This is a genomic window from Psychrobacter sp. 4Bb, from assembly GCF_002836735.1.
Taxonomy (GTDB): Bacteria; Pseudomonadota; Gammaproteobacteria; order Pseudomonadales; family Moraxellaceae; genus Psychrobacter.
In genome coordinates, this window is sequence record NZ_PJAS01000053.1 from 1 (window position 1) to 57671 (window position 57671).

Below are 57671 nucleotides of genomic sequence, written 5' to 3' on the forward strand. Positions count from 1 at the left end.
TTCGCGCGATTTATTTTTAGATAGATTTTGTTTTTAATCTCACTATGAAAACATTTAGGTAGTAATTAACAAATAGAAAATACTCAATCAGTAGCAATTAATAAGCATCAGTCAATGAATAGTCACTAAATGGCTATTAAGTAGAATAAATAATATTAGTAGAGGATGTGTCATGGCAGGGTATATTTTAGCGTTGGATCAAGGGACCACATCGAGTCGCGCGATATTGTACGATGATCATGCGCGTCCTATCAAAATGGTACAACAGCCAACGACGCTGCAAACACCAAGAGCTGGATTCGTTGAACAAGATGCACAGCAGATTTGGCAAACTCAGATTAGCTGTGCACATGATGTTATTAATCGGGCAGGGCTGCTTGCCACAGATGTTACCAGTATTGCAATTACCAATCAGCGTGAGTCGATTGTGATGTGGGATAAGCAAACTGGTAAGCCACTGGCTCCAGCCATCATTTGGCAAGACAGGCGTACCGCAAATTACTGTAAGACGCTCGCTGCTGAAAGTGCTAGCAATAACATGAATGACCCTGTGCATCAGAGCATTGATAGCGTCAACATGGCACATGAAGTACAGCGTATTACAGGTCTGCGTCTAGACCCGTATTTTAGCGCCAGTAAGATTGCTTGGTTACTCGAAAACAACCCGAAGCTGAGTGTACGAGCCAGCAGAGGTGAGATAGCGGTCGGCACGATTGATAGTTGGCTGATTTATAAGCTCACAGGCGGGGAGCATGTCATCGATGTGACCAATGCTTCTCGTACATTGTTATTTGATATCCATAAGCTGGCATGGTCAGAGACACTTTGTGACCGATTTGCTATACCTATGAATATATTGCCTAAAGTACTATCGTCCGACGGTGATTTTGGCAAAACCAAAAAAGGTCTGTTTGCAAAGCAAATACCCATTCAAGCGGTATTGGGTGATCAGCAAGCAGCGCTCTTTGGGCAAGGTTGTCTTGATGCAGGCATGGCTAAGAACACTTACGGTACAGGCTGTTTTATGCTGATGAATATTGGCCAACAGCCAAAATTGAGTGAGCATAAACTGCTAACCACCATCGCATGGCAACGTAAAACGTCACCAATTCGTCCAGACAATTTGTCATTTGATCAAATCGTACAGTCAGGCAAACGCATGCTACAACCGCCCAAAAAGGAAGTCACTTATGCTCTAGAGGGCAGTGTCTTTATGGCAGGGGCTATCGTTCAATGGCTGCGTGATAATTTGGGTATGATTCAGCAAAGTAGTGATGTCGAAGACTTAGCCCGTCAAGTAGACAGTAGCGAAGATGTCGTTCTATTACCGGCCTTTACTGGACTGGGCGCGCCTTATTGGCGTTCTGATATCAGCGCTAGCATCACTGGTATGAGCCGCGGTACTACTAAGGCACATATTGCACGCGCTGCATTGGAGGCCGTTGCCTATCAAACCTATGATGTGCTTATCGCTATGCAAAAAGACAGCCCTCATCCTTTGACTGAGCTGAGAGTAGATGGCGGTGCTGCAAATAATGATTTGCTCATGCAATTTCAGGCAGATTTGTTGGGTGTTCCGGTATTACGTCCTAGAGATACAGAGATTACGGCAAAAGGCGCAGCACTCCTCGCAGGACTGAAAACTGGGTTATATGACGAATCGACCATGAAAGCTTCATGGCAGGTAGATCGCGTGTTTGAACCAAGTATGTCGGCTGATGCTCGTGAGCGACATCTTGCTAAATGGCAGCAGGCTATCAAAAGGTCTCTAATGCCGTTATAAGATTGATTTACTTAGTAAATTTATTGTGATCGTACATTTATAATTACTCAAAGTATGAGGCTGCCGTACACAAATGTGATAAAGATACAGGCTGTAACGCAAGATAATCGCAATACGGACACAGTTTACAAAATCGGCCTATCTGTCCTTACCTATAAATTTCTATACTTCAATTGGATTTAGTAAGACCGCTAATAATTAGCAAATAAATAATTCAATAAATAATAAATAATTTAAGGAAAATACTATGAGTAACCATGATGCTATCGATCGCAGTGAAGTAAAACATATGTCAAAAGAGACAAAAGAAGATTTAAACGCAGACATCATTACTGGTGAGCCAGGCTCGCATCCAGTAGGTACAGGTATCGGCGGTGTAGGCGGCGCAGCAGCAGGTGCAGCGATTGGCACGATGGCAGGTCCATTAGGTACGTTAATTGGTGGTGCTATTGGTGCTATCGTTGGTGGCGGCGCAGGTCATGCAGCAGCAGAAGCTATTGACCCAACTCACGAAGAAGCGTATTGGCGTGCAGAGTACGCAAATGCAGATTATCATAGAGAAGAATACGATTTCGACCGTGACTTGCATCCAGCATATGCAGTTGGTTATGCGAACCGTGCTCGTTATCCAGTAGATGCTCGTTTTGAAGATCATGAAGCAGATTTAGAGCGTTCATGGCACGAAGTAAAAGGCGAGTCTCGTATGGAATGGAACGAAGCGCGTCAAGCATCACGTGATGCATGGAACCGCGTATCATAAGAAATTTTAGGTAACTAATAGAATGGTTAGGCAAACATCTTGGCAGCCAATGCATTTAGTAATTAGCTAACATTAGAGGTTGCTATACCATTACCTAAAATAGATTAATTGTATGTCTAGTTCTATTAGTAAATCTACTTATCAACATTTATGCTATTTTAAAACTTCCAAGGCTTAACTTTGGGAGTTTTTTTTAGGCATAAAATTTGCAGCGTATACACATACGTGAATATTATGTACTATAATAATGAGAACGATGGGGAATATATGAGTAATAACACTGAAGGCAATAAACAGTTTTATATCGCAACGGCAAACTTGCTGAACTTTGCGAACCCTAATCGAACTTATTATGAAAATGCGCCAGCTTATAACGATAAAGCCTATGAACATAAGCTGCGAGGTCTTACAGATTTATTGGCTAAAGCGCATGCTGACATTATCGCAGTACAAGAGGTTTGGGATAGTAATGCATTAGAGGCACTGGCTATTTCACTAGGTTTCAAGCCCGAGCATGCGGTCATTCCACTTGCAAGTAATGATAGCGCGAGTATATACACCAAAGGCATGGGTGCACAGAATACACCTGCTGTCGGTATTATCAGCAGATTTGAGCAGTTAGAAACCAGTTTGCTAGAAAATATAGCACCAAAAGCCATTATTGATGTACCTGATATCGGTCCTTATCAACGCTTCAACCGTCCTCCATTAGTATTACATGTTGACGCGTATGGACAGCCCATTACTATTATTACAGCGCATCTAAAAAGCAAGCGTGCTTTCTTCTTACGTGACGAAAACGGTGATTTATTAGAAGACATGGACGATCCAAATATTCGAGTTCGCGCCAAGCTTCGTAGTTTGTGTATGCGCGCGGCAGAAGCGGCCTCTATCCGTATGTCTATCATAGAGCGATTGCAACATACCCGTGAACCATTGATTCTATTGGGCGATATGAATGATGTCACAGGTAGCGTGACTACTCAGTTGATGACAGAAACTGGGGAGGTTAATTACGATAAAAGTATGCGTGATGTTGCACTTTTTGATGCTGCTCGGATTCAGGCACGATATGGCTGGATGAAAGATGTTGCCTATACCCATATATATCAAGGTATGCCAGAAGTTATCGACCAGTTATTTGTCTCAGAAGAGTTTTTGCCTGATAGTAAGTTTTCGCTCGGTCATGTTGAACGAGTCGATTATTTTAATGATCATTTGAAATGGGACTATGACGATAGAGTGACCGATCATGGTATTATAAGGGCGAAAATAAAACTCAAAGATTAACTTTATAAAATTAGACGGTTAGCTCTATTAAATTGCTGAGCGTATTATTGTTTTTAACCTATTCATGTCCCTTGCTTGATGCTATACAAGCGTTTATGATGCCTCTGCATTGAATATAGTAGTGACCATATAGGCTTTATATTTTAGCCAACAGTCAACCATCCTTTATTTGAGGATAAATACTATTCAATGAAGATTATATTTATAAAATAGGGCGTAACATTAAGAGATTTACAATGAGTGATAACAAAGACGAAAAGATCGAAGATGTGTTGGTAGATTCGGAATTGGCAAAGAAGCTTGTACCTAATAAGTTTAAGTTTACTAGCCAGCAAGGTCGTGCACGTCGTCAAAAACTATTGGCTGGTGCCAAAAAGTTGAGCGAAACACATGCTATTAACGATATTACGTTAGCAGCTGTGTGTGAAGAAGCGGGCATACCAAGAGCTTCTGCTTATCATTTCTTCCCTAATATTGAAGCAATATTTTTAGCATTACGCTTTTTAAATGCGATTGAAATATTAGAGATGGTAGAGACGGTCGATATTGGTAACTATGACAGATGGCAAGGGTATCTAACGGCGCTTATCGATCATTGTATTACGATATTCCATAATGATGAGACCAAAGCCAAGCTTATATATGACACTAATACACCTGATTTTGAAGGTGATAGCTTTGGTGAAGATATGGATCATCAAATTGTTGATGTAGTTTACAAGCGTTTGTCAGAGCGTTATGAAATGCCAAACTTCCATGATATCCAAGATACATTGCTGATTGCTTATAGCATCGTAAATGCCATATTCACCTTGTCATATCGCCGCCATCAGAGTATTACTGAAGAGTATATCCAAGAAGCAAATACAGCATTTATTGCTTATTTACGTTGTTATCTACCAGAAAAGTTACCACGTAAAAACCGCTAATTGAGCTCACTTTAAAAATAAAAAAGCCGACAAATATGTCGGCTTTTTTACGTCTAGTTTTTAGCATAAGATTAGAAATAATAGAGATTAATATCTCTAATAAAACAGCTGTTTTTTAACGATTAGATATCAAATCTTGTCCACGGCAAGTACCATCGCTCGCGTCTAAAGGCGAGTACTGCTTATGGTAACTGACTATTGACTTCTCTAATGCTACGTTCGTCTGTGAGTCATTGGCATTGACGTAAGCTTCGCGGGCCTGCTCAAGCCAGCGATCAGCCATGCGAAAATGCATGCCAGATTCGCGCCAGCCTCGCGCGCATTGATTGGTCGCAGCCCAAATTAAAGCCACTTCACTAAAAGCCATCTCACGTGGTGCTGACGCTATGCCATCACCGTCTTTAAGCGCGCTTAAAGTTGCCCATAAATCAGGGCGCATCAAGGCAGAGGTAGACGGAATATCTCGATGCAGGCCCAAGTCTTGTACCGTGTCATTATCTAGCGCTTGCAATATAGGCTCTGCCATTTCTAACGCAACTTGACCAGCAGATGAGCGGCTATTCATACTGTTTTGATGAATAGCATAGTTCAACCACGCTTGCGCTTTATATGCGAAATACTGTTGAGCTACTGTCTTGTCTTTTTGTTGATAAGGTTTTAACTGCGTTACCATACAATTTAATAGGCGCTGCTGTTCGCTTTGATATCTATAAGAGCGTGCTTGGGTCTGACTATCATCGCGGCAATATTCACCCATGCTAGTTGAGTTAGCTACTTGGACAGTCTCACTCTTAGCTAAAGCTGGCTGCATAAAGGTCAACGAAAATAAAGCTGATAGTGTAACGCATACTGAGCGCTTGAAAGGTGCTGCTTTGATGGCTGAATCAAACATGGTGTAAACCTTATGTTAAGGTAATAAACGTTGGTATTATTTACCATTACTAGGGCTGACTTAGTTGTTTATCGAATGACAAAATAACTCATCATAAGACAAGCATGATACTGTTATAAGGTTGTACTTACGACAGTATCATTAGTATCAATCAATTAAAATGCAGAATTGCTGCTCAGACGTTGGTTCTTACGTGGGTCTTCACGTTTGAATAAGTCTTCATCGAACTTAAAGCGCAATCTAAAGTAAGCACCTTGCTGAGTACTGTCGTCATAAGCAATATCTTCATCTTCAAAGCCCATGAAATTATAACCAAGTGATAACCAAAGGTTGGTCATTGGGCTATAACCCACTTCTGCACCAAGCATATAAGCCAAGTCATTAGCCTGATCATTCCAGTAAGTACCTGCTTGTAAACCAATATCCCAGCGCTCACTGATGTCATAAAGACCGCGGCCATAAACAGCGTGAGCCGTGTTATCGCTGGTTAAGCTGTCTGCTTCGTATTCTGTATACTTACCAGCATACCGTCCAGACAACGTCAACGGACGCGTAGGATGGTAATTACCATTCCATGACCAAATCATGGTGTCTTTTTGGTAAGCGTCATCGCCAGTATTATTATCATCCAAACGATATTCGAATTTTGCAAGCATATCTAACTGATTGCTATCGTAGTCACGATATGCAGCACCTAGCTGAAAACGATTGATAGTGCGATCGCCATCACTATAGTCAGTGCGTGAGTAGATGTCTTTGGCTAAGAAAGTAACCTCATCGGTATAGCGATAGGCGATACCAGCGCTACCAAGTAGCGTATCACTTGTTTCGCCCCAACGTTTTTCAATACGTCCTGATGCCTTATAGTTCTCTTTGGCAAGATATTCAACACCGATACCTGCCGCTGTTGCAGTGTTGCTTTCTTCACCTTCCAGAGACTCGACACGCTCAAATAAAGTATTTAAAGTTAGACCTTCTTGAACATACCACTTGTTTTTTAGACCAATGGCTGCTTCTGCTTCGCGTGCACTGATGGCATCGCGCATACGGTATTCGCTATAAACCTTACCATCTTTCATGTAAGTCGCGTCAAAACCAAAAACAGTACGTTGACGCTCATCTGTATCATCAAGACCATAAGTGCCAGATAGGCTATTAATCAAATCATGACGTGCGTATAGTCGACCTAGATTTCCGAGCGGTGTCTCACCACCGATAGAAGTTGCATTACGTGAGCTGTTTTCGATATCTTGCTCATACTCTGCAAATACCAAGCTATCATTCAACTTAGGTAGACGAGAGGTAATACGAGCACGAACAGTCGTACCTTCAATATCTTCTTCAGCGTTACTAACGCTGCTTAACGCTGACTGATTGATGATGTCATCATTAAACAGAGTGTCGTCTGTAATATCTACAACGTCTGTCGCCGCTTGAGTATTACGTGAGGCAGCAGTCGCGTCTTGTTTATAATAACGAACCCCAATTTCACCAACGATGTTTTCGCTTAAACGATGCTCAACGCTTGCTTGCACGCCTTCGCGGCTAGCGTCAGTAGTATGCTCTTCTGTGCGTACGCCTTCTAACTTAAGAGCAGTCTGCTTATCATTTAAAGTATGAGTAAACTCTACACCAGACTCAGTACGTCCAGCAGTAAGCGGTGATGCACCAGTGACAAAACCTTCGTCAGCATCATTATAATAAGCTTTAGCTCGCGTATTTTTCTTATTATCAAAATCAAGCTCAATACGTAGTGCGTTACCTTCAACATCACTATCAGTCAATTCTGTCGCGTTGATTTGATTGCTTGACTGAAAGTTTGGATTCTCAGCTTTGTTCATCGCATATTCAGCGACCAGCTTTAGCTTATCATTGAATTTAACAACACTATTGACACTAGCCAACTCTTCTTTGTTCAATGGGTCATCGCTATTCACATAGCTACCACCGATGGCGACTTTATTCGTTAGTTGCTGCTTCGCTGCAATACCACCGACCAAATAATCTTCACCACCTTCATCAACTTCTACAGTGACACGGATATAGATAGGGTTGCCTTCGATATCTTGACTAGCAATCGGTGCCGTCAAGAATAAGCTACGGCTGATAGGGTCAATCTCATAGTCAGCAAAGCGAGTAAGCGTCTCACGATTGATAATAAGCCCAGGGTTGTTAGCGTCACGAGTAATAACTTCAACCGTTTCAGAGTTTTCTAATACCGCATCGAAGTTCTCAGCCAATGGATATGGGCCTGAAATGCCCAAACCGCGAGTCTCATTTACACGTTGGCTAGTACTGGTCTCTGCTAAAAAGGCAGTAACACGAGTGTTGCTATCTTCAAATTGAGCTTTTAGACCAGTTAATGTACGGTTGTATTGACCAAGCTTGATACCTTCATCGTTATCAATTTGCGTTTTTAAATCACCATACATAGCGAACGAACGACCTTTGTCAAGGCGCACGTAAAGCTTGCTAGTAGACTGCGCATCGAAGCCTTTAGCTGATGAATCGCCATAGACAGGATAGTATTCGCCAGGATCGATATCACGGAACAAACGCTCGCCTTTTTTATCACTATCATATGCAAGTGTTAGCAGATAGTCGCCGCGTACTTTTCCTTTGAGGAACATCGCGGCACGACCAGAAGCTGTGTAATCATCATTACCAGCAAAGTCATTTAGCTCTTGCTCAAATGCACCTTGAGCATCGGTAATGCTGCTACCATCAAAGTCTTTTAGTGAAATAGCACCTTCTACAATACCAACAGCAAGTAGTGGACGTAGTTGAGCAGTAAACTGTAACGGAATGATTTGTTTGCTACTACCAGTGTCAATTACTAGCTCGCCCTTACCTGGTACGCTAGGTGCGGTTACTGGTATTAGTAGCTCACCACCGGATACGGTTACTTGAGTACCAGATTGGTCTTTACTGCCATCTTTTAGATTAACTCGACCGATATTTGTATCGATAGTAATCGGAGTTGATGCAATATATGGACGACCATCACGATCTTTTAGGCTGATGACGATTTGATATTCACTCATGCCATCGGCTGGGACTAAGCTATCTTGAGTACGATAGTCAATCGCTTGTAAGCTATCAGGCGTTAATATCTTGATAGTTTGCTCAGAAATGACCTGACCATTTATATCAGTCGCGACACCGCGCAAGGAGTTTTTACCACGTTGTAAGTCAACAGCATAGTAATCGAAAGCCGTTACATTCTGTTTTTCTTGCTCAGCAGTTTTACCTATTTTTTGTTCTGATACAGCTTTGCCGTTGGCATATAGTGTGAACACAGATCCAAGGGGTGCCTGAACCTGTACCATTTGTTTATAAGTGCTAAGCTGCTGACCTTCGTTTAGGTTGATGAAGGTAACATCGTTACTCGCCACTTCTTTTAAGTATTCTTCGAGCTCTTTCTCTACTGGCGGCGCAATAGTGGTGACTGTCATATCAACATGGCTATCTGCTGGATTGGCCATGTCATTAACGATAGCTGAATCACAGCTGTTGCCGATATCTAAGTCGCCATTAATATTACAGCCACTAGCATCTACATTGTCAGTGTTGTCGGTATCGTAGTCTGGCTCTAGTGTTAGCTCAGTCTTGATAGCTTGCTCAAGGGTATCGTTCTTAGCACCTACTGATTTACTACGAGTAACCAACTCTTGATTTAAGCGCTCAGGGCTATCTGCCATGCCACCAACGATTGCAAAATCAGCACGATGTAATTCGCCGTATTTCAAATCAACAAAACGACTACCGGCATCACCAGCATTGCGATTGCTTTGGGTAACCAGTTCAGTCTCTCTAGGGATAGTAGTACGATCGACTTTTAGTACGTGTGTTTTGGCACTGATACCATAGAAGTTATATTTACCTTCAGGATCAGTCACGATGAAGTTGCCGTTCTCCATATAGATACGTACACCAGCGACACCAAGCTCGCCGTCTTCTTTCTGTTGAATACCATCGCGGTTGATATCATGATAGACCTTACCAACGATAATACCATCGGTATTCATCACGCCGCGCTCTACATCAATCTTCCACTGAGCTTCTCTTGAGCCGACGCTTTGACCTTGGTCATTTTTAGCAATAGCGGTGGCGCGGTTGATACCATCGCCACCTAGCGATGACGCACCAATGAGTACACGATAAGTAACTTTTTTACTTTCGTTAACTGCCATGTTTCCTAAGTTCAATACCTGATATTTACCATCAGCTTTAAACTCAGTAGTCTGCGCTTGATTGATATCAATATCAGCCGTTGGACTAACACTTACACTGTTCTCAACGTAGTCAAAACCACGTGGTAAAGCGTCTTTTAGTTGTACATCATAGGCAGTTGATTTGCCGTTATTGGTAATATCGATGGTATAGCTGACATAATCACCAAGCTCTGCAGTTTTGACATCGCTTTCTTTGGTGACGCTTAAAGAAGGAGTGTCATCGACGATAGCAATACTGCTGCTGATATCAATGAGAATGGGGTCAGCGCTAGGTTCAACGCAGGCATCTAGCGTAGCAGTTAAGATGTCACCTTTTAAGGTTTGGATGATACTGTCGTTAATAGCATTAGCATTGTTCTGTGTAGAGGCATCTATACGATACTTACCAGTATTGTTTCCCGTTTCAATAGCCTTCAGGGTATAGCTATCACCACTACCAACGGGCGGGTTAGCTGACTTAATAGTGAGCCATACTTCGTCGCGGTCATTAGAGTTAATATTACATTGTACATAGCTGGCATCGATATAGACGTTTTCATCGATTTGTGAAGTGGTTTTATTCTCATCAAACTTAGGAGTGGTGAATTTGATGCCAGATTCAACGATGACCAAGCTGTTGGTAGTGTTATCGCTTGCTGCTGTTACTGACTTATCTTCTACGACAACTGCACCGATCTTGATGTCAGCAGTATCACCATCTTTACCATTAGCATCTGATAGAGCTTGTACGATAAACTGAATGCTTTCACTCTGACCGAGCTTAATCTGAGCACTCATGTTATCAAAAATAAGCTGTCTATCGGTGCTGTCGACGATGCCGTTTTTATTCAGATCTTGATAGACCTTCAAATTAGATAGAGTTGGTGATATACCACTTAGCCTTAGCTCAACAGTCTGATTACTATAACTAGTGTTGCTTAATACGTTGACCCAACTTACCTCTGTATTAGGCATGACAGTAAGTAGAGCTTGCTGAGTCAAACTAATACCATATTCAGGTAGATCTGATACTTTGGCCTCTACCTGATTTGAAATGCCGTTTTGTTTGAGAGACTCAACAGCATAATCTACATTAGCAATGTTATTGATAGTTTGTACAAGAGTATTTGGCGCAGCAAATGCCATATTTGATTGCATAAGCAACATTGCAGCCGTCAGCGCAGAGATCTTCGCTGTATGCAACGTAGTACGATTAGACGGTGTCATAATTGATAGAGTCATATGTCGCTTATCCAATAAAACATAAAGAGGTAATAAATCTCTAGCTTGGTTCATCAAAATCGATTAGGTCAAGCTAGAGGGTTTATCTATGAGTAGCATTTACTACTCGTAGATAAATAGATTGAATTATTTATTGATTAGTACCAGTTTGTGAAGGTTTTGCAGAGAATACAACGTTGGCTGTTGCACCAGCATTTACCGTTGCAAATGTAACCTTTATTGTCTGACCAAGGGACTGGTCAGTTGCCGTCGGCGAGGCTGAAAAGCTGTTGGCTTGATACGTTAGCGTAGGTGCCAAAGTATCTGATACGACAAGATTATTAATAACTCTAGCGCTATCAGTGAAAGTGTTCTTAGATTCTAATTTATAGAAGATACATTGAGCAGCAGTCGCTGTTAGATTTCCAGTCACCCATGCAGCAGAGTTAACAGCAGGACTTGCACCACAACTATCTACTATTTGGTATTTCGCTAGATTAATGCCCTGCATGATCGTAGTAGACGTTGTAGACAATGGATTATCAGAAGTACTAGTAGGTACAGCGGTACCGTTAACTGGACCCTTAGGTTGGATAGATAGGGTTAAAGTTTCAAAATCGCCTATGTTATTTACATTAGCTTGTGTAGAGTTTGAATCGTTACTCCCTTCACCTGACGTGGTAACTTGCACGCCAATTTTGACACTCTCACCAGGAGCTAAGCCTTTGCGATTGGTAGTACTACCTGTCACAAATGGAGTAGCAGCATTCAACTCATAAATACCGTTTACGCCTACAAGTTCAGTTTCACCCGTGTCAAACTTACCATTATTGTTGGCATCTACATATACACGTGTAATACTGATATTAGGATCATCGATAATGCCAGAATTTCTAGTCGCAGTTGGCTTGATAGAAAGTTTGACAGAACTATCGTTGTCACCTGTACCTGCTGCTTCCGTGATATCAGTACCGTTGTTTGTAATGGTATAAGTGTAAGTGTTGGCAACATCGTTATTTGTTGTAGGTGTGATTAGAGCTACTTCTTTGTTCGCACCTGGGGTGATAGCAATAGCACGAGTCTGATTAGTCGTTGTTACCGTCGCGTTGGTATTATCATCCTTACCTATTAGAGGTGTAGCTGTATTTTCATAAGTGCTTTCTGTTAGGCCACCCGGCGTCACACCATCATCAGATCTATCGATGATATCAGGGGTATTAGCATTTACATCACTATTAGTATTGTCTTTGACAACTGCATAGTTAGTAAATAAGCTATTAGTTGTTGCGTCAGTAGCCTTTTTCGCACGGAAAGTAACTGTAATAGTTTCGCCTACTTTGACGTTTTGACCAGCTACAGTGACGGTTTTATTACTGTTTGAGAGAACAGCTGTACCAGTCGCACTACCGTTAGACGTTGCAACAGTAGGCGCTTTATAGTTTGCTTCTCCTGATGCTATCGCTACCAAACCTGATGGTAGATCATCTGAGATGCTAATTGCAGTACCGTCGAGATTACCTTCGTTTTTGACAGTAATAGTGTAGTCAACAAAAGCACTGGTATTATTTAAGTCAAAGTTTTTGTTACCAAGGTTGGTCGTAGCTGACTTGGTAATCGCATAGATTGGTGTTTTAGTTAAAGCATTATCAGTGTTGACAGCTGTATAAGTAGTAGAAGCAGTGTTTGCAGGCTTAGACTTTAAATAAGTACTTTCAGCAGTAACCGTAAGGATACCGTTAGTATCAGCAACACGCTTAGTATCAGCTTGAGCAGTAATTGTGATTAGAGCTTTTTCACCTGGCGCTAGCGCAATTGATTCATTATTAACAATAGTGATTTCATTACCAACGTTAGTACCAGCAGCATTAACCTTTTGATACTTTATGACACTATTACCAAGGTTGTAATCAAAGTTATCACCAACTGCATTAGCAAGCGTTATTTTATAAGTGTCGTTAACGTTACCACCGTTAGTTAGTGTATGAGTGAAGTCTACTGTTGAGTTTGCTTGTGCGTTGATAGGACGGTCTTTACCAAAATCATCATCTTTTGTATCATCCACTACGGTTGAGACTAGAGAGAACGACCCTGTTTCAGTAACATTTACTGTAACTACGTTTGACTCGGCATTCTGTGGAGCATCACTACCTGCAACTGTATAAGAAGCTGTCGCTTTGTTAGTAACGTTAAAAGAGCCTGAAGTGCCGCCAGTAGGGTTTGCAGCATTCGCTCCAGTAGATAGACCCATAACAGCCGCAACACCGACAGCAAGCATGCTGTAGTTAAAAGTATTTGATTTCATGTAATGCTCCAAAAGAGATGGTAAGGACTTAGATTAAAAAGTAGAGTTTTGAAAGAGTTGAGGGCTTAATAGCTACTGAACTAATTGACGGTAGTATTAAGAGCAACGGCTGCAGATTTCTTAGCTGGTAACAGCTTGATATTCCAGCGTAACATACGGTATTCAGAATATGGAACTTTGACCATTTTGCCATCTACTTTACGCATCAGTGGCATATCAGCGTAGTTTTTACCATCCGTGCTAGCTTGTGCGCTTGCAGGGATTGATTCACCAGTAAATGCCATGTTAGTAGGAATAGGCAAAGTTACCATCAAGTCATTAATATCTTTGTTGATGGTATTGGTATAAGTTGCTTTATATTGGATTACTGTACCTGCTGGTGCGGTACGTACTGGTGTATAAATCGTCTTACCTTCCGAGTTTTTTACAACTTGATTAGACGTTAACTCCATTTTTAGAGCGTCTTCAGCATGCGCTATATTTAGTAAAGAGCTAGACGCTATAGTGGCCAATAGAACATTGCGTAGAATCTTGAAACGTTTCATATAAAATCCTTTCTTATATCGTTGCTATCATTGGGATGTTAATGCTTTGGGCTATAGTGAAACTGTCTATAATTTGATATCAGGATCGTCTGTAAAAAGCACACATCTTCCCTTTAGGCTATTGTCACGTAACCAATACAAATATTCATTATAAAGACGACAAATGGTAATTCGAGGTAGCTAAACGGTAAAAGGCCCTGTCTGGGTAGACAGGGCCTTTTTGGGTTAGAAAAAAATCAGTAATATTTTAAAGTTGCAAGAAATAATAGTTACTGAACATCTACAGTAGTACCGTACTTAGTATTGAAATAGAAGTTACGAAAAGTTTTTGGATTTAATACAAATTCTGTAGTTTTAACGGTTCCGTTCTTACCGATAGGGACATTATCATTAGCATAGTCGGAAGCATTAGATACACCTATTAATACTGAGGTAACTAAAGCATTATTCTCTCCTTTCTTCTGCAATACATCGCGCATCACGAAATTATTAATCGTAAGATTTGCACGATTAGTCGCCGTGATCCTATAGGCAATACATTGACCAGGAGTTAAATCACTGCCGCTGATTCCACTCTCGCTAAAGCCAGATCTAGGATCTGTATTTCCTGCAGTATTTATATTAGTAGCGGTATAATTGAGCGTTGAACGGCAGTCATTAACGTATTGTGCTTTTCTAAGTACTAATGCTGCGTAATCTCCCTCAACCTCTCCAAAGTCTAAGTTTAGCGAGCCTTCTGTCTTGTAATCTAACTTACCAGCTTGCAAGTCAATATTACGAATATTTGGCGTAGTATCAACACTGAAAACCCAAGGATCTGGCTCTGCTTGTACAATACAAACTTTTTGAGGCGATAGTGCTGCTATAACGTTTACTGGCACAGTAAATTTATATTGCCCTAATGGATTGTCAGAGTTAGTTTGAGAGGTAGTACCGCCTATATTGACACCGTCACAATTGGTTAGACTTATAGTTAGACCAATGGTACTTCCAATTCCGGTTTCGCCATTGTCAAAAATACCATTGAAATATTTTGAGTTGCCAGTAAAAGTAGTAGAAATATCAGATTTTGTATCAGGGTTAGTGCTTCTAGCTATACCACCATTATCATTGAATACAAAGCCAGTAAAAGTATAGTTACCTGGGGTATTGGTAATCGTACAAGTTATCTCATCACCAAAAGTGGCATTGGCAAGGGTAAATGAGCGAGTTTTAGCTGTGGCATTATAAGTCATAGCAGCAGTAGGCATTACTGTGGTACTACCTGTTGTGGCATTACTACAAACGTAAGTCGCATTATAGTTTGCTATATCACCTAGGGTCGTACCGTTCATCACACGCTCAGTAATGGTATAACTTGTACTATCTGCTAATGTAAACGTTGCACTGGTTCCGTTAGTGATTGTCGATCCTGTACCAGTAGTAGTAAAGCTATTGGCAGCTAACGCTCCACCACTAACTGCTATTTCAAACTGATCGTTAGTGTTGACACGTGTACTACTCAACGCTTTTTTTACGATAAGTTTGGGCGGCGCGAGGCAGAAGTAGAAATCGGAATAACCTACTGCATGATCACCGGTTGATGTAGTCGTAGATGCACCAGAGTATGGATTACCATGCGTAGCGACAAATGGGGTATTTGCCGATTTAGCTTCCCACTCAATGTTAAAATTACATGGACTACTAGGATTACAGTTTGGCCATTGGTTACCTGTAATAGTCTTATTTAAATTAGTTAGGGTAAAATTAGTATTGTAATTGCTAAAAGAACCACCTGCAGTGACAATAGACATTGACTCAGTATATCTGCCACTTGCATTTGAATCCAAATCTTGAACAACAAAACCATATTTTGATACAGGCTTATTTATAAGAGCAGTTAACCGATGGTTGATAGCAATCTGTTGGCTGCTGTGACGCATGTTAATAGCATTAGTTGTAACGCCAGCGAAAATACTAGCTTCTGGATAACCATCTCTGAGGTAATTAATATCAGAAAAAGATAGTTTAATGGTCGTATTATTTTTAAATGTATAAGTAGTACTATAATTGCTTGTATTACCAGACCAGCTTAACGTTAACTTATCTTCTGGAGTAGTACCAAGATTTTTTGCACCCAAATAGTACATAGCATGTCCACTCGGACATATTGGAGCGCTTTCGGCAAAAGCTAAGTTGCTGCCTAAAAGCATGAAAACAAGCATTAATGACGCCAATATCTTAAATACGTATTTATCGAATAATTCTGATATTGTTAAGTTTAAAAAGCATTGAGTCTGGCGCATATTACTTATCCCATAAATCGAGGCTTGTTATATGTATCTCTATATCTCAGTTCCATACATATACTAATTATTTTCGTTAGTTGGTAAAATGTATATATTATGTAAGTTAACATATTACTAGATAATTCTGTAAAAAAGTATATTAAATAGATAAATGGTACTTTTGTTATGACCAGTTACAGTCATGTTACATAAATATTTACCTAACAACTAATCATTATTTATTTAAAAAATACTTGTTATTTCATCATTTCTCTACAGCCATAAACAACTAGCCCGTAAACGCTTATAATGGAATGTCATAGTCAAATAACGATTAAACGAATAGCTATAGCATTATGACGATTTGATAGGTGTGTTAATTTGATGCATTTGTCGGTACAAGTAATACTATTTTTATAATCAAGCTGTATATCATCGCACAAAACAATGGAATGCTTGGACGTAGCAAGGATGTCATAAGTAAACCAATCTCTCATCATGCATTTTTCAATGAAGCCCTGCCATTAGGTAGGTATGACTGATATAAAAGGATTAACAAGAATGAATTATTATAAGGATGCTGATAGCACCGAAACTCAGGAATGGCTAGCAGCCTTTGAGTCTGTGGTTAAACACGCAGACAAGGACCGTGCTCAGTTCCTCCTAAAAGCCTTATACAATATGGCAGTTCAAGAAGGTCTTCCGTTCAACAGACTAGACACTGCGTACGTCAATAGTATCGCTGTTGAAGATGAGCCAATGTACCCAGGCGATCTAGGCATGGAGCGTAAGATACGTGCTTTGATTCGTTATAATGCACTTGCCATGGTCATGCGTGCCAATAAAAATGATGACGACTTGGGTGGTCATTTAGCGACATTTGCCTCTAGTGCAACGCTTTATGAAACAGGTTTTAACCATTTTTTCCGCGCCGCTAGCGATCACTTCGGTGGTGACATGATCTATTATCAAGGTCACTCAGCACCAGGTATCTATGCACGCTCTTATCTAGAAGGTCGTTTGACCGAAGATCAACTTGATAACTTCCGCCGTGAAGTCGGTGGTAAAGGTTTATCAAGCTATCCGCATCCATACCTAATGCCTGATTATTGGCAGTTCCCAACGGTATCAATGGGACTTGGCCCAATCATGTCTATCTATCACGCCCATGTACATCGCTATATGGAAAACCGTGGGTTGCTAGAAAAAGAAGGTCGTAAGATTTGGACATTCTTAGGTGATGGTGAAACGGATGAGCCAGAAAGCCTAGGTGCCATTTCTCTTGCTGGTCGTGAGAAGCTGGACAACCTAATATGGGTAGTTAACTGTAACTTGCAGCGTCTTGATGGTCCAGTCCGTGGTAACGGTAAAATCATTCAAGAGCTAGAGTCAGTATTCCGCGGCGCAGGCTGGCGAGTCATCAAAGTTATTTGGGGCGGCAACTGGGATTCATTACTTGGTAAAGATCATACGGGCGTGCTTAAACAACGTATGGAAGAAGTGGTGGATGGTGAGTATCAGCTATATGAAGCTCGTACGCCTGAATTTACTCGCAAAGAATTCTTTGGTAAATATCCAGAGCTAGAAGAAATGGCAGATGCGTTGACTGACGAAGAAATCTCGCGTCTGAACCGCGGTGGCCATGATCCAGTTAAAGTTTATGCTGCCTTTAGCGAAGCTATGAAAACCAAAGGCCAACCGACGGTTATCTTGGTTAAGACCGTTAAAGGTTATGGTCTATCTGCACAAACGCAAGCAGTCAACAAATCGCATCAGGTGAAAAAGCTTGATCAAGAGGCGCTCATGTATTTCCGTGATCGTTTTGATTTGCCATTTACTGATGAGCAGTTAGAGACTCTACCGTTCTACCGCCCTGAAGAAGGTTCGGCGGAGATGAAGTATCTAAAAGGTCGTCGTGAGTCGTTAGGTGGTCATTTACCAAACCGCCGTAGTGGTCATATTCCACTAAATATCCCTGAACTATCAATGTTCGATCGGGTATTAAAAGGCAGCAATGGTAAAGAGCAATCTACAACGATGGTATTTGTGCGCTTGCTATCTGCAATGCTTAAAAACAAAGACATCCAAGATCGCGTCGTACCAATCGTACCTGACGAAGCGCGTACTTTCGGTCTAGAAGGTATGTTTCGTCAATTGGGTATTTACTCTGCGGTCGGACAAAAATATACGCCAGAAGATAGCGAAGCATTGATGGGCTATAAAGAAGCCATCGATGGCCATATGTTAGAAGAAGGTATCAACGAAGCGGGCGCAATGAGTACTTGGATTGCATTAGCGACCAGTTATTCTGTGAACGCATTACCGATGATTCCGATGTATATCTATTACTCAATGTTTGGTTTCCAACGTGTGGGTGATTTGGCTTGGGCGGCAGGTGATTGCCAAGCACAGGGCTTCTTGTTAGGCGCAACTGCTGGTCGTACGACACTTAATGGCGAAGGCTTACAGCATCAAGATGGTCATTCACAAATTCTGTTCAATGTCGTGCCAAACTGTGTCAGCTATGATCCTTGCTTTGGTTATGAGTTAGCTGTGGTTATGCATGACGGTTTACGCCGTATGTATGGTGAAGGCGAGCGCGTTTACTATTACTTGACGTTGATGAACGAAAACTATGAGCAACCTGAAATGCCAGAAGGTGCCGAAGAAGGTATCAAACGTGGTATGTACTTGTTAGAGGACAATGGTTCAACACAAGTACAGCTATTAGGTTCTGGCGTTATCTTACGCGAAGTACAAAAAGCATCACAGATACTAAAAGACGAGTTTAATATTACGTCTAACGTCTGGAGTGTAACCAGCTTTAACGAGCTGACTCGTGACGGTATGGTTTGTGATGACTACAATCGTCTACATCCAATGGACGAAGAGAAAGTACCTTGGGTTACTGAGCAATTAGCACCGCACGAAGGTATTGTGGTCGCAGCGACAGATTATATGCGTAACTATTCAGAGCAAATCCGTGCTTGGTTACCAGATAACCGTCCTTATACGACTCTGGGTACCGATGGTTATGGCCGTTCTGATACGCGCGAAAACCTACGTAGTTTCTTTAACGTTGATGCTGCGCATATCGTTGTGGCAACGCTTAAACGTCTAGCCGATGAAGGCGAAGTTGAGATGCGTTTGGTTAAAGACGCGATTTCAAGCTTAGGTATCGATGTGGATCATCCACCTGCATGGCAACAGCAGTCTTACTATGATCAGTCTCCAGATGCACCAGCGCCAGGTAACGTAAATCCAAATCCTGTACCTGAATTTATCGCTGAAGACGATGATGAAATCAGTAATGAAGGCCGTGCTGAAGATCAAGCAGATGCAAACGTACTTGATGATAAAGATGTCAAATAATAATAACCATAAGACGAGGAAATAAATCATGGACATTAAAGCCCCCGATTTAGGTGTGGATAGCGCCGAAGTCAGCGAGATTATGGTAGAAGTTGGTGATGTCATTGCAAAAGACGACAACATTGTATTATTAGAATCTGACAAAGCATCGGTTGAAGTACCAAGCTCTGCTGCTGGTAAAGTGACTAAGATTAGCGTTGCTATCGGTGATCAAGTCAGCGAAGGTATGGTGCTGATTGAGCTTGAAAGCGCAGATGATAGCGCAGAAAGCAACGATGACAGTGCTGCTGCTGAAGAGCAAGAAGCGAACAGCACAGACGATGTTAAACCAGAATCAAAACCTGAACCTGCTACAACTGAGTCAAAGCAATCAGAGTCTGCTGCCAAGCCAGCCGCTAATGCTGGTAAAGCAACTACTCATGCATTACCTGACTTAGGTGTTGATGAGGCACAAGTTTCTGAAATTATGGTGAGCGTTGGTGATACTGTTAGCGCTGAACAGTCGATTTTGCTAATCGAATCAGATAAAGCTTCGGTTGAAGTACCAGCGCCAGTTGCCGGTAAGATTGAAAAAATCTTGGTCGAAGCAGGTGATATGGTTGCTAATGGTCAGGACTTTATCGTCATCATAGCAAGTGGTACAGATGATGCTAGTGATAGTAAATCTGAAGATCCTAAGACACAAGAGTCAGCACCAGCCAAAACAGAAGATAAGCCAGCTGCTAAAACTACTGGTGAGCCAAAGCAAGCGGCCAAACCGACCAATACTGATACAGCTGCTAGCAAAACAGAGGGTAAGTTAACTGAAGCACAGGTCAATGAAAAATTGGTTGATGTGTATGCAGGTCCTGCCGTCCGTAAACTAGCGCGTCAGTTAGGTGTGGATATCACACAAGTGAATGGTTCAGCTCTAAACGATCGCATTCTAAAAGAAGACTTGTTTGCACATGTTAAGAATAGTCTAACCAAGCAGAAAGCGGCACCTGTGAGCAGTAATCCTGTTAGCTCAGGTCTACCGAAGCTGCCTGACATGAGTAATGCTGAAATCTGGGGTGAAACAGAAACACAAGACCTCAGCCGCTTGCAGAAAGTCTCGATACCACAGCTCAACTACAATACTTTGCTACCGCAAGTAACGCAGTTCGATCTGTCTGATATCACTGAGACCGAAAAACTACGCGGTGAGCTAAAAGGTGGCATGAAAGCAGAAGGTGTTGGCTTTACTATCTTGGCATTTGTGGTTAAAGCTACTGCTTACGCGTTGACCCAGCATCCACGATTCAACAGTCATTTAAGCGATGACAATACTCAGGTTATATTGCGTAAAAGTGTCAATATGGGTATTGCTGTGGCAACAGATGATGGTCTTATTGTACCGGTTATCAAAAACGTACAAGATAAAGGTCTGAAGCAAATTGCGATTGAGATCGGCGAGCTTGCAGTAAAAGCTCGTGATAAGAAGCTCAGCACTAAAGACTTGCAAGGGGCAAGCTTTACCATATCGAGCCAAGGTAACTTGGGCGGTACGGCATTTACGCCACTAGTCAACTGGCCACAAGTTGGTATTTTAGGTGTCTCTGAAGCAAGTATGCAGCCACGTTGGGATGCGAAGACACAAAGCTTTGAGCCACGTTTGATGCTGCCACTGTCTTTGTCTTATGATCACCGTGTGATCAATGGCGCAGACGCTGCTGTATTTACTCGTTATATCGCAACGCTATTAGCAGACCCACGTCGTATCTTGATCTAAAGCTAACTAGTAATTAGAAAAGACTGCCCACGGGTGGTCTTTTTTTATGAAGATTGTTTGTCATTATAGGATCCTAGCCGTTTTTGCAAATAATTGCTTAGTAGCTAGAGTAACTAGTAATAGCCATCATTAATGGGCACAAAAAAGCCAGCCTGGTAGCTGGCTTTTATTACACATAATATTTTGACTAATTTAGAACTGTTTAACGAATGCTACGCCATATACCCAAGGACTAATGTCAATTTCTCCAAGGTTTGTACCATCTAAAGTAGCGTCCGTTTTGATATCCATATAACGAGCATCGATACGGAAAGCTTCGGTAGGAGCAAAAGGAATATCAAGACCAACATGACCAGCCACACCAACGCTATCATCAAGGTCTAAGTCACCACCAGTAGAAATTCTTTCTTTGAAAAAGGTTGTGTAGTTCACACCAACGCCAATGAAAGGCTTGATATTCATTGGCATACTGCCGTTATCGAAGTGATACTGTACAGAAAGAGTAGGTGGTAAGTGCTGTGTTTTACCTGTTAAAACTTTTGTACCATCAGCACTATTTAAATCAAAATCATGATGGAATGGAAGCGCCGCTAGTAGTTCGACACCAACGTTGTTAGCGATAAAATACTCACCACTGATAGTAGGACGTACATCACCATCAACATCAACAGATAAACCGTTATCTAGAGTACCGTTGTTGCTTTTAGGATCAACATAGTGTGCACCAGCAGCAACAGACCAAGTACCAGCTGGGACAGCAAAAGCAGTTGTCATTGTAAGTGCAGCAGCAGTTACTAAAACTAGGGATTGTAGTTTCATCATTTCATTCCTTAACGTAATAAAAAATTATCAGCAGTTTGCTAATGAGGGATGGCATTAGCTACTGATACATAATGTCATGATTAAAGTTTAATCTGTAACATTTAATCTCTATTATAATACGAAAATCATTATTGTTGGTAAGGTTTTGAATGTAAATTAGCAATGTTTCTGCAATAAATTACATTTAAGTGTAATTCAATTGTCTACAGTCTATAATTAAACACAGCAAAAGCTGCTTTTTAAGTAAGTGTCATTGACGTAAGTCGGTATCTCTTATTTATGATTCAACAAGAGGTGCAATATATTATGCTTGGCTATTGCAGTAACTCCCCTCTACGCTGTACGAATGCGCGTACGATGAAAATACTGAGTCAGGTAGACTCTTGTTGTCCTGAATGTCACTTGTTTTTGATACCTGCGCAAGATATTAGCCAACAGCTTCGCGCTGACGAACAGTTCTTAAGGTTCTCTATTCTACTAATTGTGTTTATACTGCTGGTATCGGTCTATATTTATTATCTGCATTTTGTATAGCCGATAGTCATGGCTAATAATGGATAGGTCAGTACTGAAATGAAGTGCTTCTGATAAAAGTCACGGATGATTGCTGCAAATATATCCTATGTCCTGTGATGAAAGTTTGGTTTTTATGGTTTGACCGTTGTTTTATTCTACTAATATCAAATCGGTATTTCACCGCATAGGGCTGGCATGTTATTCCAATCTATACGGCGCTTGCGTCATTTTGTTTATGATATTTTACAAAATGAAGAACATGACACGTTATTTAGCCGTTACGTCGATTATTTTCTCATATTTTTGATCATGACTAACGTAGCCGCTGTGATAGCGGAGTCTGTCGATCAATGGTATTACCCTTATCAAGATTACTTCACCTTATTTGAAAACTTTTCTATCGTTGTTTTTTCTGTTGAGTACTTATTGCGTTTGTGGAGTGTTGCTGAAGCCAAGCCTGACAATACTACGTGGAAACAGCGTTGGGATTGGATTAGAAGCCCATCAGCGTTGATTGATTTAGTAGCCATCGTGCCCGCCTTTTTGAATTTCTTTGTCAATATTGATTTGCGTTTCTTACGTATTTTACGTTTGTTTCGAATCCTAAAATTGACTCGTTATTTTGCTTCAATGCGCATCTTGCTAGTCGTGATTAGCAAGGAGCGAGGCTCATTTCAGGCTGTTATCTTTATTCTTATTATTATGATTGTGACTGCCTCTAGCGGTATTTATCTGGTGGAGAATCACGCACAGCCAGACGAGTTTGAGTCCATACCTAAAGCGATGTGGTGGGCTGTAGTGACACTGACAACAGTAGGCTATGGAGATGTCACGCCAATTACTAATGCGGGCAAAATATTGGGTGCCGTCATTACGATATTGGGCGTTGGTCTCGCAGCCCTACCGGCTGGTATTCTAGCGACAGGATTAGCGAATGAACTGGCTCAGCGCCGTGAAGAGCTTGAACAGCACTTTCGTGAGCAGTTAATTGATAGCGATTTCGATCTGGTACAGAATCAGATGATGATTGATAAAATTCGTCGAGAGCTGGGTTTAGATAAAGAACAGGCACAAAATATCGTCTTACAGGTACTGCGAGAGCAAGAGCTTGAACGGCGTGAAAAAGAAGTTGAAGCGCGCCAAAAGAACTTCTGTCCGCATTGCGGTGAAGTTTTATAGGCAAGTATTAAATGATTTATGAGAGATAGGTTTTTAGCAGTTAATTGTAGTTAATATTTTGACCATAAAAGAAGTCTTATGTTTGCATAGCATAAGACCTCTTTTATATTCGATGACTAGTTGCTCTTATATCCCCTGAGGAATGGGCAGTGCACGTGCTAACTCATGAGCCACTTCTTGTGCTGCATCGGCTAGATCTTCTGCAGTAAGTGGTAAGTTTTGCAATGTTAAATGCCAGTCGTCAACAGATCGACGCAAATGCGCTACCCATAACGTGATGCAGTCGCGTGGGAGCTGCTTAAGGTTGACTTCAAAACAACGGTTTCCTTCATCGTCACTCAGGTGAATTTCGCCTTTTTTCACCCTAGAGAACGAATGACCGTGGTATGAGTTGGCAATTAAACCAATATGAGTAATATGAGCGGGAATTTTCTCAAGCTCCAATCTGATTTGCTCTTGATCAAGGGGGGCAAGATACATGGCTTGCTCTCCGCGATCCTTACCGTTTAAGCTGTCACCTTGATGCTTGACCGACTCAGCTTTATCTCGTAATTGCTTAAACCAAACGATGTCACTGATGACGCAATTGTCATCATATAACACGCAAGCCAAATCAATATCCATCGCGCTTTTATTTTTCTTAAAGCGCTTAAACATGCCTTTTGGCTCAATTTTGGTAAATTCATAATTGAGCGCAAAGAACAAAGTCCCTGCGTCTAGTCCCAGTCCTCGTAAACTATCTGACAACAGTGGTGATGGGGCAGTGGTCGACATAACTTTCCTTTTTTATTCTTAGTTTCTAACCGTTATCTAGATTTGATGTTTGCTTACTTAAGGCGTGCGGATGTTAGCCTGTCTCACGTCAGCGATGTCACTCACTGGTTGCTGTCGCAGGTTTGTCTAATACCGCTTGATAGAGCAGCTCAGGCTTAGCATCTAATAAGCCACTACCAAATCCACGCAGCCACCAGACCAGCTGTGAGGTTAAATTAACAGTAGCTTTTACAGTAAGGGTATTATCCTCATTTAGCGTAACGGTTTGATCGTCATTAAGTTTACTTTCGGTCAGACTCTTACCAGCTTGCCTAGTGAATCTAAGCTCAACAGCGGTATTCTTGCCACGCTCGTCCAATTCGCCAAACAGTGGGTGACTAAAGCCCATGCTGCCTTCATCCAAATACGTATCAAGTTGAAAATTCTCTGGCGTTTTTGCAGCGGTTTCGAGAATCTCAACACTATCAAACCGATGTAAGGCAAAGGTGCGAATGGTGGCTTCTGGGTCGTCGGTACGAGTTGCCAGTAGATAGATAATCACGCCACGCTGGATAATTGCGATTGGATTTAGGATGTATTCGCTGGCTTGTAATTTGTTGCTACGAGTATAACAAGCATGAATCTGCAGTTGATAAAATAGCGCGTGGTAAATATTGTCTTTACTGTCCAAATCTATATCTGGTGCAATAAGCGGCTGTGTGGCAGGCTCAATACGCACTCTGTCTATCCAAGAGTGGGTCACTTTGCTGTTCTTGAGCTGTCGCCGTGCTAAGTCAAACCAAGGAAACAATTCATCTAAAATAACAGGTGGCAGTAGCTGGGTCAGATTTGCCTCGACCATATTAAAAGCAACCGCTTGTGATAAGTTCATATGCGGCAAGCTTTGTAATGGTGCGTCTTCTTTCCAGCGCCAACCCTGAGGATTGGCATTGTTTTTTTCGATAGGGAAGCGTTTGGCAAGGGCATTCAAATCACGTTGGACAGTACGTAGGCTGATATCAAAGCCTGCCATCATCAGTTGCTCATAAATATGCGTTGTGCCTACCCAGCGATTGCGCTGTAGTTGTGATAGTACCTGCCATTGCCGAGCAGTCGTTGCCGCACCATGTCGATTGTCACTAATATTGGCGGCATTGGCCTCTTTTGAGGTGCCAGTGTCTACAGCTGCAAGCGCACCTGCCTGCTCACTAGGATTGGACTGAGCTTGGATGTTATCAGCATCAGTAGGATGTACAGTCATTAAGAGATACCCTTTATGAAGTTACAAGTCGGTTTCTGGCACGATATTGCTCGATCAGGAACCGTTAATCATCGCAGAAAAGCAGCGTAGCGTCTAGCGACGTTCATGCATGCGTATGTTTATTTAATAGTTGCTATTCGATGGTTGCTGCTCGATCTAGCCATAGACATAACAATGAATCTAGTCGAACAGCAATGTGCGTGCGTATCAGCAGTACCGTTCAAATTTTAATTGCCATCTTCATCGATAGCTGTTGTCTCAGTATCGTTTAGGGCGTCATCAATAGGCTCAGCATCGCTTTTTTTACTACTTTCCTCGCTGTTTTTCTCATTACTTCTCTCACCTTTACGCTTTTCTTTTATTCTCTTGTTTTCTTTCTTTTGGCGTTTTTCTTTACGCTTTTTCTTCGCTTTCTTTTTGGACTTTTCATCATCGATGTCGTCCGTGCTTTCTTGATTTTCATCCCATAGCATCAGACGGCTTAATACTTTGCCAAATAAAGTATCTTTACGATAACGGCCTTTCTTATTCATGGTGTCGATGGGCAAGCCAGTCATCAGCGTCAGGGCCTCACTGAGAGTATAAACGCCATAGATATGAAATTTGCCTCTATTTACTGCATCGATAATATCGTCACGTAACATCAGCTGTTTGACATTAGCCATCGGAATGACGACGCCTTGATCGCCTGTTAGCTCTTGCTCGCGGCAGGCGTCGAAGAAACCTGCGATTTTAGCATTGATGCCACCAACTGCCTGTACTTCGCCTAACTGGTTCATAGATCCAGTAATCGCAAGAGACTGATTGATGGGGACGTTTGCTAATGCGGATAGCAATGCACAGCCTTCGCTAACGGTGGCACTATCGCCATCGATTTGCGCGTAGCTCTGCTCGAACGCCAGTGAGGCACTAAAATTCAGTGCATGATGTTGACTAAACAGCGCGCGCAAATAGCTGGTCATAATCAGCATGCCTTTGGCGTGTAAACTACCGCCCAAGTCTACATCACGCTCAATATCAAGAATTTCACCTGTGCCAATATTGGGCTGAATGACCGCAGTAAGCCGTGCTGGCATGCCAAACTCACTATCGGCATAACTGACCACGGTAAGCGCATTAACTTGTCCGATAGCATCGCCTTGTGTTTGGATCAGCTGCTGGCCGTTTTTAAGCTCGTCCCAGTATAGATCGCGCAAATATCCTGAACGCTCATCCATGTCATCGATTGCTTGAGTGACATGATCTGCCGTTACCATATCATCGCTATTTAAACGCGCGTGACGGTTTGATTCATGCAATAGTTTAATCAATAAGTCACTGTGTAGGCTCAAACGGTCTTGCTCTTCAGCTTGCAAGCTTAGATGTTCAAGTAGCGTGGCTTGCGCACTGCTATCAAACGGATAAAGGTCGGCATAGTCGATGATATCAGCCATTTTTGCAACCAATGCCAATTCATGCTCAGTAGTACGAGGCACATCATCATGAAAGTCAGCTCGGACTTTGAATACCGCATCAAATTCAGGCTCAAGCTCTAGCAGCTCATAATATAAATCTGCTTCACCTAATAAGATAACTTTGATATCTAAATCAATAGGCGCTGGTGAGAGAGACAAGCTACCGGTTAGCGTTAGCATTTGCTCTAGACTTGATAGTTTGATTTTTCGTGATTGTAATGCGCGCTTTAAGCCCTGCCATGCATAAGGATGCTCAAGAACGTGGCTAGCTTCTAACAGTAAATAGCCGCCATTAGCGCGATGTAGCGCACCTGCACGAATCATACTCACGTCAGTGGTTACTGTGCCTAATTGGGTGATTTGCTCGACATGCCCTAACAAATTGAGATGGGTTGGCAAATCCTCAAAAACCACGGGCGCGCCACTGTCAGGTGTGTGACTGACAATAACATTGACTGCATAACGACTGGGCGTCGTAGCCAACACTGCCGTCACAAACTCCTCATCATCGCCATTGACGATACGCTCTACGTGAGTGACCATGTCATCAAATACAGCCTTGAGATATGCTACGACAAGTGGATGAGTCGCAAATTGCTCATAAATAGGAGTAAATAATGGCTGTAAAGCACGTTGGGCAATACTACGATGTAATGCCTCGATCTCATCGTTGGCTTCGTCTTCTAGTTGCTCTAAAGCGATGGTCAATTGACTCAGACGCTTTTGCATATGGTTTTTTTGTACAAAGTTATTCAGCTCAGCTTCATACTCATTATTGCCATATGTAGAATCTTGGTTTTCCTTACGCTCATTATTTTCATCGCTCAAAATGTTAACTTTTTCGCTATCATCGAGCTTTTCTGAATTTTTTTGCTTGTTAGGTGTTTCTACCTGTTTGTTATCACCGCTGTTGCTTTCTGTAGGCAGTTGACTAGGATGAACAAATACGGCTTTATTATCAAACGAGCGAAACGTCAATGCTAGGTCATATTGCTTGCCTTCAGCATTAAGCGCGTCATAGGCATGACTTTCTTTTTGATGAGTACTGTTTTTGATGGCTTCGATTTTGCTTTGGTATTGATCACTACGAAAGCGTTGGCTTAAACGCTTTTTTGCTTGCTGCCATAAGTTATTAACTTGCTGTTGTAATAGCGAGGCTTGACCAGCTGGTAGACGCAGCGCCAATGGTGTGCGTGGATCGGTGAAATTATGCACGTATACCCAATCATCAGGCGTCGGTGCGTCGACGGCAATACGCGTCAAAAGACGACTAATCACAGTACGCTTACCCAAACCGTTCTCACCAGCGGCAAACACATGGTAACCACTGGCTTTAATATCCAGCGCTGTATGCAATGCTTTAAGCGCGCGTTGTTGGCCGAAACCCACATCTAAGTCGGGCGCAGTACGTGTGTCTGTAGGCAACTCATCAGGGTCGCTATAGCGTTTTAATTGCTCAGCGGAAATGCGACAATTTTGCTGAACTTCTATGAAGATAGGGTTTGGGATATCAGGTGCTGTTTGCTTAGTATTTTTTGTATCGGTAGTAGGTACTACCATATTGTTAGCGTCTTTTGATACTTGCGATATAGGGGTGTAGGGTTGTTCTGTCATAGGCGTTTGAAAAATCATCTTAAAAAGTATTAAAGGAATATGAGAAGTGATTGGTTTTATCTAGTCATGCGTATTCTGAGTTTTTTATAATCAATCATGACATCTTACAAGATATAGTCACCTATTAGCGAAGTCATTAAGCGCAGTTTTGTATCATATTTAGACAAATGCCTGAGTAAAACTGGTAAAAAACGAATGAATTAATCAGCGAATTGGAGGCAATCAAAGCAGAATAACGCCTCATGATAAGCGTAGATAGTATAAGATGTCCCACATTGGCGCAATCTGCAACTATTCAATGGGCAGACTGCATGATAAAATAAACGGTTCACAAGTCAAAACTGGATAACTCGTTGTATGTCAGCTTCCGCTAAAAACTCTTCATCGTCTGCTAGTATGGGTAATACTAATATTGATCCGGCTGGTTTCGTAAAGCTTGGTTCGCAATTGCCAAAGCTGGCTAATATCTTGGCGCAAGCGATAAATGAGCTGGGTCTGCCGTTAAGTGAAACGCAGCAGCGTACGTTATTATTGTACTTAGACCAGCTTTTACTATGGAATAAAGCGTATAATCTGACCGCGATCACTGATCCAGAAGAAGCGCTGATCAAGCATGTGATAGATTGTCTGTCTATTATAACGCATTTACCCGCTGGATCGTTGCTAGATATCGGCACGGGAGCAGGGTTGCCGGCAGTTATTATTGCCATTTGTCAGCCTGAGCGCCAGTGTACTGCGCTTGATAGCAATCAGAAGAAAATTCGCTTTATTAAGCAAATCAGCAGCGAGCTTGGTTTGAGTAATATGCAGCCGATTGCATCTCGTATTGAAGCGCATGAAGCAAGTTATGCGGTGGTGACATCGCGAGCTTTTGCCAGTTTGATAGATTTTGTAGAAGTAGCGCAGCCAAGATTAGCAGATGGTGGCTTCTTATGTGCTATGAAAGGCAAAGTGCCGAGTAAAGAAGAGCTACAAGCACTCGATAGCGATTGGCATATCAAAACCATCAAGCTGACGGTACCACGTTTGCACGACAGTCGTCATTTAATTGAAATGTCTGCCAAAGATAGCTAAGGTATAAACACTTCGCAGTCATGAAACAGGCACTGTTTTTTGTGAAACACAGTTTACGTCTTTATCTAAATGACATAGTATTTAAAAGCATTTAAAATGCTCGATCGCAAACTGAGCATTTTAGACCATAAATTGCTTATTTTTAAATATTGAGCGAGTGTCGCTGTATAAGATTGAATAAAAATAATCGTACCAACCGAGTCAAAAGTAATAGACCCTAATAAAATTGAGTGAGTGTATGGAAATCATAGCAATTGCGAATCAAAAAGGCGGTGTGGGTAAAACCACAACGGCAGTAAATTTGACCGCCAGCTTGGCCGCTAAACGCAAGCATGTACTGCTGATTGACTTAGACCCACAAGGTAATGCGACCAGTGGTACAGGTGTTGACAAAAACGAGTTGGATCTTACCATAGCGGACGTTTTGCTAGATGGCGTCGCGTTGTCTGAAGCAATTGTTACTAGTCCTGCAGGGTTCGATGTCATCGGTGCCAATCGCGATTTGGCTGGCATGGACATTACGCTAATGAGCAAGACGGACAGTCATGAACTGTTCAAAACTGCGATGGCTGAATTGGTTAACGATCAGATATCTACGCAAAAGCAGCCATACGATTATGTGATTATCGATTGTGCGCCTAGTTTGAACCTGCTGACGATTAATGCGTTGGTGGCTACGGACAGTGTGATTATCCCTATGCAGTGTGAGTACTATGCACTAGAAGGGTTGGCTGACTTATCACAAACGATTGAACGTCTTACAGAGTTGAACCCTAAGCTATATATTCGCGGTGTGGTCAGAACGCTATTTGATGCGCGTAACACGCTTGCCCGTGATGTATCTACTGAGCTAGAAGCGCATTTTGGCGATATCATGTACAAGACTCATATTCCAAGAAATATTCGCTTGGCAGAAGCTCCTGCGCACGGCTTACCAGTTATTGCGTATGAGAGGTGGTCAAAAGGCGCACGCGCGTATCAAAAGCTGGCCGCTGAAGTGATGAAACAAAGCAACTAGTTTTTATCTAAAGTCTCTTACAAAGGGTTTTTAGATAAAAAGTGTCACTGATCAAGACAGTAAATGAACAGCATAAGTATAGAACACTTAACATTGTATTTAGTAAGCCGCATCAGTAATCAATTGGCTTTTATTTTAGCGTTAGAGGATAGGTAATCATGGCGAAGAAAAGAGGGTTGGCTGCTAATCGGGGCTTAGATGCCTTATTAGGGTCAATCAAAAAAGAAAAGCAAATTACCGCCTCTGCCTTGCAAGACGACATGGTGGCGCGTGAAAATGCTGCGCCAGATATTAATGTGCCTGTAGATACTAATGCGCCTATAGATACTGTATCCACAGATATAGCGCCTGATATCACTCCAACAAAAGCCAGTAAAAAATCATCTGCGAAGATTACTGATAACGATACTGCTAGTGAGAATAGCACTCGCGCGCCACGTTCATCTCGTGCTACCAGCAAGGCGTCGCTCAACAAATCGCGCGGCAATAGTGCAGATACGAGCGCAACTGAAGACCAGATTAGCCTTGTACAAATCGATGTCACACGCTTGCAAGCAGGTAAGTATCAGCCTCGTCGTGATATGAGTGAGACAGCACTTGCAGAATTGGCGTCTTCTATTGAGCAGCATGGCGTGATGCAGCCTATCGTTATCCGTCCACTGTTGGCAAACGAAGATAAGAGTGAAGCATTTGTCACTCACGAAATTATCGCTGGTGAACGTCGCTGGCGCGCAGCAAAAATGGCAGGAAAAGCGGTTATCCCTGCGATTGAGCGCGCCTTATCTGATGAGTTAGCGATTGCATTGGCACTGATTGAAAACATTCAGCGCGAAGACTTATCAGTAATTGAGCAGGCAGCAGCATTGCAGCGCTTTCATACCGAATTTGGTATGAGTCATGCCATGATTGCTGAAGTCGTTGGCAAAGCGCGTACGACAGTATCGAATCTACTGCGTTTAAATCAGCTGCATGATGCAGTAAAAGACCATTTGGCCAATAGTGCGCTAGATATGGGTCATGCTCGTACACTTTTAGCATTGTCCTCTGAACAACAACCTATCATCGCGCAAAAAATTATTGATGGCGGTATGACCGTGCGAGAAGCTGAAAAGTTGGTCAAATCAATCTTGCAGCCAGCGCCCAAAATCAATCGTGCTGAACAAGCACAATCTCGTGATGTAGAGCGTTTGACCCAAAGATTGACAGACATGCTTGGTGCTGAAGTCAAACTCAAACATAAAAAAGATGGTCAAGGTAGTGTTGAGATATTTTTCCACAATCAAGACCAATTAGCTGCGTTGATCAAACATATAGAAGCTCAGGCTTAATAACGTTTGCGAGTTAGCCGTATCTATCTAAATGCTAAGTCGCTTTTGAATAACTATTTTTGCAAAAATATGGAAGAGAGTGGGTATGTGGGAGTTGGTAAAAGCAGGTGGCTGGCTGATGACACCTATCGTGGTCTGTTCTATATTGGCATTAGTCATCATCATTGAACGTAGTCATACGCTACAGTTTAACAAAGTTGCTCCTAGCAGGTTGCGCGAACAGCTGATAACTCGTTTACGTGAAAATGGTGATATTGGCCGCACACAGTTGATGAATGTAAAAGAAAAGACGGCGCTTGGCGATATCTTGGCAACGGGTTTGCTATATCGCCAGTATGGGCTAGAGTCGATGACGATGCACATGCAAAATCGTGCCAGTGTCCAGGTTCATCAGTTAGAAAAAAACATCAATATGTTAGGAACTATCGGTGCGATAGCGCCGTTACTTGGCCTGTTAGGTACGGTACTAGGGATCATCTCTTCGTTCTTGGCGATTACCGATGGTGCCATGCAAGACCCGACGATGCTAGCTGCTGGCGTATCACAGGCACTAATCACTACCGCTGCTGGTATGATTGTTGCTATCCCTGCGTTGGTTGCTTATCGTTATTTTCAGCGCCGTATCATTGATATTAATGCTCAGTTTGAGACTCAAGCAGGGCTCATGATTCAAGAGCTGTATGATTATCACTTGCTTGCTAGTACGCAGGCATCTACATCTTCGGGCCGTATGGCAATAGAAGATAGTATTGTGCAAGAACGTTCATTCGGTGGGTTGGATTCGGATAAGACTAGCATAGCGGCAGTGTAGTCAATACGGTTTTAGAGAATAGAAGTCTTGAGCCTATATATGGTAGATGAATTAAAGAGATTGATATGCGTTTTAGAAAACCAACGGTTGAACCACTTGAAATTAATCTAACACCGATGATTGATTGTTTACTGTTTTTGATTGTGTTTTTATTACTTGCTACCTCATTCAATCATTTTAGTCGTTTAAATATTATTCTTCCGGAAGCGGAAGGTGTCGCACTGACAGAACAAAACAACAGTATCGAAGTAGCTGTGCAAGAGGATGGCAGCTATTTGGTCAACGGCATTACACTTGCTAGTAGCAATGAGGCTGAACTGACCAGCATGTTGCAGCAAGAGGCGGGCAGTAATCGCGATATGCTATTTGTCATTGCAGCGGATGCCAATGCAACTCATCAGTCTGTGGTACGAGTAATGGATATCGCTGGAAAGCTCGGATTTTTGAATTTAAACATCAGTACAGTGGTGCCACTTGGCCAAACGCTACCGCAGTAACATAGACAGCCTTACCATCATAAAACTGTGTGACACACAGCCCATCCATACCACGATACCCAAATTGAGGCTTTTATGAGCCAAGCTTATTTACCTGACTCTAAAAAATCTTCTGATAAAAATGCATCGGCAGTATCGCCCGTTATCCCTAAGAGCAAGACGTTATTACGCTTGTTAAGGTATTTAAAGCCTTACTGGTGGGCATTGCTATTGACAGCTTTAGGTTTTGCGATTAATGCAGGGACAGAGATTTGGACTGCCAAGCTCTTGCAATATATTACTGATGCTATCAATCAGAATGATCGAAGCAAACAAGCCTTATTTCCGCTATTGATTATATTGCTATTCTTTGTGCGCGGGGTTGGTAGTTTTTTGGGTAACTATTACTCTGCATTGGTCTCACGCAACTTAGTCTATGAGCTACGCGTAGAAGTTTTTAATAAGTTACTGCGCTTGCCTAGTTCGTTTTATTTGGCCAATCCAGCCGGTACGATTTCATCGAAATTGATATTTGATGTTGAACAGGTCACGGCCGCCAGTACAGACTCAATGAAGACTTTGCTGCGTGATGGTTTGACCGTCGTCGCGTTGATTGGTTTTTTGTTCTATAGCAATTGGCGTCTAACGCTTATTTTATTTGTGGTATTGCCACCAATACTATGGCTGGTGCGCATTGCATCAAAGCGCTATCTACGACTCTCAAAAGGTATCCAAGAGACGATGGGTAATGTCAGTCACATTACTAATGAAGTCATCGGCGGCTATCAAGTGGTCAAAAATTACGGTGGTCAATCATACGAATCAGCACGTTTTGATAAGACATCCAAGAAAAACTTACGCCAAGGTATGAAGGTAGTTGTTACCAATAGTATTAATACGCCAGCCGTACAGCTGTTGATGGCGGTTGCGATGGCCGTTGTCGTCTGGCTTGCGTTGCGACCTGCAGTAATAGATGATATTTCAGCAGGTGAGTTCATCTCCTACATTGCAGCAGCAGGTTTATTGAGTAAGCCAGTACGTTCACTAACTGATATTAATCAGAAGCTGCAAAAAGGTCTGGCTGCTGGTGAGTCGATTTTTGCGCTACTTGATGAGCCAGAAGAAGAAGACACGGGCACAATCAGCAAAGCGCTATCAGGGCAAATGTCGTTAGATAATATCAGCTTGGTATATCCAGATTCGACGGTGGCTCTACGTGACTTTACCTTGAATATCAAAGCAGGCGAGACAGTTGCATTAGTCGGGCGAAGTGGCGCGGGCAAGTCGTCATTGGTCAATTTATTAACACGCACTCTAGAGGCGTCTTCAGGGCAAATCACATTGGATGGTATACCAATTGAAGATATTAAGTTAGAGAGTTTGCGTGCTCAGATTGCAATGGTGAACCAGCAGGTAGTATTGTTTAATACCACCGTATTTAATAATATTGCTTACGGCAGCCTAGCTGACAAGACTCAAGCTGAGGTTGAACAAGCAGCAAAAGATGCCTTCGCTCATGACTTTATTATGAAAATGCCAAATGGCTATCAGAGTGAAATTGGTGCCGAAGGGTTGCAACTATCTGGTGGTCAGCGTCAGCGATTATCTATTGCTCGTGCGCTACTAAAAGATGCACCGATTCTAATTTTAGATGAAGCCACTAGCGCGCTTGACAATGAGTCTGAATATTATATCCAGCAAGCGCTAGATAATGTGATGAAAGACCGTACTACATTGGTCATTGCCCATCGACTGACGACTATCGAATCAGCGGATCGTATTGCTGTGATGGATGGCGGCCAGATTGTTGAGTTAGGAACGCATAATGAGCTAATGCAGCTGCAAGGCCACTATGCGCAAATGTATGCTCGAGATTTCGAGTAGCCAGTTTAGAAATTTTTAGCCAATTTTCACGCAGCCATGAACCAATAAGATAAGCGACATTGATTAATGAGTATTGAGACGACAGTCACCCGCGCATGGCAACGTCAAGCTGTTTGGTTGTGGTTGTTGCTGCCTATCAGTTGGTTATACGGTCTAATTACGATGCTGCGTCGCCAAGCTTATAAGGCTGGCCTACTATCAAGCTATCGAGCACCTATTCCCGTGATGGTCATTGGTAATATCAGTGTGGGCGGTAGTGGTAAGACGCCGCTGATTATTGCTCTGGTTAGCTACTTACAGAAAAAAGGCGTAAAGGTAGGGATAATCAGTCGTGGGTATGGCGGTGATACGAGTCAAATGCCTGCATTGGTTAGTGCTACCAGCTTACCCCATATAGTCGGGGATGAGCCGTGCTTGATTGCTCATATGACAGGCACTGCTATAGCAGTGTGCCCCGATCGCCAGCAAGCGATTGCTACTCTATTAAAGGCAGAGCCTGATTTGCAATTGATTATTGCAGATGATGGTTTGCAGCATTATGCACTACAGCGCGATATCGAATGGATTGTGGTAGATGCCGCCCGTGGGTTTGGTAACAAGCAACTATTGCCAACGGGCTTTTTGCGTGAGCCAATGTCACGATTAGAGGGTGCAAATGTTATCTATCATGAAAAGCCAAGTACGCATTTAACTCAGACTTCTAGAGGTGGTAATAAGATACAGTCTACTGACCGTTTGACCATGCATTTGCAACCAGCTGAGTTACAGCGCCTATGGAGTCATACATCGAGCACAGCTCAACTAAATAGTGTTAAACCTACTAATAATAGCCGCGTCCATGCTGTTAGTGGTATCGGCTATCCACAGCGGTTTTTTGATACCTTGGAATCTATTGGCTTTGAGGTCATAGGGCATCCTTACCCTGATCACTATGATTTTAGTTTGGCTGAGCTTTTACAATATGGTGACTATCCTATCATCGTAACCAGTAAAGATGCGGTAAAAATCAGCGCATTATTGGCAGACTATACAGCGACACAAGCACTCAGTGGTGAGTATGTAGAACTTGTCAGTAGACTATGGGTGTTGCCAGTGACGGCTGTATTATCAGAGAATAGTTATCATAATCTAGATGCGCAGCTAAAGGCGCTAGGGATTCGCATCGACCATGATATGAACACGTCAGCCTCATTATAAATATCAACTAATATCTTAAATTTCCGTACCACTTTTATAGGAATACGCCATGTCGTTCGCCACCACGCCCGCCAAAACCCATATCGTGATTCCTGCACGTTTCAAGAGTACGCGTTTACCTGGTAAGCCATTGCTAACTATTCATGGTAAGCCGATGATACTTTGGGTAGCAGAAAAAGCGCAGACAGCAAGTTTTGCTGATGACATGTGTATAGCGACCGATGATGAGCAAATTGCAAAAGTTTGCATCGATGCAGGTTTTGATGTGGTTATGACCAGTAGTGAGCATGCTTCAGGGACGGATCGCTTGGCAGAAGTAGCAGCTATCAAAGGTTGGGCTGAGCATGATATTGTGGTGAATATGCAAGGCGATGAACCCCTTGTACCGCCATTGCTTTTGGAGCAAGTACAGGCGCTCTTGGTAGCGGATGATGATAGCGTGATGGCCACACTCTGTGAGCCTATCGATGACTATGATACGTTCCAAAAACCATCGGTAGTAAAAGTAGTCAGCCAATTTGCTAATAACTCACAACGTGCGCTCTATTTTAGCCGTGCACCGATTCCTTGTGATCGTGATGTTGTATTAGCTGATAATAACCAGATGCAACCACCAAAGAACGCCTATCGCCATTTGGGTTTATACGCTTATCGTGTCAGTCTATTACAGCAGTTCGTAAACTGGCCACAAACGCCACTTGAGATACTTGAAAGCTTAGAGCAGTTACGTGTTTTAGAAAACGGTCAGCATATCGCTATCGCAGAAGCTGCCTGTCAGTTACCAGCGGGTGTCGATACACAAGAAGATTTAGACCGTCTAAACGCGATGAGCTTAGATAACTTTCAAAACTCTACTAAGTAATAGTCTGAGCAAAGTTGCGTGCGATTCTAAGTTTCCTACAACGCTAAAGTATTGTTGTCGTGGCTATACCTAAAATACTTAATCAATGTGATAGAGCCATAACCATGAATAATTTGACAGGAAATATGGACGCACTAGATAACACAGACCGTATATATTTTGCGCCACTATTGCCATGGCAAAAAGTACTGTGGTTACAGTTGACCGAGCGCGTAATTAAGCAGCAGTCCTTGCCGCATGCATTGCTCGCTGCTGGTATGCAAGGTATGGGCAAACGCGCCTTTGTATGGCGATTGGTCGCTTGGCTATTGTGCCGTGAGCGTGGTACACACCCACTAGGTGCTTGTGAAGTATGTGAGAGTTGTCAGTGGCTCAAGTCGGGAACTCATCCGAGCTTGCAAGTATTACCACTCGTTAGTATGCCGATCAGTGCCGAAAGCGATGCGCTTCAAGAAAAATCAAATAGCGCAAAAGATAAAAAAGGCGCTAAAGCTACTAGCAATAGCGCACTTAAGATCAAAGTAGATGATATTCGTGCTTTGCAGCCTTTTATTTATCAAGGCGGGCAAGGGATGCGCATCTGTGTATTAGATCACGCTGAAAAAATGACGGTGGCCGCTGCTAATGCGCTGCTTAAGACATTGGAAGAACCGCAAGCGCAGGTGCATCTGTTTTTGATTAGTGATACGCCTGCTCAACTATTGCCAACGATTAAGAGTCGTGTGCAACAGTTAGCATTACAGACAATTGAGCCGACTGTTGCTGTCGATTATGTGACGCAGGCGCTAGGTCATACGATTAACCGCGAAGCCGTCGGTACCGCTGCGATTGAGCAGTTGATACAACTGGCCAATGGTGCGCCGTTAGCTGCTATAGCTTTGGCACAAGCACCATGGTATAGCAAGCGCAGCTTATGGTTGACCACATGGCAGGCGCTACGTAGCGGTAAACGCAGTGGTGTGGCGGCGAGTGATTATTGGCAAGGTCAGCTTAATATTAAAGAATTTATACAGCTGTCTGAGCTGATGCTCCTTGATATACGCCGTGTCTGTTTGGGGCTGAGTGAACTACAAACGGATGTCAATCTATCAACGATATTGGCGACTTATCATCCTACTGATAGCGGGTTAGAGGCATTTGCCAACAGCGTGCAGCAGACCAAAATCGCACTGCAACAAAATGTGCAAGAAAAATTTGCCTATGATAAGCTAATGCAAGAGTTGGCAAGCTTATAGAGCCATGCTTGAGCATTTAATTAGTGCTCGAAAATTTACAATTGTTCTTAACTATATACTATCAATTATTTATATACACATATTAAACCCAGTTGATGAAGGAAGCTGACTATGGCAATGCCAGGACGTGGCGGGATTTTAACCTGTCATTATGAAAGTATCGAAATGTTATATGCCAGCTATTTATCTTTTGTCAGTAATGGCGCTTTGTTTGTACCATCTGACAAATCTCAGCAATTGGGTGATGAGGTGTTTATCGCTATCACGCTACCCAACTCTAGTGAGCGCCTACCAATGAATGGTAAGGTGGTTTGGATTAACTCTAAGAGTCAGGGCAGTCGACCTGCAGGGTTTGCTGTGCAAATTGGTAATGATGTCTCTGGCCAAAGAATCAAGAATGAAGTTGAGCGCTTGCTAGCGGGAAAAATCGATAGCTTGCAATCGACTTATACTATGTAGTATCTATTAATAACTAGGTAGTATCTAGAAATCACACCTGTATCTTTGATGAGTTTGGCTGTGATTTTTAACTTATAAATATAAAAAAAAGCAGCTTTATTAATTAGTAAGGCTGCTTTTTTAGATCAAGTTTCTTTAGATTTTTATAGTAGTAGGCGCTAGTCGCTTAATAACGAGGCGGCACATACATATCATCGGGAATAGGTTCGCGGTAGTACTCATCATCGCGTTTGCGATTGGGTAACTCAATTTCGTCACGAGGCACTTCTTTGTAAGGGATTTGGTCGAGCAAATGGGCAATACAGTTCAGCCTAGCACGTTTTTTATTATTGCCTTCGACAACCCACCAAGGTGCTTCAGGAATATGAGTGCGCTCAAACATGGTTTCTTTCGCTTTAGTGTAATCTTCCCAGCGTCGGCGCGACTGTAGGTCCATTGGTGAGAGTTTCCACTGCTTAAGCGGATCATATATTCGGCTCATAAATCGTGCATGTTGCTCATCATCAGTGATAGAAAACCAGTATTTTACTAAGCGAATGCCTGAGCGTACGAGCATACGCTCAAACTCTGGTACTGATTGAAAAAATTCTTCATATTGCGCGTCAGTACAAAACCCCATAACACGCTCAACGCCTCCGCGGTTGTACCAACTACGGTCAAACAATACGATTTCGCCTGCTGCAGGCAAGTGGGCTACGTAACGTTGGAAGTACCACTGTGTTTGCTCACGCTCAGTGGGAGCCGGCAGGGCAGCTACCCTGCACACGCGTGGGTTTAATCGTTGGGTAATGCGTTTAATGGCACCACCTTTACCAGCAGAATCCCGCCCTTCAAAGATAACGACGATACGCTCACCGCGATCAACGACCCAATCTTGTAGTTTTATCAGTTCTCGCTGTAGTCGTACCAACTCTTGAAAGTAGGTGCGTCGATCCAGTTTTTCTTGCTCGCTCATCTCACGTCCGTTAAAACGAAAGTCACGTGCATAGTCATCTATTTCATTTTCTAGTTCTTCATCATATGTATCGATTAAGTCTTGGTGCATTTTTCGACGTAAATCATCATCAAGAATGTCTTTTTCGATGCGTTCAGTAAGAATGGCTTGTTCCTGATGGTACCGATCTAAATCCTCCTCAGTCGTTAGAGATTGAAAATCAGCGGTTGTAAGCGGTTCTGTCATCACCAGTTTTTCAGAGCCAAAAATGACTTGCCTCATTTTTCTTAATAAAATTTTTGTCTTACCCATAAATATTACCTTTGTTTTGCGTATCGGCTTTTTTAAGAGGCTACTATCTAGGTCGTTTCTATCATAGCAAAGTACAGACAATAAAAAATGCCCTTTAAATAAATTAAAGGGCATTTTTTATTGATAGATATGTACTGATTAAAATAATAAGTCAGCGTATCTTGTTCACTTAAAAGTGACCAAGCTTATTTTTCTAGGATACAAGTCACGCCTTGACCACCTGCTGCGCAGATAGAAATAAGTGCACGACCTGAACCTTTTTGATCCAATAATTTAGCAGCAGTAGCTAAAATACGACCACCAGTTGCCGCAAATGGATGACCTGCCGCTAGTGATGAACCGTTTACGTTTAATTTGCTACGATCAATGGACCCTAGCGGGGCATCTAAGCCTAAGCGCTCTTCACAGAATTTCTCATCTTCCCAAGCAGCTAGGGTTGATAGTACTTGTGAAGCGAAGGCTTCATGAATCTCATAAAAGTCAAAGTCTTGTAGAGTCAGACCAGCGCGCTCAAGCATACGTGGTACCGCATAAGCTGGTGCCATTAGTAAGCCTTCTGTCGTGCCAGATTTACCAATAAAGTCTACCGCTGCGGTTTCTTGGTGGACGATATAAGCAAGTGGCTTTAGACCGTGCTCTTTTGCCCACTCATCAGTACCTAGTAGTACACAAGAAGCACCGTCAGTAAGCGGCGTAGAGTTGGCAGCTGTCATCGTTGGGTTAGCATTTTTTCTACCAAAAACTGGCTTTAATTTACCCAGTTTTTCTAATGTAGTATCTGGACGCAAGTTGTTATCACGAGTCAGGCCTTTGTACGGCGTGATCAAGTCGTCAAAGAAACCTTCGTCATAAGCGCGTGCTAGGTTTTGATGGCTGTTAAATGCAAGCTCATCCTGCGCTTCACGGCTGATATTCCATTCAAGCGTGGTAATCGCTTGATGATCGCCCATTGATAGACCAGTGCGCGGCTCACCATTTTGCGGTGAATCGATTAAGTCTTTTGGGTTTAGACCCATTAACGCTTTTAGACGTTGCTTGTTGTCTTTTGCCGCACCAAGTTTGATCAGTACTTTACGCAAGCCATCGCCGACAGCAATAGGAGCGTCAGAAGTAGTATCTACACCGCCAGTGATTGCCGAATCGATCAGACCAAGTGCAATCTTGTTAGCAGAAGCAAAGGTCGCTTGTAAGCCAGTACCGCAAGCTTGTGAAATATCATAAGTTGGCGTATGCGGGTTTAGCGCGGTATTTAATGTGGCTTCACGAGTAAGGTTGATATCACGGCTAAGTTTCATAACTGCGCCAGATACCACTTCACCTACGGTTTCGCCTTGTAGGTTATAACGCTCAACCAAACCGTCCAATGCAGCGGTTAGCATGTCTGTGTTGCTAACATCAGCGTATGATCCATTTGAGCGCGCGAATGGAATACGGTTACCACCTAAGATCGCAACACGGTTTAGGTTTGAAGCTGGTTTGCTCGCGCTGGCTTTTTTAGCTGGAGCAGGTTTTTTAGCAGCAGTGGTTTCCACTTTTCCATCGACCGTTTTTTTGCTAGCAGTTTCTTTAGCGCTGGTGTCTTTAGTCGTGGTGCTTTTTGCAGCGTTTTCTTTTTTTGCTGTATCTGATTTTGTATCCGTTGCTTTAACAACTGTACTTTCAACAACAGGGCTATCTGGATGATTGTTTTTATTACTCATAATATTATCCTTAAAAAGTATGGGTAGAAGTAAAAAGTGATAGGTAATAATAAAAAATAGTTAAGTTATTTTATACAAGCAAATATTATCATTTATTACGCAGTACAGCTGTTTATCATAAGGCGTTTTTATTCACTTAATGTATCTCTTTAGCAAACTATGTGACGCTTGTATGAGGTCGGTAGTAGATTCATGACCATGACGCACCGCTCTAATAGACTGACTAGTAAGAAATATTAGCATTGCATAACAGTACGTTTGATAATATATTGTTATCAATAATTAAGTATGCCATAACCTATAGGTCGGATTTTAACATGTTATAGTGGCGCTTAACGCTGCTAAAAACGACTGGCTTGTATACTGACTTGTTTACAGATTGTTGTAGACATTATCTGTTTTTGGACTTGTTTATAAGGGAAGTGTATAGTTAGGCTAGTTTTGAGGCGATTTACTAAATTTAAATAATGACGATGTCAATGTCTCTATATAATAGATTCATTGCATTTTTTATTATTATACGAATCATTAATTATAAGGATTATATTATGTCAGACCGTTACGGTGATTTTGTTCAATCTTCTATTGGCAAAAAAGTAGCAAAAAACTTAGGTTTGCCAATGCCAACGACGCTTGATCGTTTCGAAAGCGGTGAGCGTTTGGTGCGTGGTAGCGTATTGGTTGGCCGTGCTACTGGTGATGACAAGAGTGTCAGTGAGTCTGTTGCACGTATCCTGTCAGACGTCCATGCCGAAGTATATGTAAACAGCAGCGATGACATCAAAGACGCACTTGCTGATGCAGGCGTAGAGGCAAAAGCCAACACGGGCGGCGACGATCAATTCAAAGTACTGCTTTTTGATGCCAGTAATATCAGCAATGCTGAACAGCTAAAAGAGCTTTATGAGTTTTTCCATACAGTTGCACGCCGCGTAGAAAAATCAGGCCGTGTGGTTGTGGTTGGTCGTACGCCAGAGAACATCACGGATATTGAATCTGCAATGGCTCAACGCTCGCTTGAAGGTTTTGTGAAGTCAGTGGGCAAAGAGTTCAAGCGCGGTATTACAGCGCAGCTGATTTATGTTGAAGAAGGCGCAGAGCAAAACCTAGATTCAACCTTACGCTTTTTTACCTCAGCTCGTTCAGCTTATGTATCAGGACAAGTAGTACGTGTCAGTAAAGGCAGCTCAGTCGATGTTGACTGGAACCAGCCTTTGGGCGGCAAGACGATGCTAGTGACTGGCGCAAGTCGCGGTATTGGTGAAGCTATCGCTCGTGTGTTGGCTCGTGAAGGGGCTCATGTTATCTGTCTAGATGTACCACAGCAGCAAGCTGACTTACAAAAAGTTGCTAGCGAAATCAGTGGTTCTGCTTTGACGGTAGATATCACTAGTGAAGATGCTGGTGCAGAAATCGCTGACGCTGCTCAAAAACGTGGTGGTCTAGATTCAATCATCCATAATGCTGGCGTGACTCGTGATAAGACGTTGGCTAAGATGGATGAGAAAAAATGGAACATGGTCATTGATATCAACTTAGGCAGTATCGCTAGATTGAACCGCTACTTGTTGGACAATGACGTACTGAAAGAAAACGCACGTATCGTATGTGTGTCTTCAATTTCAGGTATCGCGGGCAACATGGGTCAGACCAACTATGCCACTTCTAAAGCTGGGGTAATTGGTTTGGTTAACGCAACTGCTAAGCAATTAGAAGACAATGCTAAAGGCATGACGATCAATGCAGTCGCTCCTGGTTTCATCGAAACCCAAATGACAGAAGCCATTCCATTTGCTATTCGTGAAGCTGGTCGCCGCATGAACTCAATGAGCCAAGGCGGCTTACCAGTAGATGTGGCTGAGACTATCGCATGGTTTGCTTCACCTGCGTCTGGCGGTCTAAATGGCAACACGGTTCGCGTCTGTGGTCAAAGCTTACTTGGTGCATAATGTTGATTAATTGACAGGTATATGTGAGAAATAAGGTACAGATAGAGACAGTAGTTGTATCATATGAGCTATTATTCCTCGTTTGTATCACATATGCTTACGAAATAATCTCTGATAAAGTGTAATAAAGCTGCCCAAGGGTGGCTTTTTTATGATAAAAACACAAGAACCAATAGCCAAACTATTTTTTGCTATTAAAGATACTCATGAGGTTGATTAAATTTAATGCTTATTAGATGATTTAATAGTAGGCTTTAGTCAATGACTGCAGATTGTCTTTATAAACGTTAAAGAACTTGTTCAAGCCACACTTAGGATGTACTTATGTCAGACAAACATTATGATGCGTTGCCAAAAGCGCACACCACTTATGCCAATATTGTCAAAAGCTTATTGCCTATCGGTAATGGTGGCAAGGTTAGTAGAGACCAGTTGCCACAATCTACTTACTATGTAGATGACTTGCATATCGATCAAGAAAACCTAGATGACTATCGCAAAATTTGCGGTTTTGCTGATGATGGCAAAGTGCCAGCGACTTACTTCTCGGTATTGTCACAGACGCTACAAATGAACATGATGGTCAAAGAGCCATTCCCATTTGCCATGTTAGGTCTTGTTCACGTTGATAATAGCGTTACCCAGTATCGCCCGATTGGAGAACGTGAAACAGTAGCAATGTCGGTCACTTTTGATAACCTACGCGATCATGCCCAAGGTCAGCAGTTTGACTTTGTCACTATCGTAAAGTCAGAAGATGAAGTCATCTGGGAAGGTACATCGACTTATTTATCACGTAGCAAAAAACCTAGCAGTAAAGATAAAAAGAGCGCGCCGCGTCCGGTAATGGTCAAGCCTGAAGTAAACGAAGAGGGTGTTCATAGCATTTTTGAAGTGCCAGAAGATATCGGTCGTCGTTATGCTTTTGTCTCAGGCGATTTTAACTTGATTCATTTGCATCCACTATCAGCACGTGCGTTTGGTTTCCCTAAAGCGATTGCGCACGGTATGTGGTCAAAGGCTAAGTGCCTTGCTCTGATGGGTGACTTGCCTGATGCTTACACAATTGACGTCTCATTTAAGCTGCCTATCTTTTTGCCAGCTGAAGTAGAGCTGATTGCTGAGCCAGTAGCCCAACTTACAAACGTAGATGATACTTGTGAGTTTGGATTATATAGCTCTAAAAACAATAAACCGCATTTGGCGGGTGTTGTAACCTTAAAGAGCGACAGCAAGTAATATAAACATCATAAAGCTTCTATTTTACAGCCATATTTAACGTACATATTTATTATTATGACTTCACAAAACATGCCTTCAGAAGAAAACGCGATAGACGTAGATCAAACAGATAGCTCGATAGCAACCGATACGGTCGCCGCTAATGATAGCGGCGCTAACATCTATATTAGTGCCGATAATGGCGTTGATTTGGCCGATATCTTTGAGCCTTATTTTCGTCCAGATGCAAACACTATCGTGTGCGGTGCATTAGATGACGAAAAAGTTGCAGCTTTAGCGAAATCGGGCGTCGAGCTGGTCATCAACCTGCAGCCTGATGACGAATTAAGCTTTGATGAGGCATCAGCAGTTGAGCAAGCAGGTATGCACTACGAACAGCTGCCTATCAGCGGTGCCAAAGAGCTAAAGCAGCTTAAGATATTGGCGTTTGATAATGTGCTACGTCAACATCATGGCAAAAAAGTCGCTATGCACTGTGGGTCGGGTAATAGAGTAGGAGCTGCAATAGCGCTGCGGGCAGGATGGTTGCGTGGACGTAAGATGGATACAGCGATGGAACGTGGTCGCAGTCATGGTTTGACCAAGCTTGAACAAGAAGTTCATAATCGTTTGCTAGTACCGCGTTAACTAGATTTGTGGCATTGAATATTAGTGCTGTCTTAGACGTTGGCAAACTCTAAAAATACCATCGAAATAAATAATAAAAAAGGCGACCAATGGGTGGCCTTTTTTATTGGTTCACAATTCATTTATACTGGTTCGAATATTTTATATAGCTTGTGTATTACTATCATCTTAAAAATAGAATAATTTATATCACTGGAGCAAGGTAATAATAATGGATCATAATACAGAGAATTCTAATACACCCATAAACGCTGACTTTCAAAAAAGATTACAGCAATTACTGACAGATTTACAGCTTGATGATGCACCTGCTGGCGGGGCTGTGGCCGTGTATCAAGCAGGTCAATGCATTGCGCAAGCCAGTACAGGTATGGCGCGTCCCGATATGTCGTGGCTACCCGATACGTTGGCAATTAACTTTTCTACTGGTAAAGGGGTATTGGCAACGTTGGTTCATGTGCTGGTTTCGCAGCAACTGATCGAATATGACAAACCTATTGCTCATTACTGGCCAGAGTTTGCTGCAAACGGCAAAGACCAAATTACCTTGCGACAAGTCATGTCACATCAGGCCGATTTGTTTTCGATTCAAAGTATCGATGTCGATAGTGAGACAGTACTCGATTGGGATACGATGCTGAGCCATATTGCAGCGATGCCCATTACCTCTCCCGAAGATGCTACTAAGTATGACAGCGCTTATAGTGCATTGGTCTACGGTTGGGTATTGGGCGGCTTAGTAGAGGCGGTTACGAATCTACCGTTCGCTGCAGCACTGCGCCAGTATCTAACGGAGCCTTTGGGCATTGCCGACAGCTGCTATTTTGGTGTGCCAGATAGCAAAGTAGATCAGGTGGCAAAATTGGCCAAAGATTTTGAAGAAACAGAGGATACGAGCTCCCAATTAAAATCGAGACGCCAAAAACCAACCTTAAAAGTAGACTCTCAAGAAACTTTACGTACTTATGCAAGCTTACCTAGTTATCATTACTGGCAACAGAAAATGCTAAGTGACAAGCGTACAGCTGAGACGCAAAGTAGCCTTGATGACAGCCTTGATGAAAAGCTAGATAGCTCTGACAATGATAGCGTACAACCTATCTTAAATACGGCGCGTATCAATAGCTTATATTTCAATACCAGTCAGCTCAATCTAAAAAACTATAAGGCAGCGCTGATACCTGCTGGCAAACATGCTCTTGATTATCATAACCGCCAGACATTACAGGCTGTCATTCCAGCGGCAAATGGTGTCGCTTCTGCTAAAGCACTGGCAACGATTTACGCAATGCTCGCTAATGGCGGTATATGGCAAGGAAAGACGTTGATTGATAGTGCTACTTTTGAGCAGTTATCTACTCCGCAGGTTGAGGGTTTAGATGCGGTTATGCCAGCAGCTATGAAATGGCGATTGGGCTACCATAGATTATTTAGCTTGTATGCTAACAACGATGATACGGATAAGGGAATGAGTCCTGCATTATCAGGATTTGGGCATATGGGATATAACAGTTCGGTTGCTTGGTGCGACCCTGAGCGCCAATTGTCATTCGCTTTTATCCATAATTTTGATACCACTATGCTCAATGACGTTCGTCAGTTTGCATTGACAGAAGCCGTCTTGAGCTGGGTAGAAGAGATGTTTTAATAATGCTATTTTTAATCGCGAATTTATTCTATTTCAAATATAAGCAGCATTAATTTTAATGCTGCTTTTTTGGTGTCATTTTAAGCAATCTTGATGCGCTGAGACCATGGATAAAGATAGAAGTCAAAATGACAATCGAACAGACAATCCACAATTTGAGCGCATCTTCATCCGCGAAGAAACCTTGATTGAGCGCATAGGACAGATAATACAAAGTACCGATACCGCGAATACCCAAAGCCGATATTGCGTATTTCTCGGTATGTGGTAAGTTCAATCCTGATAAAGCAATAAATCCACCAATTGGACGTATAAGTAGTAAGAAGGTAAAGCTGACAATATAGACGCGCCATGTCAACTCGACGCCTGCCTGTAACCCTTGACCGAGGAACATGCCAAAGATAACTAGCACTAATGACATCAATAAGCCTTCTGATTGCTCAGCGAAATCATGCAGTTTTTGGTGATAAGTATGCTCACACTCCGAGCGACGAAACGCAAATGCGGCCACGAATACAGCGATGAAGCCATAACTGTGTACATACTCTGCAAGACCATAGGCTAGTAGCGTCAATGCAATAACCACATAACCTTGCGAGATGGTAGTCTCACGGGTATGTTTAGAAAATACGACTTTGGCCAATAATTTACCAACCAATACACCCACCACTACGCCTGCGCCAATCTTCCATAAGACATCATGAGTAAACCACGACCATAGCATCTCGTAAGTAAAGGTTTTGCCTTCACTGAACGCTTCTGCGATCTTAATCGCTAGATACACAAACGGAAAAGCCAGACCATCGTTCAACCCTGCCTCTGACGTTAAGGTAAAGCGCGGTGTGTCTTCTCCTCCTGTATTGGGAGGTCCCACTTGAATGCTCGAAGCTAACACGGGATCAGTAGGTGCTAACACTGCACCCAACAGAATAGCAGCACCAAGACTTAAACCAAACGCGTAATATCCCAAGACTGCCATCGCAAAAATACCAATAGGCATGGTAATGAGTAGCAGTCTTACTGTTGGTCGCCACAATCGCCAAGACAACTCAGTGTCGATTTTAATACCAGCACCAACCAATGAGACCAATACAACAATCTCAGTCAGTTTTTCGATGAGTAAACCGTTATCAAGTGGGTCTAAAAAGGATAAAGACGTCCACCAGTAGCCCATCATCAGACCGAAGCTGACTTGGAGCATCGGTAATGAGATAGAGGTGCGCTTAAAAATAACAGGAAACAATGCCCCTAGTAAAAAGGCAATCCCGCAGATTAATAAGAATAAGTTATATTTTTCAATCATAAGGTTTACGCACGTCGTTATGTTTTAAGGGTCGATTTTATGAGGGTAATTCTATATATTGATGACAATTAACAGCAATAGTTGATAGTCAGTCACTGATACTCTTTATCATGACGTCAAAATAAAATAATTACCGCAAAAAATAGTTATCAAAACGACAGCTACGTTGTTTTTTGGTGAAAAAAAAGCCTGCATTGCGCAGGCTTAATATGTTTTTATCAGTATGTCTGGAGCATTGATAGCTTACAGACTAGCGCTCCACTTGACTCACGTCACGTACGGCACCAGTATCAGCGCTGGTAGTCATAGCCGCATAAGCACGTAATGCTGGCGAGACATGACGATCACGGTTGACAGGCTTCCATGCATCACGACCACGCGCTTCCATAGCTTCTCGGCGAGCAGCTAAGTCTGCATCGCTTACTTGCATGTTGATGGTACGATTTGGGATATCGATATGAATACTATCGCCTTCTTCAACCAAACCAATCGCACCGCCTTCAGCAGCTTCTGGGCTAGCATGACCAATTGATAGACCTGATGTACCACCAGAGAAACGACCATCAGTCAGTAGGGCGCATTCTTTACCCAATCCTTTTGACTTGAGATAAGTCGTTGGATAAAGCATTTCTTGCATACCAGGGCCGCCTTTAGGGCCTTCGTAGCGAATGATGACCACATCGCCTGCAACGATTTGATCAGCCAATACCGCAGCAACCGCATCATCTTGTGATTCAAATAGTCGCGCACGACCAGTAAAGGTCAAGATGCTTTCGTCAACGCCTGCAGTTTTGACCACGCAGCCGCGCTCAGCGATATTGCCATATAGTACGGCTAAGCCGCCATCTGTAGAGTAGGCGTGTTTGGCACTACGGATACAGCCTGACTCACGGTTGACGTCGAGGTTTGACCACTCTTTTGATTGTGAAAACGCTTCTGTGGTACGTACGCCACCAGGAGCAGCAAGGAAGCGAGCGCGTGCCTCATGATTGTCAGGGTTCATGATGTCCCACTTATCGATCGCTTCTTTCATCGTGGCGCTATGGATAGTTGGCACGTCAGTTTTTAGTAACTCAGCGCGATCAAGCTCAGCGAGTAATGCAAAGACACCGCCAGCACGATGCACATCTTCCATATGGTATTTCTGTGAGGCAGGGGCTACTTTTGCCAGACAAGGTACACCGCGACTTAAACGGTCAATATCAGCCATCTTAAAATCGATCTCTGCTTCATTGGCCGCAGCAAGTAGATGCAAGATGGTATTGGTTGAACCACCCATAGCGATGTCTAAGCTCATGGCATTTTCAAAAGCGGCTTTGGTAGCGATAGAGCGTGGTAGCACAGAGTCATCATCTTGCTCATAACGACGCTTAGCAAGCGACACAATGGTACGACCCGCTTCTAAAAATAGCTCGCGGCGCAATGAATGAGTAGCTAGCAGTGAGCCATTACCTGGTAGTGCTAGGCCTAAAGCTTCGGTCAAGCAGTTCATCGAGTTGGCGGTAAACATACCAGAGCACGAACCACAAGTAGGGCAGGCTGAGGCTTCGATAGCGGCGACGTCTTCATCACTGATGCTATCATCAGCCGCGTCCATCATGGCATCGACAAGGTCAAGTTTGCGAACAGCGCTACTGTCACTACTATCGGTATTGTGGCTCTTACCAACGGTACTGGCTAAGATTTTGCCTGCTTCCATTGGCCCACCTGAGATAAATACCACTGGAATGTTAAGGCGCATGGCGGCCATCAACATACCCGGAGTGATTTTGTCACAGTTAGAAATACAAACTAGCGCATCTGCACAGTGGGCATTGACCATATACTCGACAGAATCAGCGATCAAATCACGACTTGGTAGCGAGTACAACATACCGCTATGGCCCATCGCAATACCATCATCGACCGCAATGGTATTGAACTCTTTTGCAACGCCGCCTGCTTGCTCAATCTCACGGGCGACCAGTTGTCCAAGGTCTTTTAGATGCACATGGCCGGGTACAAACTGGGTAAAAGAGTTAGCAATCGCAATGATTGGCTTGCCAAAGTCGCCGTCAGTCATGCCGGTTGCACGCCATAATGCGCGCGCGCCTGCCATATTACGACCGCCGGTAGAGGTTTTTGAGCGATAATCCATGTGATATTCCTTACAAATAGGCGGGGTTATAAAAATGTGCACCCTCAGTTTTAATAGGGATAGTGTGCTTTTTATAGAGAGTGAGTACTAGTGAATAATACTAATTCGTTACCATACCATTAGATATGAATAACTAAAAACAATATGCTAATAATAGTGAATTAATAATAACGAATTAATAATCATAAGCGATGAGCGAAAAAACCGTTATTCAAAATAGCTACTCAATACGTTCTAATATGGCTTTATCAAACCAAGGAAGATCAGCTTTGTCTGCTTCTAGTTTTACAATGGTTGCAAGCGCATGAGTAGCCAGTAGCTGTTGATAATCGCCACTAGCGTCAATCGTCAGCAATGATTCGGTAGGTAGTGCTTGCGTGTTAGGGTTTAGCTCGTCAATACTAATTAATATTTGCTTATTGTTTTTATAGAGGACGTCTACACGACCAAAAAACTGCCAGTCTTTAAAAGCGGCAATAATAGCGTCGGCGGCATCCTTGGTATATACCTGCTGCGTCTCTTTACCCGTATTGGTCCAATGTAGGCGTACAGCCAATTGCAATGCCTCACTAAAGACGACCAATGAGCCGATAATTTTCACATGCCAAGGGCTGGTCAGCAGCTCCTCGTCAATGCCGATTAATTTGGCAGCCTCATGAGCCGACATGGGTGTGTTGAATTGAATTAGTAGCTCAGGAGTAAGCGGGTGCGTTTGTTTGATCGCATCATCTAAACTGTCATAGTGATACAAAAAAGGCAGTGGCAAATCTTGCGTGACAGTCTTCTTTATAATTTTACAATTGTGTATCTGCCAGCTGATGGCTTTATCAGTCAATGCTTCTGCTAATATGATAGCGTTCGGATCGATGGTTTGAGTATCACTTTCACTCTCAATATCAGAGTATTCTTCCTGATTATCAAGGGTTATAGCAGTGTTATCCATATCTGGTTCAGTCGGCAAAGTAGGCAAATCCATAAACATAGCGTTGTTAAAATAGAGGGCTAATATAACATTTAAAAGGTATGACTCGCCAATAAATTAGTGAGCTAGCATGGTTGGAATATGGCTTGATATTTTTCAAATTCGGTTGTCATACTGACTTGTACTAAAGTTATATTTCGTCCACTATATGACAGATGCTTTTATCTATTTTGGATAGCTATTGAGCTATTAATTAACTAATAATAAAACTCTTAAAGGAAAAAATAATGACTGAAGTAAATCAAAAGACTGCTTATGACGACAATAATATTTTTGCCAAAATGTTAGATGGTGATATTCCATATCACAAAGTATATGAAGATGATAAAACGCTCGCCTTTATGGATATCATGCCACAAGCAGAAGGCCATGTATTGGTGATACCGAAGCAAAAAGCTGTTGATTTGGCCGATCTTGAGCCAGAGTATGCCGCTGCTGTATTAATGACCTCTAAAAAGGTCATGCAAGCCCAACGTCAAGTGTTCGAGCGTGAAGGCGTTATCCAAATGCAGTTAAATGGCTCACAAGCAGGTCAAACAGTCTTTCATTATCATGTGCACCTCATTCCATCAAGTATCCATGAATTGGGTCGTCATGCAGTAACCCAAGCTGATAATAATGATTTGGCAAATATTGCGCAGAAGTTGGCGGCAGTGATTGATGCCTAGATAGGAACTAGATTGCTTCTGTTTAGGTACAACAAATACTGGTATTTACGAATTAGCGAGTGTTTACAGGTTAGAAACTATTAAAATAGAATATATATACAATCAAAAGGCAGCTAGCAAGCTGCCTTTTTTATTTTCTTGGTAATATTCATGTAACATTCGTTAAAGTCGTGTTACGAGTTGAACGCTTGTCTAGGGTTTTGGAAAAGAGTGTGATAATTATTATAACCATTCACACACATTTTCTAATCTTTGCCTTAATTAAAACTTTCTATAAAAAGGCATCGTCAACTTTTGAGGATATTATCTTTCATGAGTAAATTACCTCGTTCGACTATTTTATTACCAGTCTTTGTACCTGCAGCCATTATTATGCTGCTATTGGTCATTGGTACGGCTATCAATCCTGAAGCAGCGGGTGCTCTGTTTAGTGATGTGCTTAGTTTTACGACTGAGACATTCGGCTGGTTTTATATGCTGGCAGTGGCACTGTTTTTGATGTTCATTATTGTACTGGCGTTTTCGTCTTATGGCAGTATCAAGCTGGGCCCTGATCATGCTGAAGCGGAGTACGGATTCCTTGAATGGTTTGCCATGCTGTTTTCGGCAGGTTACGGGATTGCGCTACTGTTTTATGGGGTAGCGGAACCAGTAATGCACTTTTCTAGTCCGCCAATGTCGGATCCGCAGACTATCGCCGCGGCAAAAGAGGCGATGCAAATTGCGTATTTCCATTGGGGCTTTCATATTTGGGCGATTTATGGTGTCGTTGGTTTATCACTAGCTTATTTTGCATTTCGTCATGGTTTACCACTATCAATACGCTCGACGCTATACCCGATTATCGGTGACAGGATTCATGGCCCTATCGGTCATACAGTCGATGTGTTTGCGATATTAGGTACGATGTTTGGTATTGCTACCAGTCTTGGCTTATCAGTGTCGCAAATCAATGCAGGTCTAAACTACTTGTTACCTGATATTATCCCCGTGAATACTACCATACAGGTCGTGGCGATTGCATTAGTGACATCAGCAGCACTGGTGTCCGTATTGGCAGGGATGGACAAAGGGGTAAAACGCTTGTCTATTCTAAATATGGTATTGGCAACCGCGTTGATGGTGTTTGTATTTGTAGTAGGGCCGACGATCTTTATCCTAAATGCCTTTATGGAAAATACAGGCAGCTATTTGGGTAATATCGTTGAGCGTACCTTTAGCTTGCAGGCATACGAGAATAGCAATTGGATCGGCAGCTGGACCTTGTTTATTTTTGCATGGACGATTGCATGGGCACCTTTTGTAGGTCTGTTTATCGCCAAGATCAGCCGTGGCCGTACCATCCGTGAGTTCGTATTGGGTGTGATGCTGGTACCGACTTTCTTTACATTCTTTTGGTTTTCGGTGTTTGGCGATACCGCACTACATATGATTATGGTCGATGGTTATACCTCATTAATTAGTGAAGTACAAAACAACCAAGCGATTGCTTTGTTTAAACTGTTAGAGAATCTACCTTTTACTGAATTTGTGTCGTCGTTGACCATTTTATTGATTATTACCTTTTTTGTGACGTCATCGGATTCTGGCTCATTGGTAATCGACTCGCTAGCGGCAGGTGGTCGCAGTGATACACCATGGTGGCAGCGTAGCTTTTGGGTAGTGACTGAAGGTGCTGTCGCAGCAGTATTGCTACTTGCAGGTGGTTTAGAAGCCCTACAAACAGCGGCTATCGTTAGTGCATTACCATTTGCGATTATTATTCTGATTTCTATGTTTGGTATGTGGCGTGCGCTGCGTATCGAAGGACATCGTAATCAAAGCCTTGGTAATGACAACAGATTGCCGCCGCATCTACTCAAACCGTCTGCATGGCGCGAGCGTATCGATTATATGACCGATAAGCCAACGCGTGAAAAGGTCTTAAGTTATATTAAAGAAGTAGTTATGCCTTCGATGATGGAGGTGTCGTCTAAATTTGCAGAAACCGGCTGGACGACTGAGGTCAATTATGATGCGGTCAATAACCGAGCTGTATTAGAGCTACAGCGCGGTGACGATGTCGAGTTTTGGTATGAGGTGCGCTTATCAGAGCATGATGCGCCTGATTATTATACTGAAGACAGCGCAGATACCTTGCCACAAGAGCACCATCATCGCGCTGAGGTGTATCTACGCCGTGGTGGTCAGACCTATGACTTATACGGCTACAAATCTGAATCAGTGATTAATGACATTATTGATCAGTTTGAGAAGTATTTACATTTCCTCAATGTATCACCTGATAGTCTGCCGTGGCGCATGCAAGAGCATGATGATGACATCACGCTAGAGCAGGGCAGTGTGCTTGATAAATAATGCATGGGATTTATTAAAAACGAGTAATGCTTATGCAAGCTATTCACGTTAAGCGCTTGCAATAAACGCAGGAATCCTTAGAATAACGGCTTGTTTTCCTTACAAATCAAGCCGTTTTCTTATGTCTATTGATTTTCCCATTTTATCTTCGTCCTCGACTTTGTCTGATCATCCATTGTTGCAGCCATTAAATATCGGTGGCCTGACGATTGAAAACCGTCTAATGGTCGCACCGATGGCAGGCGTGACGGACAACCCTTTTCGCCGATTGTGCAAATCATTTGGCGCAGGTCATGCGGTCAGCGAAATGATCATCGCTGATACGGCCCTTTATGCACGCAAAAAATCCTTGTACCGTGCCAATTTTGACAATGAGATTGCGCCTATCTCGGCACAGATAGCAGGTGCTGAGCCGGACAAACTGGCTGAAGCGGCTCGTTATCAAATTGATAATGGCGCACAGATTATCGATATCAATATGGGCTGTCCAGCCAAAAAGGTCTGTCGTAAGCTGGCAGGCTCTGCATTGTTGCAAGACGAAGATTTGGTCGCGCGCTTGCTAGATGCCACGGTCAATGCGGTGGATGCACCTGTCACGCTAAAGACACGTCTAGGGTTTGAGAATGGTCGTGAAAACATCTTACGAGTCGCCAAGCGTGCTGAGCAGGCCGGCATTGCAGCAATTGCTATTCATGGACGTACGCGTGAAGACATGTACACAGGCAGTGCACGCTATGAGCTAATACGCGAAGTCAAAGAAAGCATTAGCATTCCTGTTATTGCCAATGGCGATATCGATAGCGCACAAAAAGCTCAACACGTGTATGAGATGACTGGCTGTGATGCGGTGATGATTGGGCGTGCTGCACAAGGTCAGCCGTGGATATTTCGTGATATTGAGCATTTTTTGCGTACTGGCGAGCGCCTAGAGGCACCAAGCGTTAGTGAGATAAAAGAGATCGTACTGGCCCATTTGCAAGAGCTTTATGATTTCTACGGGGAGTACTCAGGCTGCCGCATCGCTCGCAAACATATCGCTTGGTATACGACAGGCATTCCAAATTCTAACGCCTTTAGACAGGCGATGTATGGTGAAGAAAGTACGGTTGGGCAATTTAAAGTGGTCGAGACTTTTTTGCAGGCGCACGAGTAGTAATCGCTTAAATATTGTTTTATAAATCAGTGCTAGTTATTTCTATGCATCGTTTCTTGATGGCATTTTTGTCCAACAGCTATGCTTTATCAATTGGCACAGTATGATTGTCAGTATCAGACTGTTTGTCAGGCACAGGTTTTCTTTTTTGCCAAGGGAATCGACCTTCTAGTTCAACTTGTAGCGATAAGCTTAAAAAGGTTCGAATCAGTACGATAAAACCTAGCACCAGTACGCTGCGTAGCGATGGCTCGGTGACGACAGTAGCCACGATATCAGCGGCGATTAGCACCTCTAATCCCAACAATATAGACTTGCCTACGGTCTGTCTGATCTCTACATAAGTATCATTATTAAAATGCCTCGACGATCGAAAAGCCCTATATAAAGCAAGAAATAGCCCAAAAAACATAATGAGGACGCCAATGACTTCGATCATTTTGGCAATTAAGTCGATATAGTGAGTTAGTGTGTCTATCAAAGCAGATACTCCTAATAATTAATCAGAAAAAAGCTTAGCACTTAACACTTGGCACTTAGCACTTAGGAATTAACAATAAGCTAAAAATGTATTTATAAATATTTATGTCGACGACGAAATTTGTAAAGGTCCCGTTAGCTAACGCCCACTATGGTTTTGTTCACTCCATACGACATTTTTTTGCTATGCTATAACCGAATACCAATAACTATAGAATAAACGAAAAGGACTTTTTATGGCCAATCTCTCGAAAAAAGCAATTACCAAAGCCGTCAAAGGCAAGAATATTATCATCACAGGCGCTTCAAGTGGTATCGGCGAGCGTACGGCTTTTTTGCTCAGTGAATGTGGTGCGCATGTTATTTTGCTGGCCCGTACTGAAGATAAGCTAAAAATGGTCAAGGAAAACATTGAAACGCTTGGCGGCGCGGCTAGCTACTATCCATGTGATCTGACCAATATGGATGAGATTGAAAAAGCCAGTGAAAAGATTTTGGCTGACTTTAAGCATGTCGATGTACTAGTCAACAATGCGGGTCGTTCGATTCGCCGTTCAGTGCATGAATCGGTCAACCGTTTTCATGACTTTGAACGTACCATGGAGATTAATTATTTTGGCGCGGTCAAAATCATTCTTGGTTTCTTGCCAACGATGATTGGTCGTCAAACTGGTCAAATCGTGAATATATCCTCAATTGGGGTATTGGCTAATAGCCCTCGCTTTTCAGCGTATGTCGCGTCAAAGGCAGCTTTAGATGCATTTAGTCGCTGTTTGGCTGCTGAAGTCAAAGGCGATAACATCAAAGTAACCAATATCTTTATGCCACTTGTGCGTACCCCGATGATTGCGCCAACCAAGCTGTATCGCTATATGCCAGCATTGATGCCTGACGAAGCCGCGATGATGGT

At 42.6% G+C, this 57671-nt stretch carries 40 protein-coding genes (1 of these 40 running past the window's edge); 25 read left to right on the forward strand and 15 right to left on the reverse strand.

Annotated elements, in window-relative coordinates:
- The first annotated feature begins 172 nt into the window (after nucleotides 1-172).
- The 4 genes from glpK to CXF60_RS04185 all read left to right on the forward strand — a co-directional run bounded on the left by glpK (nucleotide 173) and on the right by CXF60_RS04185 (nucleotide 4762).
- A complete protein-coding gene (gene glpK / locus CXF60_RS04170; protein ID WP_102090920.1) occupies nucleotides 173-1783 on the forward strand; it encodes a glycerol kinase GlpK in 1611 nt (536 codons plus the stop codon).
- 247 nt (nucleotides 1784-2030) lie between these two features.
- Nucleotides 2031-2543: a hypothetical protein gene (locus CXF60_RS04175; protein ID WP_057759401.1), complete on the forward strand. Its 513-nt coding sequence runs from the start codon at nucleotides 2031-2033 to the stop codon at nucleotides 2541-2543.
- 267 nt (nucleotides 2544-2810) lie between these two features.
- Nucleotides 2811-3833 carry an endonuclease/exonuclease/phosphatase family protein gene (locus tag CXF60_RS04180; protein ID WP_102090921.1) on the forward strand — a complete coding sequence of 341 codons (1023 nt, stop codon included), beginning with the start codon at nucleotides 2811-2813 and terminating at the stop codon, nucleotides 3831-3833.
- Nucleotides 3834-4069: 236 nt separating this feature from the next.
- Nucleotides 4070-4762 carry a TetR/AcrR family transcriptional regulator gene (locus CXF60_RS04185; RefSeq protein ID WP_102090922.1) on the forward strand — a complete coding sequence of 231 codons (693 nt, stop codon included), beginning with the start codon at nucleotides 4070-4072 and terminating at the stop codon, nucleotides 4760-4762.
- A gap of 115 nt (nucleotides 4763-4877) precedes the next feature.
- Here the strand turns inward: CXF60_RS04185 and CXF60_RS04190 are convergent, their stop codons facing one another.
- From CXF60_RS04190 to CXF60_RS04210, 5 genes are all read right to left on the reverse strand, one after another.
- Nucleotides 4878-5654 carry a hypothetical protein gene (locus CXF60_RS04190; RefSeq protein WP_102090923.1) on the reverse strand — a complete coding sequence of 259 codons (777 nt, stop codon included), beginning with the start codon at nucleotides 5652-5654 and terminating at the stop codon, nucleotides 4878-4880.
- Nucleotides 5655-5809: 155 nt separating this feature from the next.
- Nucleotides 5810-11110, reverse strand: a complete 5301-nt coding sequence (locus CXF60_RS04195) for a DUF11 domain-containing protein (RefSeq protein WP_102090924.1) — start codon at nucleotides 11108-11110, stop codon at nucleotides 5810-5812.
- 130 nt (nucleotides 11111-11240) lie between these two features.
- Nucleotides 11241-13391: a beta strand repeat-containing protein gene (locus CXF60_RS04200; protein WP_102090925.1), complete on the reverse strand. Its 2151-nt coding sequence runs from the start codon at nucleotides 13389-13391 to the stop codon at nucleotides 11241-11243.
- A gap of 80 nt (nucleotides 13392-13471) precedes the next feature.
- Complete coding sequence (locus tag CXF60_RS04205; protein WP_102090926.1) at nucleotides 13472-13936, reverse strand: hypothetical protein; 465 nt, start codon at nucleotides 13934-13936, stop codon at nucleotides 13472-13474.
- A gap of 269 nt (nucleotides 13937-14205) precedes the next feature.
- Nucleotides 14206-16221 carry a hypothetical protein gene (locus CXF60_RS04210; RefSeq protein WP_102090927.1) on the reverse strand — a complete coding sequence of 672 codons (2016 nt, stop codon included), beginning with the start codon at nucleotides 16219-16221 and terminating at the stop codon, nucleotides 14206-14208.
- Nucleotides 16222-16764: 543 nt separating this feature from the next.
- Here CXF60_RS04210 and aceE point away from each other — a divergent pair.
- A complete protein-coding gene (gene aceE / locus CXF60_RS04215) occupies nucleotides 16765-19575 on the forward strand; it encodes a pyruvate dehydrogenase (acetyl-transferring), homodimeric type (protein WP_102090928.1) in 2811 nt (936 codons plus the stop codon).
- A 28-nt stretch (nucleotides 19576-19603) separates the two neighbouring features.
- Nucleotides 19604-21325: a 2-oxo acid dehydrogenase subunit E2 gene (locus tag CXF60_RS04220; RefSeq protein WP_102090929.1), complete on the forward strand. Its 1722-nt coding sequence runs from the start codon at nucleotides 19604-19606 to the stop codon at nucleotides 21323-21325.
- Nucleotides 21326-21517: 192 nt separating this feature from the next.
- Here CXF60_RS04220 and CXF60_RS04225 read toward each other — a convergent pair whose 3' ends face one another.
- Nucleotides 21518-22144, reverse strand: a complete 627-nt coding sequence (locus CXF60_RS04225; RefSeq protein WP_102090930.1) for an OmpW/AlkL family protein — start codon at nucleotides 22142-22144, stop codon at nucleotides 21518-21520.
- A 714-nt stretch (nucleotides 22145-22858) separates the two neighbouring features.
- Here CXF60_RS04225 and CXF60_RS04230 point away from each other — a divergent pair.
- Nucleotides 22859-23842 (forward strand): ion transporter, encoded by a 984-nt coding sequence (locus CXF60_RS04230; RefSeq protein WP_102090931.1) that lies wholly within the window; start codon nucleotides 22859-22861, stop codon nucleotides 23840-23842.
- Between the two features lie 126 nt (nucleotides 23843-23968).
- Here CXF60_RS04230 and CXF60_RS04235 read toward each other — a convergent pair whose 3' ends face one another.
- From CXF60_RS04235 to CXF60_RS04245, 3 genes are all read right to left on the reverse strand, one after another.
- Nucleotides 23969-24616 carry a TerD family protein gene (locus tag CXF60_RS04235; protein ID WP_102090932.1) on the reverse strand — a complete coding sequence of 216 codons (648 nt, stop codon included), beginning with the start codon at nucleotides 24614-24616 and terminating at the stop codon, nucleotides 23969-23971.
- Nucleotides 24617-24713: 97 nt separating this feature from the next.
- Nucleotides 24714-25856 carry a helix-turn-helix transcriptional regulator gene (locus CXF60_RS04240; protein ID WP_102090933.1) on the reverse strand — a complete coding sequence of 381 codons (1143 nt, stop codon included), beginning with the start codon at nucleotides 25854-25856 and terminating at the stop codon, nucleotides 24714-24716.
- Nucleotides 25857-26083: 227 nt separating this feature from the next.
- Complete coding sequence (locus CXF60_RS04245; RefSeq protein WP_102090934.1) at nucleotides 26084-28924, reverse strand: ATP-binding protein; 2841 nt, start codon at nucleotides 28922-28924, stop codon at nucleotides 26084-26086.
- 357 nt (nucleotides 28925-29281) lie between these two features.
- On the opposite strand from CXF60_RS04245, the gene rsmG reads away from it, so the two are divergent.
- The 10 genes from rsmG (at nucleotide 29282) to CXF60_RS04295 (ending at nucleotide 39268) form a co-directional block, all read left to right on the forward strand.
- Nucleotides 29282-29998: a 16S rRNA (guanine(527)-N(7))-methyltransferase RsmG gene (gene rsmG / locus CXF60_RS04250; RefSeq protein WP_102090935.1), complete on the forward strand. Its 717-nt coding sequence runs from the start codon at nucleotides 29282-29284 to the stop codon at nucleotides 29996-29998.
- Between the two features lie 238 nt (nucleotides 29999-30236).
- Nucleotides 30237-31016 (forward strand): ParA family protein, encoded by a 780-nt coding sequence (locus CXF60_RS04255; RefSeq protein WP_102090936.1) that lies wholly within the window; start codon nucleotides 30237-30239, stop codon nucleotides 31014-31016.
- A gap of 158 nt (nucleotides 31017-31174) precedes the next feature.
- Nucleotides 31175-32344, forward strand: coding sequence for a ParB/RepB/Spo0J family partition protein (locus tag CXF60_RS04260; protein WP_102090937.1), 1170 nt, complete (start codon nucleotides 31175-31177; stop codon nucleotides 32342-32344).
- Nucleotides 32345-32429: 85 nt separating this feature from the next.
- Nucleotides 32430-33155 carry a MotA/TolQ/ExbB proton channel family protein gene (locus tag CXF60_RS04265; RefSeq protein ID WP_102078569.1) on the forward strand — a complete coding sequence of 242 codons (726 nt, stop codon included), beginning with the start codon at nucleotides 32430-32432 and terminating at the stop codon, nucleotides 33153-33155.
- A 65-nt stretch (nucleotides 33156-33220) separates the two neighbouring features.
- The gene (locus CXF60_RS04270) at nucleotides 33221-33652 is read left to right on the forward strand and encodes an ExbD/TolR family protein (protein ID WP_057759437.1); all 432 of its coding nucleotides are present in this window, start codon (nucleotides 33221-33223) and stop codon (nucleotides 33650-33652) included.
- A 75-nt stretch (nucleotides 33653-33727) separates the two neighbouring features.
- Nucleotides 33728-35515, forward strand: a complete 1788-nt coding sequence (gene msbA / locus CXF60_RS04275; RefSeq protein WP_102090938.1) for a lipid A export permease/ATP-binding protein MsbA — start codon at nucleotides 33728-33730, stop codon at nucleotides 35513-35515.
- 66 nt (nucleotides 35516-35581) lie between these two features.
- On the forward strand, nucleotides 35582-36712 hold the full coding sequence (gene lpxK, locus CXF60_RS04280; protein WP_102090939.1) for a tetraacyldisaccharide 4'-kinase: 1131 nt from the start codon (nucleotides 35582-35584) through the stop codon (nucleotides 36710-36712).
- Between the two features lie 49 nt (nucleotides 36713-36761).
- A complete protein-coding gene (gene kdsB, locus CXF60_RS04285; protein WP_102090940.1) occupies nucleotides 36762-37574 on the forward strand; it encodes a 3-deoxy-manno-octulosonate cytidylyltransferase in 813 nt (270 codons plus the stop codon).
- 104 nt (nucleotides 37575-37678) lie between these two features.
- Nucleotides 37679-38809 carry a DNA polymerase III subunit delta' gene (locus CXF60_RS04290; protein WP_102090941.1) on the forward strand — a complete coding sequence of 377 codons (1131 nt, stop codon included), beginning with the start codon at nucleotides 37679-37681 and terminating at the stop codon, nucleotides 38807-38809.
- A gap of 111 nt (nucleotides 38810-38920) precedes the next feature.
- Entirely contained in the window at nucleotides 38921-39268 is a 348-nt protein-coding gene (locus tag CXF60_RS04295; protein WP_102090942.1) for a PilZ domain-containing protein, read from the forward strand.
- 166 nt (nucleotides 39269-39434) lie between these two features.
- Here CXF60_RS04295 and ppk2 read toward each other — a convergent pair whose 3' ends face one another.
- Nucleotides 39435-40514, reverse strand: coding sequence for a polyphosphate kinase 2 (ppk2, locus tag CXF60_RS04300; RefSeq protein WP_228707040.1), 1080 nt, complete (start codon nucleotides 40512-40514; stop codon nucleotides 39435-39437).
- 185 nt (nucleotides 40515-40699) lie between these two features.
- Nucleotides 40700-42214 (reverse strand): acetyl-CoA C-acetyltransferase, encoded by a 1515-nt coding sequence (locus CXF60_RS04305; RefSeq protein ID WP_102090943.1) that lies wholly within the window; start codon nucleotides 42212-42214, stop codon nucleotides 40700-40702.
- Between the two features lie 548 nt (nucleotides 42215-42762).
- On the opposite strand from CXF60_RS04305, the gene CXF60_RS04310 reads away from it, so the two are divergent.
- The 4 genes from CXF60_RS04310 to CXF60_RS04325 all read left to right on the forward strand — a co-directional run bounded on the left by CXF60_RS04310 (nucleotide 42763) and on the right by CXF60_RS04325 (nucleotide 47680).
- Nucleotides 42763-44163, forward strand: a complete 1401-nt coding sequence (locus tag CXF60_RS04310; RefSeq protein ID WP_102090944.1) for a 3-oxoacyl-ACP reductase — start codon at nucleotides 42763-42765, stop codon at nucleotides 44161-44163.
- Between the two features lie 324 nt (nucleotides 44164-44487).
- Entirely contained in the window at nucleotides 44488-45402 is a 915-nt protein-coding gene (locus tag CXF60_RS04315) for a MaoC family dehydratase (RefSeq protein ID WP_102090945.1), read from the forward strand.
- Nucleotides 45403-45459: 57 nt separating this feature from the next.
- Nucleotides 45460-46032: a protein tyrosine phosphatase family protein gene (locus CXF60_RS04320; protein WP_228707041.1), complete on the forward strand. Its 573-nt coding sequence runs from the start codon at nucleotides 45460-45462 to the stop codon at nucleotides 46030-46032.
- Between the two features lie 211 nt (nucleotides 46033-46243).
- Entirely contained in the window at nucleotides 46244-47680 is a 1437-nt protein-coding gene (locus CXF60_RS04325) for a serine hydrolase domain-containing protein (protein WP_102090947.1), read from the forward strand.
- 55 nt (nucleotides 47681-47735) lie between these two features.
- Here CXF60_RS04325 and CXF60_RS04330 read toward each other — a convergent pair whose 3' ends face one another.
- From CXF60_RS04330 to CXF60_RS04340, 3 genes are all read right to left on the reverse strand, one after another.
- Nucleotides 47736-48983, reverse strand: a complete 1248-nt coding sequence (locus CXF60_RS04330; RefSeq protein ID WP_102090948.1) for a cation:proton antiporter — start codon at nucleotides 48981-48983, stop codon at nucleotides 47736-47738.
- Nucleotides 48984-49233: 250 nt separating this feature from the next.
- Nucleotides 49234-51120, reverse strand: a complete 1887-nt coding sequence (gene ilvD, locus CXF60_RS04335) for a dihydroxy-acid dehydratase (protein ID WP_057759459.1) — start codon at nucleotides 51118-51120, stop codon at nucleotides 49234-49236.
- Nucleotides 51121-51340: 220 nt separating this feature from the next.
- On the reverse strand, nucleotides 51341-52096 hold the full coding sequence (locus CXF60_RS04340) for a hypothetical protein (RefSeq protein WP_228707042.1): 756 nt from the start codon (nucleotides 52094-52096) through the stop codon (nucleotides 51341-51343).
- Nucleotides 52097-52329: 233 nt separating this feature from the next.
- On the opposite strand from CXF60_RS04340, the gene CXF60_RS04345 reads away from it, so the two are divergent.
- The 3 genes from CXF60_RS04345 to dusB all read left to right on the forward strand — a co-directional run bounded on the left by CXF60_RS04345 (nucleotide 52330) and on the right by dusB (nucleotide 56281).
- On the forward strand, nucleotides 52330-52770 hold the full coding sequence (locus CXF60_RS04345) for an HIT family protein (RefSeq protein ID WP_102090949.1): 441 nt from the start codon (nucleotides 52330-52332) through the stop codon (nucleotides 52768-52770).
- A gap of 312 nt (nucleotides 52771-53082) precedes the next feature.
- Nucleotides 53083-55128, forward strand: coding sequence for a BCCT family transporter (locus CXF60_RS04350; RefSeq protein WP_102090950.1), 2046 nt, complete (start codon nucleotides 53083-53085; stop codon nucleotides 55126-55128).
- A gap of 121 nt (nucleotides 55129-55249) precedes the next feature.
- Nucleotides 55250-56281, forward strand: a complete 1032-nt coding sequence (dusB, locus tag CXF60_RS04355) for a tRNA dihydrouridine synthase DusB (protein WP_102090951.1) — start codon at nucleotides 55250-55252, stop codon at nucleotides 56279-56281.
- Between the two features lie 79 nt (nucleotides 56282-56360).
- Here the strand turns inward: dusB and CXF60_RS04360 are convergent, their stop codons facing one another.
- Nucleotides 56361-56762: a DUF1622 domain-containing protein gene (locus CXF60_RS04360; protein WP_219621822.1), complete on the reverse strand. Its 402-nt coding sequence runs from the start codon at nucleotides 56760-56762 to the stop codon at nucleotides 56361-56363.
- 235 nt (nucleotides 56763-56997) lie between these two features.
- On the opposite strand from CXF60_RS04360, the gene CXF60_RS04365 reads away from it, so the two are divergent.
- Nucleotides 56998-57671: the 5' portion of an SDR family NAD(P)-dependent oxidoreductase gene (locus tag CXF60_RS04365; protein WP_102090952.1), read on the forward strand. 214 nt of this gene lie beyond the right edge of the window; the window shows 674 of its 888 coding nt (coding positions 1-674); it begins with the start codon at nucleotides 56998-57000; its stop codon lies beyond the right edge, outside the window.

Coding starts and splice junctions, on each gene's coding strand:
- CXF60_RS04245 (WP_102090934.1), bottom strand. CDS start 28,924: ATGACAGAACAACCCTACACCCCTATATCGCAAGTATCAAAAGACGCT.
- CXF60_RS04235 (WP_102090932.1), bottom strand. CDS start 24,616: ATGTCGACCACTGCCCCATCACCACTGTTGTCAGATAGTTTACGAGGA.
- CXF60_RS04210 (WP_102090927.1), bottom strand. CDS start 16,221: ATGCGCCAGACTCAATGCTTTTTAAACTTAACAATATCAGAATTATTC.
- CXF60_RS04220 (WP_102090929.1), top strand. CDS start 19,604: ATGGACATTAAAGCCCCCGATTTAGGTGTGGATAGCGCCGAAGTCAGC.
- aceE (WP_102090928.1), top strand. CDS start 16,765: ATGAATTATTATAAGGATGCTGATAGCACCGAAACTCAGGAATGGCTA.
- CXF60_RS04265 (WP_102078569.1), top strand. CDS start 32,430: ATGTGGGAGTTGGTAAAAGCAGGTGGCTGGCTGATGACACCTATCGTG.
- CXF60_RS04230 (WP_102090931.1), top strand. CDS start 22,859: ATGTTATTCCAATCTATACGGCGCTTGCGTCATTTTGTTTATGATATT.
- CXF60_RS04255 (WP_102090936.1), top strand. CDS start 30,237: ATGGAAATCATAGCAATTGCGAATCAAAAAGGCGGTGTGGGTAAAACC.
- CXF60_RS04320 (WP_228707041.1), top strand. CDS start 45,460: ATGACTTCACAAAACATGCCTTCAGAAGAAAACGCGATAGACGTAGAT.
- CXF60_RS04295 (WP_102090942.1), top strand. CDS start 38,921: ATGGCAATGCCAGGACGTGGCGGGATTTTAACCTGTCATTATGAAAGT.
- kdsB (WP_102090940.1), top strand. CDS start 36,762: ATGTCGTTCGCCACCACGCCCGCCAAAACCCATATCGTGATTCCTGCA.
- rsmG (WP_102090935.1), top strand. CDS start 29,282: ATGTCAGCTTCCGCTAAAAACTCTTCATCGTCTGCTAGTATGGGTAAT.
- CXF60_RS04200 (WP_102090925.1), bottom strand. CDS start 13,391: ATGAAATCAAATACTTTTAACTACAGCATGCTTGCTGTCGGTGTTGCG.
- CXF60_RS04340 (WP_228707042.1), bottom strand. CDS start 52,096: ATGGATTTGCCTACTTTGCCGACTGAACCAGATATGGATAACACTGCT.
- lpxK (WP_102090939.1), top strand. CDS start 35,582: ATGAGTATTGAGACGACAGTCACCCGCGCATGGCAACGTCAAGCTGTT.
- CXF60_RS04305 (WP_102090943.1), bottom strand. CDS start 42,214: ATGAGTAATAAAAACAATCATCCAGATAGCCCTGTTGTTGAAAGTACA.
- CXF60_RS04315 (WP_102090945.1), top strand. CDS start 44,488: ATGTCAGACAAACATTATGATGCGTTGCCAAAAGCGCACACCACTTAT.
- msbA (WP_102090938.1), top strand. CDS start 33,728: ATGAGCCAAGCTTATTTACCTGACTCTAAAAAATCTTCTGATAAAAAT.
- CXF60_RS04205 (WP_102090926.1), bottom strand. CDS start 13,936: ATGAAACGTTTCAAGATTCTACGCAATGTTCTATTGGCCACTATAGCG.
- dusB (WP_102090951.1), top strand. CDS start 55,250: ATGTCTATTGATTTTCCCATTTTATCTTCGTCCTCGACTTTGTCTGAT.
- glpK (WP_102090920.1), top strand. CDS start 173: ATGGCAGGGTATATTTTAGCGTTGGATCAAGGGACCACATCGAGTCGC.
- CXF60_RS04325 (WP_102090947.1), top strand. CDS start 46,244: ATGGATCATAATACAGAGAATTCTAATACACCCATAAACGCTGACTTT.
- CXF60_RS04310 (WP_102090944.1), top strand. CDS start 42,763: ATGTCAGACCGTTACGGTGATTTTGTTCAATCTTCTATTGGCAAAAAA.
- CXF60_RS04345 (WP_102090949.1), top strand. CDS start 52,330: ATGACTGAAGTAAATCAAAAGACTGCTTATGACGACAATAATATTTTT.
- CXF60_RS04330 (WP_102090948.1), bottom strand. CDS start 48,983: ATGATTGAAAAATATAACTTATTCTTATTAATCTGCGGGATTGCCTTT.
- CXF60_RS04190 (WP_102090923.1), bottom strand. CDS start 5,654: ATGTTTGATTCAGCCATCAAAGCAGCACCTTTCAAGCGCTCAGTATGC.
- CXF60_RS04290 (WP_102090941.1), top strand. CDS start 37,679: ATGAATAATTTGACAGGAAATATGGACGCACTAGATAACACAGACCGT.
- CXF60_RS04240 (WP_102090933.1), bottom strand. CDS start 25,856: ATGACTGTACATCCTACTGATGCTGATAACATCCAAGCTCAGTCCAAT.
- CXF60_RS04185 (WP_102090922.1), top strand. CDS start 4,070: ATGAGTGATAACAAAGACGAAAAGATCGAAGATGTGTTGGTAGATTCG.
- ppk2 (WP_228707040.1), bottom strand. CDS start 40,514: ATGGGTAAGACAAAAATTTTATTAAGAAAAATGAGGCAAGTCATTTTT.
- CXF60_RS04195 (WP_102090924.1), bottom strand. CDS start 11,110: ATGACTCTATCAATTATGACACCGTCTAATCGTACTACGTTGCATACA.
- ilvD (WP_057759459.1), bottom strand. CDS start 51,120: ATGGATTATCGCTCAAAAACCTCTACCGGCGGTCGTAATATGGCAGGC.
- CXF60_RS04260 (WP_102090937.1), top strand. CDS start 31,175: ATGGCGAAGAAAAGAGGGTTGGCTGCTAATCGGGGCTTAGATGCCTTA.
- CXF60_RS04350 (WP_102090950.1), top strand. CDS start 53,083: ATGAGTAAATTACCTCGTTCGACTATTTTATTACCAGTCTTTGTACCT.
- CXF60_RS04270 (WP_057759437.1), top strand. CDS start 33,221: ATGCGTTTTAGAAAACCAACGGTTGAACCACTTGAAATTAATCTAACA.
- CXF60_RS04225 (WP_102090930.1), bottom strand. CDS start 22,144: ATGAAACTACAATCCCTAGTTTTAGTAACTGCTGCTGCACTTACAATG.
- CXF60_RS04175 (WP_057759401.1), top strand. CDS start 2,031: ATGAGTAACCATGATGCTATCGATCGCAGTGAAGTAAAACATATGTCA.
- CXF60_RS04180 (WP_102090921.1), top strand. CDS start 2,811: ATGAGTAATAACACTGAAGGCAATAAACAGTTTTATATCGCAACGGCA.